The sequence below is a fragment of the Microbispora sp. CL1-1 genome (genome assembly GCF_012034195.1).
Classification (GTDB): domain Bacteria; phylum Actinomycetota; class Actinomycetes; order Streptosporangiales; family Streptosporangiaceae; genus Microbispora.
The window spans coordinates 1-57,440 of the sequence record NZ_JAATEK010000022.1; the positions used below are offsets into that span (position 1 = coordinate 1).

Here is a 57,440-nt window from a genome sequence, read left to right on the forward strand (position 1 = left end):
TTAGAACAGCTAAAAAGCAGTCATTGACTGCTATTTGACAAAAAGTTACATTACGTCGGCAGATCGGGGGCCGGGCGCTCGAAAGGAGACCCTCCTGATGGTGCGGCGATTCCTGATCACCGCGGCGACGGCCGTGCTTGTCCTGGTCGGAGGCGTTCCGCCGGCCGCTCACGCGGCGGACGGGATCAGGACGCCGGGATCGCCCTCCTACACGGTCACCTTGACGAGCAACGCCTCCGGCAGCACGTGGACGGGACACGAGAGCGTCACCTTCACCAACCTGTCGGCCGATCCCCTGCCCGAGGTCTACCTGCGCCTGTGGGACAACTATCACGGGGCGTGCCCGTCCACGCCGATCACCGTCACCAACGTGACCGGGGGCACGCCGTCCCCGCTGTCGGTCTCCTGCACGGCGATGAAGATCACGCTGCCCGCTCCGCTCGCCCACGGCCAGAGCGCCACGATCGGGTTCGACCTCGCCATCGTCGTGCCGAGCGGCGCCGACCGCTTCGGGCGCGACGGCTCCTACAACTTCATCGGCAACGCGCTGCCGGTCCTGGCGGTCCGTGACGCGAACGGCTGGCACCTCGATCCCTACAGCAACAACGGCGAGTCCTTCTACGCGCTGACCAGCGACTATTCTGTGACGCTCGACCACCCGTCGTCGCTGCTGGTGCCGGCGACCGGCACCTCGGTCGACACGCCGGGGACCTCCGGCCGTACGATCACGAAGGCGACGGCGAAGAACGTCCGCGAGTTCGCCTGGGCGGCCGGGCCGTTCGTGAAGACCACGAGCACCACCACGACGGGCGTCGTCGTGAACGTCTATCGGGTGAGCTCGATCAGCTCCGGCAGCGCGAGCTCGATGATGACCGCCGCGAAGAACGCGCTCGTCGCCCACGCGGGCCGGTTCGGCGCCTACCCGTACGGCGAGGTGGACGTCGTGCTCGACAACAACTTCTGGTTCGGCGGCATGGAATATCCGGGCTTCGTGCTCGACGTGATCAGCTCCACCGCGCTGGCCCACGAACTGGCCCACCAGTGGTGGTACGGCATCGTCGGCGACGACGAATACACCAGCCCGTGGCTGGACGAGTCGTTCGCCGACTACGCCACCGATCTCTACAACGGCGTCTCGGGCACCAACTGCTGGAACATGGTCTCCTGGCAGTCGTCCGCCGAGAAGATCAGCAACTCGATGGCCTACTGGGACGCCCATCCGAGCAGATACGGCACCGTCGTCTACACCTACGGCAAGTGCGCGCTGCACGACCTGCGGCGCACGATCGGCACGACGGCGATGCAGAATCTGCTGAAGAACTACGCCGCCGCCCACTGGCACGGGGTCTCGACCACCGCGGACTTCAAGGCCGCCGCGCAGGCGGCCGCCTCCGTCGACCTGTCGTCGTTCTGGACGACCCACCGCATCGACGGCTGACCCCATCGGGGCCCTGCTCCCAGCCCGGCCGGGAGCGGGGGTGGGAGACCCACACCTCCCCTCCCCCGGCGGCTGAGCGATGCATATGCCGAAAGCCGATGCCGCCGCCTATCCTGGGCGAATGAAGATCGGCAGGCTGTCCGGCGGAGTCCTCTTGGCGGTCGTCCTCGCGGGGTGCTCGTCCGGGAGCGTCCCGCCCTCGGGCGCGCTGAAGGTGAGCAGCCCGGCCTTCGCCGACGGCGCCGCGATCCCCGGGAAATACGCGTGCGCCGGGCAGGGAGGCGAGGACGTCTCGCCCCCGCTGGCCTGGAGCGGCGTCCCCGAGGCCGCTCGCGAGCTGGCGATCGTGGCGGACGACCCGGACGCGCCCGGCGGGACGTACGTCCACTGGATCGTGACCGGCATCCCCGTCACCCAGACGAGCGTGCCCGAGGGCCGGGCCCCGGGGAGGGTCCTGCCGGGCAGCGGCGGCACCGCCGGCTATGCCGGGCCCTGCCCGCCGAGCGGGGTGCATCACTATCACTTCGTCGTTTACGCGCTGCCCGGCCCGATCACGCCCAGCGGCGACGCTGTGGCGATCCACAAGCAGATCAAGGAGGCCGCGATCGGCTCGGGCGAGACCGTCGGCACCTGGAGCAACTGACCGGTGCCCCGGCCTCGCCGGGGTGGCGGGCAATCCGGCACCGGTCGCGGGAAGCGGCGGTGACCTCCGGTCAGAGTTCGAGGACGAGGCGCTCGGAGCGGGCCCGCGACACGCAGATGAACATGATGTCCCCGGCCTCGCGCTCCTCCTCGGTGAGCAGGTCGTCGCGGTGGTCGGGGACGCCGGCGAGCACCGCCGTCTCACAGGTGCCGCAGGTGCCCTCGCGGCAGGACGACAGCACCGCGACCCCCGCCTCCTCGACCACCTCCAGGATCGAGCGGCCCGGCGGCACGGTCAGCGTCGTGCCGGTCAGGGCCAGCTCCACCTCGAAGGCGCCCTCCGCAGCACCCTCCGCCGTAGCGGCGTCGTTCCGGGCGGCGTCGTTCCGGGCGGAGGGTACGAAGCGTTCGAACCGCAGCGCTCCCTTGGGCCAGGAGGCGCACCGTTCCTGCGCAGCCGCCAGCAGCGGCTCGGGTCCGCAGCAGTAGACGAGGGTGTCCGTACGCGGATCGCCGAGCAGCGCGTCGAGGTCGAGCAGGCCGGTCTCGTCCTGCGGGCACAGCTCCACCCGGCCCGGGTGGTCCCGCGTGAGCCGGTCGGCGAACGCCATCGACGCCCGGGTGCGCCCGCCGTACACAAGCCGCCAGTCGCTCCCGCGCCGCGCCGCCTCCTCGATCATCGGGAGGAGCGGGGTGATGCCGATGCCTCCGGCGACGAACAGGTAGCGTGGCGACTCGTCGAGACCGAAACGGTTGCGGGGACCACGCATCCGGACCGTGTCGCCCTCCGCCAGCCGATCGTGCACGTACGCGGAGCCGCCCCGCCCGTCCCGCTCCCGGAGCACCGCCACTTGGAAGACCGAGGAGTCGCCGGGGTCGCCGCACAGCGAATACTGCCTGACCAGTCCCGGGGCGAGCAGCAGGTCGAGGTGGGCGCCCGGCGTCCAGGCGGGCAGCGGGCCGCCGTCGGGACGAACGAGGCTCAGGAGGACGACGCCGTCGGCGACGGGCTCCTTGCCCGCCACCTTCACGTCGAGCTCCGCTTCGGTGACGGGCATGGTCGCCGAGGCTTCCTTTCTGGGGGATGCCGCGTCTCAGACGAGCGCGGCCGCCGGTGCCGGGGAGTCGTGCGCTTCCGGGGTGCGGGGCAGGTGGCCCTCCGGGTGGCCGAGCAGCCAGTCCCACAGGACCACCGGGTCCTCGAACTCGCGCTCCGCCCCGCAGAAGCAGGAGGCGTGCAGCCGGTCCGTCCCCGGCAGCCAGCGGATGCGGTAGACGGTGCGACCGGCCGGCGCGCCGGAGTCCCGCGCGCTCATCGAGCGGCGGCCTGCGAGGGCACGGAGTCGCCCTGGGCGGCCATCCGGGCGAGGAGGCGGCGGGCGGCCAGGCCACCGGTGTCGATGTTCACCGACAGCTCCTGGTAGCGGTCCGGCTCCGCGGCGATGACCTCCTCCAGCGTGTTGAGCGCGGCCACGTCCTGCAGCACGACGGTGCGGTTGCTGTCCCGCAGGAAGTCGGAGACCTTCTCGTCGTCGAGCGCGAAGTCACGCGCCACGGCCCAGAAGTCGTACGTGCTGTTCTCCGTCGACGGGGTGATCGCGTACACGACCTCGACGTGGAACGCGTGCTCGTCCGTGCCGTCGGCGGCGGGCGGGGGCGACCCGACCGGGGCGACGCGGCTGTGCAGCAGATAGAGGCACGGCGGGTGATACTCGATGTCCTGCCAGCGGGTGATCCGGCCCTTGATGCCGGTCGACTCGGCGTAGAACGGCGGGCAGGCCGCGTCGTCCATGTGGCGGCTGACGTAGACGATGCCCGCGTCCTCGTCGACCTCGGTCGTGATCGGGGTCTCGGCCACCTCGGGGGTGCCGATGTATCCGCCGTGCAGGTACGTCTCGTGGGACAGGTCGAGGAGGTTGTCCACGAGCAGGCCGTAGCGCGCGTTCAGCGGCTCCATGCCGCACACCGTGGCGTAGTCGGGCGAGGTCAGCCAGGGCGCGCGCGGGGGCAGCGTGTCGCCCGGCTCGCGGTCGCCGATCCACACCCAGACGAACGAGTCCTGCTCGACCACGGGATAGGTGCGCAGCCGCGCGGTGCGCGGGATGCGCTGCTGGGCGGGAACGGCCACGCAGACGCCGTCCGGCCCGTAGGTGAAGCCGTGGTAGCCGCACACGACACGGTCGCCGACCAGGTGGCTGGGCGATTCGGACAGGGGGAAGCGGCGGTGCACGCAGCGGTCGGCCATGGCCACCGCGCGCCCGTCCTCGGTGCGGTAGAGCAGGATCGGCTCGTTGAGAATGGTGCGGCCGAGCTGCTTTCGGCCCACCTCGTGGCCGTAGGCGGCCACGTACCACTGGTTGCGCGCGAATTCGGTGACGATCACGAGTCACTCCTCGGAGTCGGCGGGGAGGGGCCGCCGGCGCAGGTCAGGTTTGCGAATCTTGCCGGAACCGGTCTTTGGCAACGTGTCGACGATATCGACGTAGATCGGGATCTTATACTTCGCGAGCCGAGGGCGGAGAAAGTCGCGAATTTCGTCGGGAGTGACATTCGTGCCGGGGCGCGGCACGACGAAGGCGCGGCCCACTTCGCCCCACTTGTCGTCGGGCACTCCGACGACGGCGGCCTCCGCCACGGCCGGATGTTCGAAGAGCACTCCCTCCACCTCCGCGGGGTAGACGTTCTCCCCGCCGGAGATGTACATGTCCTTCACCCGGTCGACGATGTAGAGGTGGCCCTCGTCGTCCAGGGTGGCGACGTCGCCCGAGTGGAACCAGCCGCCCTCGGTCAGCGCGGCGGCGGTCGCCTCCGGATCCCGCCAGTAGCCCGGCGTCACGTTCGGTCCCTGCACGAGCACCTCGCCCGGCTCCCCGGGCGCGACCGGGGTGAGGTCGGGCCGGACCACGCGCACGTTGGCGAAGAACACCGGCACCCCGGCCGAGCCCACCTTGCGCACGCTCTCGCCCGCCTCCAGGAAGGTCGCGCCCGGCGAGGTCTCGGTCATCCCGTAGCCCTGACAGAAGACCAGGCCGCGTTCCTGGTAGGCGCGGATCAGCGCGACCGGGATGGACGCGCCCCCGGACATCAGCGTGCGCAGCGAGGACAGGTCGGCACCTGCCCACCGCGGCGACTGCACGAGCGCGGCGAACATCGCGGTGACCCCGAACATCCAGGTGACCCGGTGCCGCTCGATGAGGTCGTAACACCGGTCGACGTCCCATGACGGCATGATGACCGACATGCCACCTTTGAGGAAGGTCGGCAGCAACGTCTGGTTCAGCGCCGCCACATGGAACAGCGGCGCGCTGATCAATGTGACCTCGGTGCTCGTCACGTCCACGCCGATCAGGATGTGGTAGGTGTTCCACACCAGGTTGGCGTGGCTCAGCATGGCGCCCTTGGGCCGTCCGGTGGTGCCGGAGGTGTAGAGGATGAGCGCGATGTCGTCGAGCGCCACCGGGGTGTCGATCGGCGTGGGGTCGCCCTGCGACAGCCACGTCTCGTAGTGCAGCTCCCTTTCCGCCGGTGACTCGAGCGCCACCACCGTGCGCAGGTTCGGCAAGCCGGGCAGATCGCGGACCACCGCCGCCACCTGTGCCGCGCACTCGGGCCCGTAGACGAGGACCGACGAGCCCGAGTGCTCCAGCATGTACGCGATCTCGGGCGCGGCCAGCCGGAAGTTCAGCGGGACGAAGATCCCGCCGAGCATGTGGGTGGCGAACATCGTCTCGGCGAAGGCGATGTGGTTCGGACCGAGGTAGGCGACCCGGTCACCCGCCCGCACCCCCGCGTCGCGTAACCGCGACGCGAGTCTCGTCGTCCGTTCGTGGACCTCCGTGTAGCTGTACGGCCGGTCCGCGTAGACGAACGCGGTGCGGTCCGGGCTCATCTGGGCCCGGCGGGCCGGCCAGCCACCCAGTCCGGCATTGCGCATATGTGGCACCCCTTGGTCAGGCGGAGGATGGTTTCGCCGTGTCGGCGGCGAGACCGGACGCGGGCCCGGCGGCGACCGCGGCCAGGTCGTGTCGGCTGGTCTCGCGCAGCGCCAGGACGCAGACCACGGTGAGCAGGCAGCAGGCCGCGATGATCACCGAGATCGTCGTCGTGCCGCCTCCGGTCGAGGCGTCGAGCTGGGCGAACAGCAGCGGTGCGAGGCCCGCCCCGAGCCCGGCGATCTGGTAGCCGAGCGAGGCTCCCGTGTAACGGCTCCCGGTGGCGAACAGCTCGGTGTACAACGCCGCGAGCGGGCCGTACATCAACGGGTGGACGACCGACTGGCCGAGCACGAGCGCGATGGCGAGCACAGCCTGGTTGCCGGAGTCGACCATCGGGAAGAGCGCGAAGCCGAACACCGCCATGAGCACCGCGCCCGCGAGCACGACCGGCCGGCGCCCGACCCGGTCGGACAGCGCCGACCAGCCGACGATGCCCAGGACGGCCAGCGCGGACGAGAGCGTGAGCGCGTTCAGCACCACCTGCCGGGCGAAGCCGGCGCGCACGCCGTACGCGATGAGATAAGTGGTGAGGGTGCCCTGGGCCACGAAGGCGGACAGCCCGACGCCGATCCCGAGCAGCAGGGTCTTCGGGTGGTCGCGGAACACGTCCAGCAGCGGCAGCCGGGACGCCCGCTCCTTGACGGCCTCGAACAGCGGGGTCTCCTCGACCCGCAGCCGGACGAACAGGCCCACCGCCAGCAGCGCGATGCTGAGCAGGAACGGCACCCGCCAGCCCCAGCTCAGGAACGCCTGCTCGTCCATGACGGCGCCCGTGCCGGTGAGCACCGCCGTGGACAGCACCATGCCGAAGGGGGCTCCGGCGTTGGTGAAGCTCGCCCACAGGCCGCGCCTGCCGGTGGCGTGCTCGGCGGACATCAGCACCGCGCCGCCCCACTCGCCGCCGACGGCGACGCCCTGCAGGACCCGGAGCACGATGAGCGCGATCGGCGCGAGGCTGCCGATCTGCGCGTAGGTGGGCAGCAGGCCGATGAGGAAGCTCGCGACGCCCATCAGGGTCATGGTCAGCACGAGCATGCGCTTGCGTCCCAGCCGGTCGCCGTAGTGACCGAAGATCACGCCGCCGAGCGGCCTGGCCAGGTAGCCGGTCGCGAAGGTGCCGAAACTGGCGACCGTCGCGGTGAGGGAGTCGAGGGAGGAGAAGAAGACCTTGTTGAAGACCACCGCCGAGGCCGTGGCGTAGAGCAGGAAGTCGTAATACTCGATGACGCTGCCCAGGAAGCTGGAGGCCACCGCGCGGCGAAGCTGAACGGGGTTGGGGGATGAGACTGACAGGTTCGGCATGACCGAGCTCCTCGTCCGGGAGCGAGCTGGACTCTCGCCTTCTCGTCCGGAGGTTAGGCATATTTCTAACGGACGTCAATAGTTTGCCCAATATGTAACGGCGGCCCGTTCCGGGCACCTGCACCCCGCCCGGAGCCGCCCGTTCTCCGGCCTACCCCGTCCGGCGGCCGCACCCACGGACGGAGTGGCCGCCGGGTCGCACACCTTCAGATGTCGGGCAGTGATGTGACGGTCGTCACAGATGTGCATGACGTTCGGGTTCGGTCTACCCTGTGCTCGTGACCCTCGGCGGCGAAGACGACCAGGCGGCGCCATCCCTGCGCCCGCAGTCCCTGATGTTCAGCTTCCTCGGCATCTACGTGCTGCATCGCGACATCGCCGTCTACTCGGGGAGCGTCATCGACGTCTTCGCGCGCCTCGGCGTCTCCGAGGAGGCCGTACGGTCGACGCTCGCGCGCATGGTGAAGCGCAACCTGCTGACCCGGCACCGGCAAGGACGGAAGGTGTATTTCGGCCTGACCCCGCATGCCGTGGAGGTCCTGGAGGACGGGCGCAGACGGGTGTGGGAGACCGGCGCGGTGAACCGCGACTGGGACGGCACGTGGACGGTCGTCGGCTTCTCGATCCCCGACAGCCGCCGCAGCACGCGGCACGACCTGCGGTCGCGGCTCATCTGGGACGGCTTCGGCCTGCTGCAGAGCGGGCTGTGGATCGCGCCGGGCGTCAAGGACGTCACCGACGTGCTCGCCTCCCTCGACCTGGGCGACCACGTGACCGTGCTGACCGCCAAGGCGTTCAAGCCGACCGAGGCGGCCGATCTCGTCGGGAAGGCGTTCGACATCGAGCAGATCGCCGCGCGCTACCGGGCGTTCCTCGCCCAGTGGGACGTCCCCCGGCCGTTCCCCGGCGCGCCCGACGACCTGGCGCGGCAGTTGCTGCTGCACACCGACTGGCTGCATCTCGTCCGCCAGGATCCGCACCTGCCCGCCGAGCACCTGCCCCGCGACTGGCCGGCGATCCAGGCCGAGCGGACCTTCCAGACGCTCGCGCAGCGGTACGAGCCGCCCGCCGCCGGAATCGCCGCCACCGTCCTGGACACGCTGCCCGTCTGACACCGGGCCGTCTGACGTGTCCGGCCTATGGCCGTCTGACGGATCTGACCTATGACCGTCTGACGGGTCTGACCTATGACCGTCTGAGGCCCGGCCGCGCCGCCCCCTGATGGCTCGTCGCGGCGCGGCCGGGGCCGGTCAGGCGATGGTGCAGGCCGCGCCGTTGAGGGCGAAGGCGGCCGGTGCGGTGTTGGTGCCGCTGTAGGTGCCCTGGAAGCCGAAGTTCGTGCTGCCTCCGGCGGGGATGGCGGGGTTGTAGGAGACGTTGCGCGCGGTGACCTGGGCGCCGGACTGGGTCACGGTGGTGTTCCACGCGTTGGTGATCCGCTGGTTGCCCGGCCACGTCCAGGTGACGGTCCAGCCGTTGACGGGAGCGGTGCCGGTGTTCGTGATCGTGACGTCCGCCGTGAAGCCGTCGTTCCAGGAGTTGGGCCGGTACGTGATCCGGCAGGAGGCGCCCTGCGGAATCGACGGGCTCGGGGACGGACTGGCGGACGGGCTCGCAGACGGACTGGCGCTCGGGCTCGCGGACGGACTGGCGGACGGACTCGCGGACGGGCTGGGGCTCGGGCTCGGGCTGGGGCTCGGGCTCGGGCTACCGGTGAGACCGAAGAACTGGATGGCGATGGCCGCCATGCCGCCCATGGGGAGGCTGTGGCCCGCGCCCTGGATGGTGTACGCCTCGACCTGCACGGTCCCCGAGGAGTCGGCGTAGCGGCGGCGGCTCCACCCGGACTGCGGCGTGTCCGTGGTCGTCGGCGTCTGGCTCAGGCCGTGGACGTTCGTCCACTGCTTGATCTCCTCGTCCAGCTCGGCGTAGGCCACGACGTTGTCGCTGGTGCCGTGCCACAGCTGCATGCGCGGCCACGGCCCCCGATAGCTCGGGTTCGCGTTGCGGACCACGTCGCCCCACTGCTGCGCGGTCTTGCCCACGCACGGAGCGGAGTTGCCGCCCGGGCTGTAGGCCGCCTCGTTGGGGAAGCAGGTGAACGGCACGCCCATGAACGCCGCGCCCGCCTTGAACACCTCGGGATACAGGGCGAGCATCGCGTTGGTCATCATCGCGCCCGAGGAGGCGCCGGTCGCGAACACCCGGTTCGGGTCGCCGTGATACTGCTGCTCGACATAGGTGATCATCGACATGAGGGACACGGGGTCGGTCTGGCCGCCGCGCACCTTGGACGCCTCGGACCAGTTGTCGAAGCAGTTCATCTTCTTCGAGGCCGACGGGTAGATGACGATGAAGCCATAGCGGTCGGCCAGCGAGGCGAACTCGGTGGACGAGTAGAAGCCCGGCCCTGAGCCCCCGCATGTGTGCATGGCCAGCACGATCGGCGGGTTCTGCTGGACGTTGTTCGGGACGTACAGGTGCATGCGCAGGTTGCCGGGGTTGGCGCCGAAGCCGGTCACCTCGGTCAGCGTGGCCGCGGCGGCAGGGTGCGCGGACACCACCACCGACACCAGGGCCCCGGCGGCGCACAGCACCGCGGCGACGGCGCCGGCGACCGCCGCGATTAATCGTTTCATCCGCTCCTCCTTCTCGGATCAGCGGCGGTTCCCTCTTTTCCCATGCGCTATTCCGCGCACGTTCCGGAATCGCCGTTCGCTCGGAAGTCGTGACGTCAGCCGGTATAGAAGCAATGTCGGTCCGAGGTCAAGGGACGTCCGCGAGCGCCTCGCGGTCGAATAGGCGTTTCCACTGCATATCAAGGCACTTGCTATCAAGTAACTTGATACCCAGCCGCGAAACTTACATCTAGAAGATCGCGCGGTATGGTCGTCCGGTGACCGCCCGCCGCACCCGCCCCGCCGCTCGGCCCGCCGCCCCCGCGGCCCGCCTGAGCTACCTGGTGTTCCGCCTGGAGCGCCGCATCCGCGCCCGCCTGGACGACACGCTCGCCAGGCACGGCGTCACCACGACCGAATACATGGCGCTCAGTGAGCTGCGCACACGCGATGGGGCGTCGTCGGCGGAGCTGGCCCGCATCGCCTTCGTCACGCCGCAGGCGATGAACCTCGTCATCCGCGACCTGGAACGGCGCGGCCTGATCCGCCGCGATCCGCACCCGAACGGCGGCCGCACCCTGTGCGCCCGCCTCACTCCCGAGGGGACGGCCGTGCTGCGGAGCTGCGACAGCTCACTCGACGCCATCGAAACGGTGATGCTCGAAAAGGTCGACGACACCACGCGGGAGATCCTGCGAGACGGCCTCACCGTGTGCGCCCGGGCCCTGCGCCCCGACGCGTACTGACGACGTCGTCACAGCAGCCTGGTCATGAACACGCTGAGCGGGTCGGGCCGATAGTCGGCGAAGGGTTCGCAGTAGCGGAACCCGAACTTCTCGTACAGCCGTCGTGCGGGCAGGAAGAAGTCGGCCGAGCCGGTCTCCAGGCTCAGCCGGGTGAAGCCCATCCGCCGGGCCTCGCCGATGATGTGCTCCAGCAGCAGGGACGCGATCCCGCTGCGCTTGCGCGCCGCCGACGTGCGCATCGACTTCAGCTCGGCGTGCGCCGGGTCGAGCCTCTTGATGGCGCCGCAGCCCACGACGACGTCGCCGTCCATCACCGACCAGAACGTGACCTCGGGCGTGCGCAGGCCGTCGAGATCGAGAGCGTGCTTGCTCTCCGGCGGCGTGATGGACCGCATCTCCCGCACGTGTTCCCACAGGAACTCGGCGATCTGCGGGCCTGACAGGTCGTCCTCGATGATCCTCATCGCGCTCGTTCGTCCCGGGACGGTCGGTGACGCCGGTGGTCGGGAAACCACGGCCGGACGCCACTCTAGTGACTTCACGGGGCACCAGCACGGCGGGTCCGCCCGATCGGACCGACCCGGTAGCTCCCATTAGGCGAACCCGAAGCCGGGTGGCGGCGGCTCCCACCGGAACAGGCCGGCGGGCACGGAGTCGGCGAGGGCCTGGTATCCAGCCGGGTTCAGGTGCAGGTGGTCGCCCACGTCGTACGCCGCGAGCAGGCGGCGGGGATCGGCCGGGTCGCGGACGGCGTGGTCGAAGTCGATCACCGCGTCGAACCGGCGGCCGGTGCGGATCCACTCGTTGACCACCCGCCGGGCCCGCTCACGCCGGCCCTGCGCGTCGTCGTAGCCGTCGTGGCCGCCGAACGGCGTCAGCGTCGCGCCGTACACGCGGATGCCCCGTGCGTGCGCCCGCGTGACGATCTGGTCGTAGGCGAAGACGAGGTCGTCGGCCACCTGCTTCTGCGCGGCCGGGCTCGCCTCGGCGGTGCCGATGTCGTTGACCCCCTCGAACAGGACCAGCCACGCCACGCCGCTCTGGGCGAGCACGTCACGGTCCAGCCGGGCCAGCGCGTTGGGGCCGAGGCCGTCGTTGAGCACCCGGTTGCCGCCGGCCGCCTGGTTGAGCACCGCGACGCCGTCCATGCCGTGCCGGGTCAGCAGGCGGTCGAGCAGCCGGTCGGGCCAGCGGTCGTTGCCGTTGGTGGTCGAGCCCCGGCCGTCGGACAGGGAGTCGCCCACCACCGCCACCGCGGCGACCGAGGGCTCGGCCCACACCTCCACGCCGCCGAGGAAGTACCAGTGGTCCACCGGGGTCGCGCCGGGCAGGTCGGCGGCGTCGGCGTGGTCGCCGACCAGCAGGTGGGAGGTGGTCCGCGAGCCCGGATGCGACGTGATGTGCGCCGAGCGCTGGCCCTCGGCCAGATAGACGGTCACGGCGAGGTTCGACCGGGGTGCCACCTCGATCTCCAGCGGGTCGGAGACCGCCTGCGCCCCTGCGGGGATCGTCACCGGCGCGCGCCCGCGGAAGGTCACCGGCCGCACCGTCCCCGGCTCGACCGCGCTCACCCCGGCCCGTCCCCCGGCCGGCAGCGCCACGGTGACCTTCGTGAGAGGCAGCGCCGAGCCGCCGAAGGCGTTCGACACCCGCAGGCGGATCCACCGCCCGCCCACCGAGACCCGTACGGTCTGCCGGAGCGTGGCATCGGCGAGGACACAGTCGTTGCGGGTGAACGGCGGAGGCGGCATGTTGTCGGGCTCGGTCAGCTGCGGCATCGCCGTCCAGGTGGGCACCCAGTGTCCGTCCGGAACAGCACAGTGTCCGTCCGGAACAGCCCGATGTCCGCCCGGAACAGAGTGCCCGTCCGCGGCAGGCGCCGTCATGGGATGCGCCGCCCGCGCGCGTCGGGGACGCCCGACTTGCGGAAGAAGTAGGCGTTGATCTGGTCGCGCCACTCCTCCGCGCAGCGGACCTGCTCGTCCAGGAGGTCCTTCACCCGGGCGTGCAGGGCCGGGTCGAACAACCCCACGGCCTCCTCCCATCGCCGTCCGGCCTCGGCCGCCTGCTCGGCGCCCGCGAAATGGGTGTCGTAGATGTGCTGGATGACCGTCGACCCGCTGCGCAGCACGTGCCCGTACGGGACGTGGTGGAAGAACAGCAGCAGCTCGTCGGGACAGTCGGCGAGCGACTCGTAGACCTCCGACCAGGGCGGCGGATACTGGCCGGTGAAGCCGGTGCCGGTGGCGCGGGTGCGGTCGACGCCGACGCCGTCGCGGTCGGCGAAGTGGTAGGTGCCCCACGGCGTGTACTCGTATCCGTCCACGTCGGGCCCGTAGTGGTGGCCGGGACGGACCATGAACCCGACGCCCAGCGGGGCGGTGTAGCGCTCGTAGGTGCGCCAGGAGTCGTCCATGATCTCGTGCAGCGTGCGCCGCAGCCGCTCGGTGTCCCCCGTCGCCGCCGGGACGAAGGTGAGGTCGATCCACTCGTCGAGGATCGCCACCGGGTCCAGGCGCGGCTCCCAGGCCAGGCGTCCGAAGGCGTACAGGTTGGCCTGGGCGAGCGGGTGGCCGGTCCAGTAGGGGTCGTCGCCGACGTTGGAGACCGCCACCAGGTCGCCGCCGCCGACGAGATCGGCCACGTCGGAGCCGTCGGCGCCCCAGGGGCGGAAGCCGAGCACCTCGCGCCACATCGGCGCGAGATAGCAGACGTGCCGCTGCTGACCGGTGTACTCCTGCGTCACCTGGAGCTCCACCGCCACGCGGGTGGCGGGCATGGCCGCGATGACCGGCGACACCGGTTCGCGCGGCTGGAAGTCGATCGGGCCGTGCTTCACCTGGAGGATCACGTTGTCGCGGAACCGCCCGTCGAGCGGGGCGAAGTGGTCGTACGCGGCGCGGGCGCGGTCGGTGGAGCGGTCGCGCCAGTCCTGCCGGTGGTTGTACACGAAGGCCCGCCAGTGCACGACCCCGCCGTACGGCGCCAGCGCCTCGGCCAGCAGGTTCGCGCCGTCGGCGTGGTCGCGCCCGTACGCGAACGGGCCGGGCTGCCCCTCCGAATCTGCTTTCACGACATATCCGCCGAAGTCGGGGATCGTGTCGTAGACCCGGCCGGTGACGTCCGCCCACCACTTGCGCACGTCCTCGTCCAGCGGGTCGGAGGTCGGCAACCCTCCGACGACGACCGGCGAGGCGAAGCTCACCGACAGGTGCACCCTGATCCCGTACGGCCGGAACACGTCCGCGAGCGCGGCGACGTCGCCGAGCCGGTCCGTCAGCAGGTGGGCCTCGGTGGCGTGCACGTTCACGTTGTTCACGGAGATCGCGTTGATGCCGCACGCGGCCAGCAGCCGGGCGTAGGCGCGCACCCGCGCCAGGTCGCCGCGCGGGGCGCCGTCGCGCCAGAAGACGGACCCGCCCGCGTAGCCGCGTTCGACCTGGCCCATCACGGGATGCACGTCGACGTTGTCCCAGTGGTCGAGCATGCGCCGCCGCACCGCCGGCCGGTGATGCTCGGCCGGCCGCTCCCCCGCGAACGCCCGCTCCCCGAGCCGTACGACGTGGAACAGGCCGTAGAGCAGCCCGGCGGGCTCGTCGGCGAGCACCACGGTGACGCCGTCCCTGCGGGCGAGCACATAGCCCTCGTCGCCGATCGCGGAATCGGGGCGGACCTCGCCCGCGACGCCCGGCAGGGCCTCGGCGGTCGTGAGCGCGAGCACGAGGTCGTACGGCCCGTCACCGGCCCGGCGGACGCTTCCGCCGTACCGGGCGGACGCCTGGGCCACCTCGTCGTGCACGGTCTCGGCGAGGAGCCCGTCGCCGAGCACGAGCGTGCGGCGCGAGCCGATCGCCCGGAACGCCTCCGGCGGCAGCCAGGCGGGATGGACGCGATCAGGAGTCGTCACGTGGCCCCTCCGGGGAATCGCCCTGAGCGGTCGCGCCTTGAACGGTGAACTTCTCCGTGACCTCGGCGATCAGCGGCCTGCTGTTCAGCAGCAGCGCCGCCGCGAACACCGAGCCGAGCAGCGTCAGCGCGGCCTCGGTGGCGACCAGCGTGACCCCGGCCGCGACGACGGCGAGGCAGGCGTTGCCGAGCGCGACGCGGGGCGTGGAGAACAGGAAGTAGACGGCCAGGCGGGCGACGTCCCTCGCGCGGAACGCGAACAGCGACGTGATCACGAGCGCGTTCGCGCCCCACAGGGCCGTCGCGAGCGCCACGACGGCGAGCAGGACCGCCCACCAGCCCGGCACGCCCGCCGCGCCGAAGTTGGCGAACGTCGTCCCGAGGACGGTCAGCCCCGCCAGCCACGGAACGTACAGCTTCAGCACGCCGCCGATGTTCATCCGGTAGCCGCGCCAGAACGCGGACGCCGGGTGGAGGTCGGCCAGGTCCAGCCTCCGCCGGTGCAGCGCGTACAGCGCGGCGGACAGCGCCGGACCGGCCGGAAGCGCGCACGCCGCGGCCAGCGGGACGTTGGCGGCGTCGCGGTCGAGCAGGACGAGCCCGGCCAGGCCGGGCAGGGTGGTGGCCACGATCAGGAACTCGACCGTGAGCAGCGTGTAGACCAGCGCGGAGGCACGGGAGAGCGGTCCCTGGCCGAACCGCCGGATCGTCGTCTCGGTCATCGGGGGTCTCCCTGGTCGTCCAGGCCCAGCAGGCGGCGGTGGTCCTGCCCTGCCGCCCAGGGCGGGGTCTCGTCGATCACCGGGGTGATCTCCAGCAGGGTGACCTCGTGGCGGTCGAGGATGACGTCCAGGTGGACGTGCCCGTCCTCGATGGGCAGCCCGCGGTAAGTGCGGACCGGCTCGGCCGCCTCCCTGAGCGCGTCGAGCTGCCGGGGCCGGGGCGAGGCCGGGCGGCCCATCTCGCACCACGCCCGCCAGGCGTTGCCCTTCTCCTCGCTCACCGACGAGCGCAGCAGGAAGGCCGAGCCCGCCGGGGAGCCCGCCGGGGAGCCCGCCGGGGAGCCGGACGGGGAGCCGGACGGGGAGCCGATCGGAACCGACAGCCGCAGGCGGTGGCCGTCGACGGGCGGGCCTCCGGTGACGTCCACCGGCGCCCAGGCCAGCACGGTGACCCGGCCGGTGTCGTCGCGGGTGACCAGGTGGTCCTCGCCACGGGCCAGGATCTCCTCGCCCATGCGGGCCATGAAGGCGTACAGGTGATAGGTCGGCTTCTTGATCTGGCGGTGGGTCAGCAGGCCGAAGCCGCCGTGGAACAGCGACGCCGGCACGCCCACCTCCTCGAACACGTCGCTGAAGGTCCAGTAGGAGAAGGAGTCGGCCAGGTCTCCCCCGGTGGCCAGCACCGGCGCGAGGTACGCGGCGTTGAAGGCCGTGTCGTGGATCGGGTTGTCGGGCCGGTAGGAGGAGTTGAACTCGGTGATGTGCACGGGCAGGTCCGCCAGCGGGCCGCCCTTGAGCTGCTGCCGGGGCAGGGCGAACTGCTCCAGCAGCCGCGACGGCGGGCCCAGCGTCTGGTGCACGCCGAACGGCACATGCCGCGCCGGGCCGGAAGTGTAGGCGTGCCTGCTGACGAAGTCGATCGGCAGCGACCGTTCCACGACGAAGTCGGCGAAGCGCACCAGCCAGTCGTCGGAGCCGGGCGAGATGGCCGGCCCGCCCACCTGGAGCGAGGCGTCGACGTCCTTGATCGTGTTGACGGTCACCTCGTAGAGCCGCTGGTAGGCCGCCTCGTCGGCGTCGAGCCAGAACTCCTTGAGGTTGGGCTCGTTCCACACCTCGATCGGCCAGGTGCGCACCTGGTCGAGCCCGTACCGGTCGATGAGGTGCGTCACCGTGGCCCGCACCAGCGCGGCCCACTCGTGCCAGTCGCGGGGCGGGGTGATGTTGCCATGCCACCAGAACACGGTCTGCTCTCCGGACGCGAGCCCGGAGGGCATGAAGCCCAGTTCGAGGAAGGGCGCGATCCCGAGGCCGAGGTAGGCGTCGATCACCTGGTCGACGTAGGTGAACACGTGCCGCACGTGCCGCCGGCCGCCGTGCTCGTACGGCCGATGGACGCCCACCCCGTCGCTCAGCAACCCGTGCCCCCGGATGTGCCGGAAGCCGATCTCCCGCTGCACCAGCGCCAGAGATTCCTGGTAGTCCCGGCGCAGGGCCAGGTCGAAGCGTCCGGTGCCGACGCAGAACCGCCAGGCGTCCGGCAGCCTGCTCGGGATCTCGTGGACATCAGGGACATCGGGGGCAGGGTCGCGCATCATCGTCCTTCGCTCGCCGTTCCGGAAAACACGTGCCGGCCGTGGGTCAGGCACGGCCGGCACGGGCCGGTCAGCCGTGCTCCTTCTTGTAGCGCTCGTACGCGCTGTTGACGAGGTTGACGTAGGACGTCATGTTCTTCGCCTCGAGTTCCTTGACGTAGGCGTCCCACTCGTCGAAGCTCCGCTTGCCGAGGATGAACTCGAGCGTGTTCTGGGTGGCGTGGTCCTTCAGCGGGGTCTGCCACAGCGCGGCCTGCTCGCGCTCCTCGTCGTTGAGCGGGCTCGGCGGCTTCGGCGGCAGCGCCTGCCTGGCGTTCATCGTCTTCTGCCATTCGATCTCCTCCTCGGAGAAGGTCGACTGGAGCAGTTCGGTGCTGCCGCCGTAGGCGAACACGCCGTTGGAGAAGCCGAAGTCCTTCTGCAGGTGCTTGGGCGCGCCGGGGTTGAGGCCGACGAAGTCGACGTCCTTCGCCAGCTGGTACTTGCCGGAGGCGTCCTTGGTGTAGGTGGTCCCCTCGATGCCCCACTTGGCGAACACCTGGCCCTCGTCGGAGTACCAGAGCCAGTCGATGAACTGCATCATCGCGACGAAGTTCTTGCTGTCGCGGGCCTTCTTGGAGATCATGATGCCGTTCTCCAGCCGGCTGTCGTTGGCGTCGGCCTTGACCGGCCCCTGCGGCCCGATGGGCACCGGGATCTTGATGAGCTTCGCCTTCGGGTTGGCCTTCTTCAGGGGCGGGCGATACTCGTTCACCAGCGTCTGGGCGTTGCCGCTGATCACGAAGGACTTGCCGGACGCCAGCTTCTGGATCGCCTGGTCGTCCTGCTGCGTGAAGCTCTCCGGGTCGAGCAGCTTCTCCTCCACCAGCGTGTGGAGGAACTGCAGCATCTGCTTGTACTGCTCCATGGCGCCGGTGAAGGCGAACTTCTGCGCGTTGGGGTCCCACGTGATGCCGGTCGTGAAGCCCCAGCCGCCGCGTGCGCCGCTGCCCAGACCGAAGACCTGGTTCAGCATGGCGCCGCCCGGCGTGGGGATGCCCCAACGGTCCGAGTAGGGATAGGAGTCGGGATACTCCGCCTTCATCGCCTTCAGCATGTTGTGCACGTCGTCCCAGGTCTGCGGGATCTCCAGCCCGAGCTTGTCGAGGATGTCGCTGCGCACCACGAGCGTGTAGTCCGTCCAGTAGTCCTCGTGGAGACCGGGGAGCAGGTAGAAACGGCCGTCCGCCTGCCGGAGCGTGTCAAGGTCGGCCTGCAGGTTCCACTTGGCGACCTTCTCCTTGAAGTTCGGCATCAGGTCGAGATAGTCGCTGACCGGCAGGACGCTGCCCGAGGCGACGAAGGGGGTCTCCTGGCCCGGGTAGGTCTTCGGGATGATCAGGGGAGCGTCGCCCGCGCCGATCATCAGGCTGCGCTTGTTCTCGTAGTCGCTCAGCGGCACCACGTTCGGCTCCAGCGTCACGTTGGTGCGCTTGGTCAGCTCCGACCAGAACAGCCAGTCGTTCTTGATCGGATAGAACGGGTGATTGTTGTAGAGGATGCTGAACGTGAGCGGGGCAGCGGCCTTGAACGTCTTGCCGACGCCGTAGTCGGCCATCGCGCCGTCCCGGTTCGCCGCGAAGTCGTCACCGCTCTGCTTGGCGCCGCCGGAGTCGCCGCCGTCGCCGTCGGTGCTGCAGGCGGCGAGAGCGAGGAAGGCTCCCACGGCGACCATCGCCTGACGCCGGTTGATCTCGTACATGAAAGGGGGGTCCTCTCCCTGGTGAAATGAGCTGGGGAAACGGGCTGAGTGAATGCGGAATGAGAGGTCCGGCGTGTTATCCCTTCACCGCGCCGAGCATGACGCCCTTGACGAAGTAGCGCTGGACGAACGGGTAGACCACCAGGATCGGGATGACCGTGAGCACCATCGTCACGGACTTGATGTTGGTGGCCACGGTCATGTCGGTGGCGTCGGCGCCGACGGACGTGCCCGTGGTGGCGCCGGCGATGAGGTTGCGCAGGTAGACGGTCACCGGGAACAGGTCGTTCTGGCTCATGTAGAGGAAGGCCGCGAACCACGAGTTCCAGAACGACACGGCGTAGAACAGCACCATCGTCGCGAGGACCGCCTTCGACAGCGGCAGCACGATCCGGAACAGGATGCCGTAGGTGCTCATGCCGTCGATCGCGGCGGCCTCCTCCAGCTCGACCGGCAGGCCCTCGAAGAACGCCTTCATCACCAGGAGGTTGAAGACGCTGATCGCGTTCGGCAGGACGATGGCCCAGATGCTGTCCTTCAGCCCGAGGCTGGAGATGAGGATGTAGTTGGGGATGAGCCCGCCGGTGAAGAACATCGTGAAGACCGCGATCCCGATGAGGACCGTGCGGCCCTTCAGGTGCTTCTTCGACAGCACGTACGCGTAGCACGTGGTCATCACCATCGCGATGGCCGTGGCGACGACCGTGTAGACCACCGTGTTGCGGTAGTTGGTCCAGAACGTGGGGTCGGAGGCCACGAACTCGTACGTACGGAAGGTGAACCCGACGGGAACGAGGTTGACCTTGCCGGCCCGGATGGCGAACTCGTCGCTGAACGACCGGGCGACGATGTTGACGAACGGATACAGGGTGACGAGCACGACCACGGTCAGGATGATCGTGTTCACGACCCGGAACACCCGGTAGCCCCGGGTCCTGTCGACGGTTACCACAGGCTCGTCCCCACCGTGCGCCGGGAGATCAGGTTCGCCGACATGACCAGGGCCAGCCCGATCACGGCCTCGAACAGGCCGATCGCCGCGGCGTAGCTGAAGCTGTTGGAGACGATGCCCATCCGGTAGAGGTACGTGGAGATCACATCGGCGGTGGGATACGTCAGCGGGTTGTAGAGCAGCAGGATCTTCTCGAAGCCCACGGCCATGAACGTGCCGATGTTGAGGATCAGCAGGGTCATCGCGGTCGGCCGGATGCCGGGGAGGGTCACGTGCCAGACCTGCCGCCAGCGGCTCGCGCCGTCGATCCTGGCGGCCTCGTACAACTGCTCGTCGATGGTCGTGAGCGCGGCGAGGTAGATGATCGTCCCCCAGCCGACCGTCTGCCACATCTCGGAGGAGACGTAGATCGTCCGGAACCACCCCGCCTCCTGCAGGAAAGCGATGGGCTCGCTGCCGGCCGCGCGCAGGAGCTGGTTGACCGGGCCGTCCACCGACAGCATCTCCATGACCAGCCCGGCCACGATCACCATCGACAGGAAGTGCGGCAGGTAGGACACCGACTGGACGAAGCGCTTGATCTTGCGGCCGCGCAGCTCGTTGATCAGCAGGGCGAGCACGATCGGCGTGGGGAAGCAGAACAGCAGGGTCAGCGCGCCGATGACCACGGTGTTGGTGAACACCTGCCAGAACGACGGGTCGTTCAGGAACATCTTCACGTAGCGAAGGCCGACCCATTCCTCGCCGAGCACGCTGCCGCCGGGCTGGAACTTCCGGAAGGCGATGACGTTCCCGATCATCGGCAGATACCGGAAGATCACGAAGAACAGCAGCGGAAGGATCGCCAGCGAGTAGAGCTGCCAATCACGGCGTAACGCCTGGCGCCAGGTGCGGCGCGGCGGGCGCCGCGCACGGGCGGGATCGGGCCTCGCCCGCCGGCGATCCCCGGTGTCCGGCGACGCGTCGATCGCCCTGGTGGTACTCATCCCGTGCCTCCGATGCCATCGGAACGGATCCACGGCGGCGCGTGCGGCCGCCGATTGGGGCGGCTTCGCGCACCCCGCCCCGAAAAGCGGCATGGCAGCGCGAACCGAAAGTTTCGAAAGTTGCCATTAATATTGCGGAAATATAGGACCCGGGCATGGGTGCGTCAAGAGGGCAGTCAATCCTCGGGATTCTGCCCATACCACCCCCAATGCCGCCTGGATCTCGGTGTATCCCAGCGCCTTCCGGTGGTAGAGTTTCGCGAAACTTTCGGATAAACGACGAGCGGACAGATGACCAGCGCCTCCCCCGCCCGCGATCCACGCCCTGCCACGATCGCGTCCATCGCCGAAGAGCTCGGCGTCTCGGTGACCACGGTCTCCAAGGTCCTCAACGGCCGGCCCGACGTCGCGCCCGACACCCGGGAACGCGTCGAGGCCGGCCTCGCGCGGCACCAGTACCGCCGCCGTTCGAAGCGGCGCACGCTCAAGGGGCAGATCGACCTCGTCTTCCACGAGTTGAACTCCATGTGGTCGATGGAGATCATCCAAGGCGTCGACGCCGTCGCCGCCGCCACGCGGATCGAGGTCGTCCTGTCCCAGCTCAACGGGGCGCACCTGCCACCGGATGAGTGGCTGGACGGCGTGCTCGACCATCGGCCTCTCGGCGTGCTGTTCGTCATGTCCCGGCCGTCCCAGTCGCAGCAGCGGAAGCTGCGGCGGGCGCAGGTCCCGTTCGTCGTCGTCGACACCGACGGTGAGATCGCCGAGTCCGTGCCCGTGGTCGGCTCGAACAACTGGGACGGCGGCCTGCTCGCCACCCGTCATCTGCTGGAGCTGGGCCACCGCCGCATCGCGGTCATCTCCGGCCCGAAGGACGTGATGTGCAGCAGGGCCCGGGTCGCCGGCTTCCGGGTCGCCCACGACGAGGCGGGGCTCACCATCGACCCCGACCTCGTCAGGTATGGCAACTTCTACGTCGACGCCGGATATGAGCACGCGATGGACCTGCTGTCGCGCCCCGACCGGCCGACCGCGATCTTCGCCGGGTCGGACCTGCAGGCGCTCGGCGTCCTGCGCGCGGCCCGGCGGCTCGGCCTCGACGTCCCCGGGGACCTGTCGGTGGTCGGCTACGACAACGTGCCCGTCGCCGGCTGGGTCGAGCCCGCCCTGACCACCGTGGGCCAGCCGCTGCGCGACATGGCGACGGTCGCCACCCAGATGCTGCTCGACCTGGCCCGCGGCGTGGAGCCGGCCACGAGCCGGATCGACCTCGCGAACGAGCTCGTGGTCCGCGAGAGCACCGCGCCGCCGGGGAGCCGGGCCGGGGTCAGGGCCGCCGCGCCCGGCGCATGACCACCGCTCCGAGGGGAGGCACGGTGACCTCCCCCGACGCCGGGAGGCCGGTGAGCAGGTCGGTGCCGTCGCCGTCCACCGGGACGGCGACGGACGCCTGCGCGTCATGGTTGAGCAGGAAGAGGTATTCGTGCCGGTCGTCCTCGCGGACCGCGCACTCCAGGTGGGCGGGCAGGCCGTCGAAGCGGTTCTCCACGCCCGCCGCCCTCAGCTCGCCGAGCAGCACCCGGTCGAAGGCGTCCTGCTCCAGGAGGGTGGCGAAGTAGACGACCCGGCCGGCGCCGAAGTCGTTGGCGACGACCGCGGCGCGTCCCCTGAGCAGCCCGTCGGCGTACGTCGCCAGCGCCGTGCCGCCCTCCAGGTGGATGTCCTCGCGCCACCAGTCGGCCGTCGCCGTACGTCCGTCGGCGAAGTCGACGGTGAACCGTTCGCCGGGGCACGCGGGCCAGTATTCGTCGATCTTCGCGCCGATGAGGCGGCGGAACGCGCCCGGGTAGCCGTCCGGGCGGACGCGGTTGCACGCGTCCACCACGCCCGAGAAGAACGACATGACGACGGTGCCGCCGCTCCGGGCGAACTCGGTGACGGCCGCGACGCCCTCGTCGTCCATCAGGTACGCGTTGGGCACGACCAGCACCTTGTATGACGACAGGTCGCTCCGGGTGGACACGACGTCGACCGCGTAGTGGTGCTCCCACAGCGGCCGGTAGTGCCGCATGACGGTGTCCACGTAGCTGAAGTCGTTGCGGGGCAGGCCCCACACCTCCTCCAGCCCCCACCAGCCGTTCCAGTCGAACAGCACGGCGACCTCGGCCCGCGTGGTCGTCCCCGCCACGGGCGCGAGCCGCCCGACCTCCCGGCCGAGCGCGGTGACCTCGCGGAACGTGCGCGAGTCCGGCCCGGAGTGCGGCAGCATCGCGGAGTGGAAGCGCTCGTGCCCGCCGCGACTGGCGCGCCACTGGAAGAACATGACCGAGTCGGCCCCGCGCGAGACCGCCTGGAGCGAGCCGAGCCGCATCCGGCCGGGCTCCTTGACCACGTTGAGCCTCCACTGGCTGACCGCGCTCGCCGCCTGCTCCATCAGCAGCCACGGCCGCCCGCCCTTGAGCGACCGGAACAGGTCGAACTGGAAGGCCGCCGACACGTGCGCATCCGGGTCGGCGGGGTCGGGGTAGATGTCCAGGGCCGCCGCGTCCTCCTCCGGGGCCCAGCGCCAGTAGTCGGCGTGCCGGTAGAAGCGCATGAAGTTGGTGACGACCGGGATGTCGTCGCGGAAGGAGCGGACGATGTCGCGCTCGGCGACGAAGCATTCGAGCAGGGCGTCGGAGGTGAAGCGCTTGAAGTCCAGGATGCGGCTGGGGTTCATCCAGGTGCGCGGGACGCCCGGCGCATCGACCTGCTCCCAGTCGGTGTAGACCTGCCCCCAGAAGCGGGTGGTCCACGCCTCGTTGAGGGTCGCCAGGTCGCCGTACCTGCGCTGGAGCCAGCGGCGGAACCCGGCCGAGGCGGCCTCGTTGTACGCCGTGGGGCCGTACTCGTTGCTGATGTGCCACATCGCCAAGGCCGGGTGGAAGGAGTAGCGCTCGGCCAGACGAGTGGTGATGTTCGCCGCGTACTCCCGGTAGACCGGCGACGAGGGGTCGTAGTGCAGACGGTTGCCGAAGCCGAACCGCTCGCCGTCGGCCATGACCGGGAGCACCTCGGGATGCCGCTGCGACAGCCAGGCCGGCGGCGCGGCGGTGGGGGTGGCCAGGTTGACCGCGATGCCGTTGTCGTGCAGCAGGTCCATGACCTCGTCGAGCCAGCCGAATTCGTACTTGCCCGGCTCGGGTTCGAGCGAGGCCCACGCGAAGACGCCGAGCGAGACGATGTTGACCCCCGCCTCGCGCATGAGCCGGACGTCCTCCCGCCACACACTCGGGTCCCACTGCTCGGGGTTGTAGTCCCCGCCGTACGCCAGTCCGCCGACACGGTCACGGAAGGCGCGCATGCGAGGGTCTGTCATCGAGGAGCTCCCGGGGGTGTGGCGGGAGGGTGTGGCGGAGGGTGTGGCGGAGTGCGCGGGTCTCGCCGGCGGGATCAGGAGGCTGGATCAGGGGTTGGATCAGCTTACGCCGCCGGGTGTGGCCGCGCCGTCCCCGTTGGCGACGCACCCGGACGTCGTCGTGCCGCCGGCCGCGACGGTGCCGTTGCAGGGGGCGTTGCCGTCGCAGGGGGCGTTGCCGTCGCAGGGGGCGTTGCCGTCGCAGGGGGCGTTGCCGTCGCAGGGGGCGTTGCCGTCGCAGGGGGCGTTGCGGACGCTGACGGCGCCGCCGGTGCCGGTCAGTGCGCCACCGGGGCGGGGGCGCTCTCGTCGCGCGGGCGGACACCCGAGCGCAGCGGATAGAGGAGGAAGCAGCCGAAGGCCAGCGCCAGCACCACCAGGGGCACCGCGCCCATCATCAGCCGGACGCCGGTCTCGACGGAGGGCGGCTGCACCGCGGCCCCGTTGTGGTAGTTCGACCGTGCCAGCACGACGGTGATGACCACGGCCTGGAGGGACACCGCCCAGCGGACGATGAACCCGTTCATGCCGAAGTACATCCCCTCGCGACGGGTGCCCGTCCTGCGCTCGTCGTCGTCGATCACCTCGGCGAGCAGGATCTCAAGGAGCACCAGCATGCCCGCGATCCCGACGCCGATCGCGGCCCCGGTCACCGCCGTCAGGGCGAGGTTCCCGACGAGCAGGAACGGCACCTGTGCCGCGCCGTACACGACGATCGCGACGAGGACGGCGCGGCGCGGCCCGATCCGCGTGGTGACGCGGCTCCACACGTAGACCATCGGGATCGCGACGACGAACACCGCGCCCAGGATGACGCTGTTGGCGGAGTCGGCCTCGCCGAGGGCGTACTTGGTGAAGAACGGGATCCCCGCCTGCAGCAGGGCGAAGGTGAGCTGCAGCAGGAAGCTGCCCGTGACGTACGTGACGAACGCGCGGTTGGCGAGCGTGTAGCGGAGCGCGGCGAGGAACCCGAAGCGCTCGCGCTCCGCGTGCACCCGCTCGGCCGATCCGCGCAGCGACACCGCGAAGAAGGCCAGCGCCACGACGCCGAAGGACACGCCCATGGCCGCCCACCCGATCGCGCCGTACAGCAGGGGCGCGGCGGCGACGCCGACGATCATGCCGACGATGGCGAACATCTGCCGCCACGACGCGGCGGCGGCACGCTCGGCGATGGTCGTGAACATCTCGGGGAACAGCGACACGTAGTTCAGCACCACGACGACGAACAGCACGTCGTAGACGAGGACGACGACCAGGAAGTACCAGAACCGCGCGGTCCCGCCGTCCACGAGCGGGATCCAGATCATGGTGAAGGCCGCGGCCAGCGGCACCATGCCGATCGCGATGTACGGCACCCGCCTGCCCCAGCGCGTGCGGGTCCGGTCGGACAGGTGCCCCACGAGCGGGTTGAGCACCGCGTTGACGATGCCGTGGATCACCATGGCGACGCCGATGAGCGACGGGTCGACGCCCAGGTGGTCGACGTAGTAGAAGGTGGCGAAGGTCGCGAACGCCTGGCTGAGCAGGTTGACGGACAGGTTTCCCGAACCATAGGCCAGCATCTGCCCGCGCCGCACCGGGCTCACCGAGCCGGGCTCCCCCGGACCGTGCGTCACCGCGCTTGCCGGGCCGGGCTCCACCGGGCCCGCGGAGCCGGGGCCCTCCTGACGGCGCTTCATCCGGCCCTCCGGGCGGCGCTTCATCGGGCCCTCTGGGCCGTGCGCAGGTCCGACCAGCCGATGAGGCGGACGCCCTCTTCCGCGATGGCGCGGCGGACCTCCGGATCGGTGAACAGCCGCAGCTCCATGCCGCGTTTGGCGTGCTGCGGCATGATCTGCCGGAGCTCGCCGTCATCAACGAACGGATGGATGTAGATCTCGGTCACGCCGGGCCGCAGCGCCCGGATCAGCCCGATCATGTCGCTTCTGACGCTCTCGTACGTCTCCCCTTCGGCCAGCTCGAAGGGCAGCGTCCACAGCCGGTCGAGGATCACCACGCCCGCCGCGTCCGCGGCCTCCGCCCTCGCCTGCGCGAACGGCTCCAGCTCCGCCGGCAGGCCCATGCCGTCGAGCGTCCTGGGCAGCCGGAACGGCAGGCCGTGCTCCGCGCACGCCTTGAAGACGACGTCGAGGAAGTCACGGCCGGTCTCCAGGCCGTACAGGCTGCCCATGTGGTTGTCGGCGTGCGACGGGTCGAGACCGAGGGCGACGGCCCTGCGGATCTGCGCGTCGATCTCCGCGCCGACCTCCTCGGGGTCGGCCCGCTCCTCCACCGTGCGCGAGTCGGCGGGGAAATAACCGGCCTCGTCCACGAGCGAGGACACCGCGCGGTCGCGGGTCACCGGCCCCCAGCGGTATCCCTCCCACTCGCTGGTGAACGTCAGATGGACGCCCACGTCGTAGCCGCCCGCGACGGCCGTACGGACCGCGTCGGGGGCCCACGGGCACGGCGTCATGACGGTCGCCGAGCTGATCGCGCCCGCCGCGAGCAGTGAGGTGATTCCGGTGTTGGCCGCCCGGCACATGCCGTAGTCGTCGGCGTTCACGATCAGCAGCCGGTCGTCCGGCCCGGCGCCGAGCCGTCTCGCGAGGTTCACGTGATGTTCCCTTTCCCTGACCCGGCGGGGTCCGTGCCGTACGGCCCTCCGGTGGTCATGTCGTGCGGCCGCCCACGACGGCGGCGAAGGCGCGTTCGCGCGCGCGATGGCGGGCGAGCCAGGACGCGCCGCGCAGCACCGCGTCCCCTTGGACGCCGCTCGCGATGATCCTGATCGGGAGCGGCGCGGCGTCCCTCGCCAGATGGCGGCGGATGCGGCCGAGCAGCAGGTCGGCGCTGGCGCCGAACGCGCCGCCGAGCACGAACAGCTCCGGCTCGATCACGAGGGCGACGGACGCCGCGACGTGGGCGATCCTGCGGGCGGTCGCATCGACCACGGCGAGCGCCCTCTCGTCGCCGCCCCTGGCGCTCTCGAAGATCTCGCGCGGGGACGGGCTGCCCTCGATGCCGGCCTGCCTGGCCTGTTCGGCGATGCGGCGCGCGCCGAGCACCTCGGTGCCGGGCTCGGTCGCGGGGTGGGGCAGGAACGCGACCTCGCCCGCTCCCCCGGCGAAGCCCCGGTGCAGCCGGCCGCCCAGCACGATCCCCGCGCCGATGCCGACACCGACGCCGAGCAGGACGAAGTCGGCGACGTCGGCGCACGCGCCGAACCGCTGCTCGGCGACGGCGGCGAGGTTGACGTCGTTCTCCAGCAGCAGGGGCACGGGCAGGTGGCTCTCGATCGCCTCGGCCAGGCCGCGGCCCCCCTGCGGCAGCCCGTACGCCCGCCTGACGGTGTGGCCGTCGCCCGCCACGATCGCGGGGACGCCGACGACGGCCTGGCCGATGGCGCCCGGCTCGGTCCCGGCATGTCCGGCGCACTCGGCGGCGAGCGCGGCCACCGCCGCCGCCGTGTCGGCCACCCTGCGGCGTGGCGCCCGGGTCTCCGCCTGGGCGAGCGTCTCCCCCATCGCGTCCACGAGGACGGCGCGGATGCGCAGGTGACCGATGTCGACGCCGAGCGCGAGCGCGCAGCGGGGCGCGATCCGATAGAGGGTCGCGGCGGGCCCGCGACGCGTGGTGTCGGCGCCCGCCTCCTCCACGGCCCCGCGGGCCATGAGCTCACGCAGAGCCTGGGCGACGGTGGTCTTGGACAGGCCGGTGGCCCTGGTGATCTCCGGCCGGCCCAGCGGCCCCTCACGGTCGATGACGTCGAGCACCGCGCGGGCGTTGATCGACCAGAGCAGGCCCTGCGGCCCGGCCAGATAGTCGCCGCTCACGCTTCACCTCGCGTCCCGGCCCGAGTAGGTCGGAAACTTTCCTACTCGAGGTGAGCCGTTTCTATCCGATCGGCGGGCCCCGCCACAAGACCGCTACGGTTCATTGGAAGCAGGAAAGGGGATCATCGTGAGCAATGCCGAAACGGGTGACGTCCCGTTCGGGGCACGGGTGCGCGGCTGCCTGCTCGGCGGGGCCGTCGGCGACGCCCTCGGCGCGCCCGTGGAGTTCGACTCGATCGCCGCCATCCGCCGCGACCACGGCGAGGCGGGGCTGACCGACCTCGCGCCCGACTGGAGCGGCAGGACCGGCCTGGTCACCGACGACACGCAGATGACGCTGTTCACGGTCGAAGGGCTGATCCGCGCCGACGTACGCGTCAGGGAGAAGGGCATCGGCGGCGGTGAGGTGCACGTGGTGCGCCACGCCTACCTGCGCTGGCTCGACACCCAGGAGCACCGCCAGCCGCCGCCCGCCGACGGCCTCGTCCGCACCGGCCGGCTCCGCGAGCAGACCTGGCTCTACTCCCGCCGCGCCCCCGGCAACGCCTGCGTGTCCGGGCTGCGCGCCGGCCTCGGTTCACTCGCCGCCCCCGGCATGCCCGGTCCGGTCAACCCCGGCTCGAAGGGCTGCGGCACCGTCATGCGCTCCGCCCCCTTCGGGCTGGCCGTACGCGATCCCCGGGCCGCCTTCACGCTCGCGGCCGGCTGCGCCCAGATCACGCACGGGCACCCCACCGGTTATCTCGCGGCCGGCGCCTTCGCCGCGCTGATCCGCCTCCTGGCCCAGGGCGCGCCGCTGCCTGCGGCCGTACGGGACACGCTCGGCCTGCTCGCCGAGCAGCCCGCGCACGAGGAGACCACCGCCGCGATCGAGGCGGCGGTCGCCCTGGCCGATGCGGCGGAGCCGGCGCCCGAGGCGGTGGAGACGCTCGGCGGCGGGTGGGTGGCCGAGGAGGCCCTCGCCATCGCGGTCTACTGCGCGCTGGTGAGCGGCGACGACATCGAGCGGGCCCTGCTGCTGGCGGTCAACCACTCCGGCGACAGCGACTCCACCGGCTCCCTCTGCGGCAACATCCTCGGCACCGTGTACGGCGACACCGCCCTTCCCGAGCGCTGGGTGTCGCGGCTGGAGGGCAGGGACACCATCGTCGAGCTCGCCGACGACTTCACCACCCAGTTCACCGGCGGCCGCCTCGACCACGCCGAATACCCCGGCTGCTGAGCCCTGCTTGCCACCCGATCCGCCCCGAACGGCATCAGACGCACGCATCACCTGATCTTGTCGCATGGAACGGTGTAATCTTCCGCGCGTACTGGTGATGCGGCCCGACGGGCTTCCGTTCTCTCACCCGGGAACGGACATGCCCCCATACCGCACGAGTCTTTCGTGCTGCCTGGGGGTAAGTCCGTGGCCGTCGTCCGGCATTCCGCGGAAGGTCTGCTTCAGCTCGCGTCGGTGCCGGAAAGGCTGCTCAGCGAGGTGATCGCCGAACAGCTTCGCATCACCCAGGGCCTCAATCCCGGCCGGGGCGAGCGGAGGTCGTGGGACCGCAGCCTGCCCGTCCTCGCCCGCGACCTCGTCGACGCCGGGCTCGGCGGCGTCGAGATGCTGCTGGAGTACCAGTTACCGCTCACCAGCAAGCGGGCCGACGTGATCCTCGCCGGCGTCGACCGGCACACCGGCGACGACGCGTACGTCGTCGTGGAGCTCAAGCAGTGGAGCCGCGCCGAGCTGTACGAGGACGACGCCGACCTCGTACTCGTCCCCGGCATGGGCGACCGCCCCAAGCTTCACCCGGTCGTGCAGGTGCACGGCTACTGCGACTACCTCGCCGACTTCGTCGGCGCCCTGGAGCACCGCCGTCACGCCGTGCGCGGCGTCGCCTATCTGCACAACGCGAACGACCTGGACATCCACGACCTCTACGACCGCGTGGAGGACGAGCGGACCCGCCTGTTCAGCCAGAGCCGTCGTGGCCGGTTCCTCGACTACCTGCGGGCGCAGTTCGCACCCGCGCCCGGTGCGCGCGCCGCAGACCGGCTGCTGGCGTCGGCGATCCGGCCGTCCAAGCAACTGCTGAAGGTGGCCGCGGCCGAGATCAAGCACCGGGACCAGTTCGTCCTGCTCGACCAGCAGCGCCTGGCGTACGAGATCGTGCTGCACGCGGTGGAGAAGGCCAGGGCGTCCGACTCCAAGGAAGTCGTCATCGTCACCGGCGGGCCCGGGTCGGGCAAGAGCGTCATCGCCCTGTCCCTGCTCGGCGAGCTCGCCGAACGCGGCTATGCCGCACACCACGCCACCGGATCGCGGTCCTTCACCGAGACCATGCGCCGCCACGTCGCCCGGGGATCCACGCGCACGAAGGCGATGTTCAAATACTTCAACAACTTCATGACCGCCACGCCCAACGACCTCGACGTGCTGATCTGCGACGAGGCGCACCGGATCCGCGAGACGTCGGCCAACCGCTTCACCAGGGCCGACCAGCGGACCGGCCGGTCCCAGCTCGACGAGCTGATAAGCGCCGCCCGCGTCCCCGTCTTCCTCCTCGACGAACACCAGGTGGTGCGGCCGGGCGAGACCGGGACCGTCGCCGACATCAGGGCGCACGCGCAGGCCCGCGGCCTGTCCGTGCAGCAGGTGGATCTCGACGCCCAGTTCCGCTGCGGCGGCAGCCGCGCGTACGAGGAGTGGGTGCTGCGGCTGCTCGGCCTCAACGGCGAGGATCCCGAGCCGTGGACCGGCGACCCGAACTTCGAGGTCACCCTCGCCGACTCGCCGTACGATCTGGAGGGGCTGCTGCGGGGAAAGCTGAACGACGGTTACTCGGCCCGGATGACGGCGGGTTACTGCTGGCGGTGGAGCGACCCCGACGGCGACCGCCTGGTGCCCGACGTGCGGGTCGACGGCTGGTCCAAGCCGTGGAACGTCAAGGGCGACCGCGCCGTCGGCGACGCTCCTCCGAGCGCGCTGTGGGCCACCCTGCCGGGTGGCTTCGAGCAGGTCGGCTGCGTCTACACCGCCCAGGGCTTCGAGTACGACTGGAACGGCGTCATCTTCGGCCCCGACCTCGTCTACCGGGACGGCCGCCTGGTCACCGTACGCACGGCCAGCGAGGACCCGGCGCTGAAGAAGAAGACCGTGACGGACGAGCAGGCCGACCGGCTGATCCGCAACACCTACAAGGTGCTGCTCACCCGCGGCATGATCGGCACGGTCGTCTGCTCCGTCGACGCCCGGACGCAGGACTTCCTCACCACCCTGCTCGACCGATAGGGTGTCGCGGCGCGCATCCCCCTGCGCGGTTCGACGGTCCGGAAGCCGCCTGCCGAGAACGAGCTCATGACCCTCTGCACCCGCATCGACGTCGCCAAGCCTGACGTACCTGCCCTGCCCCGGCAGGCGTCGGACGCATGAGCGAGGAGCGGCGTCTTCCCGGCGGGAACACGAATGGCGCGGTCCGGGTCGGTGACACGGTACGCCGTGTCCCCGGTCCGTGGACGCCTGCCGTACACGCGCTGCTCCGGCATCTGGAGGAGGCCGGCTTCGACAGGGCCCCGCGTGCCCTGGGGTTCGACGAGCAGGGCCGGGAGGTCCTCTCGTACCTGCCGGGAGAGGTGGTCGGGACCGCGCGGCCGTGGCCCGCGTGGGTGCACGGTGACGACGCGCTCCGTCAGGTGGCCGGCTGGCTGCGTGACTTCCACGCCGCGGTGGCGGACTTCGTCCCCCCGCCGGACGCGGTCTGGCGCGAGGGAGGGACCTGGCGGCCCGGCCTGGTCGTCGGCCACAACGACGCGGCGCCGTACAACGCCGCGTGGGCCGGCGGGCGCCTCACCGGCTTCTTCGACTGGGACTTCGCCGGTCCGGTCACCCGGGAGTGGGACCTCGCCTTCACCGCCTTCTCCTGGGTGCCGCTCCACGCCCGCCACGTCGTGGCCGCGGATGGGTTCACCGCGTTCGCCGACCGGCCCCGGCGGCTGCGGCTGTTCCTCAGCGCGTACGGCTGGGACGGCCCGGCCGGCCGGTTCGTCGAAACCGTCCGCCGGCGCGTCGGCGCCTCCGCGGACGGCATCCGGCGTCTCGCGGCGGCCGGCGACCCGGCGTACCGGAAGTTGGTCGACCAGGGGGTCGACAGGTCATTGGACACGGCGGTCGAGGAACTCGCCGGCTTCGACGCCGAGTGAGGCAGGCGCCTGCGATTCCACTGCATGGGTAATCGCCGATGGGGACGGGGCCAAGCCGTCGACACGGCGTTCCACCTGGAGACGGCTCGTCTCCGACGTACAGGTCCCCCGCTCGTCCAGGCCGTCGAACATGCTGCCAAGACAACGAGGTGGTGCCGCCTCGCCTAGCGGTCTCTGGACGACGCGTCATGTCCTCCCGGGGTGCGCACGTCGCGTTAGCGCCCTGCACCGCACCTTCACGGGGTCATTCGAGAATCCGGTCGGCTGTCGTCCAGCCGGGGGCTCGATCACAGCGCACCACGATGTGCTCCTTGAGCTCGATGCGTTCCCCGTTCTGTCGGATGACCCGGTTGTCCGCCAGCTCATGCAGCAGACCGCGGACCCGGATCGGCGGCAACGGTTCCAGTCCAGAACGCCGTCTTTCCTTGTTCACCACTTTGATCACCGTCGCGGCATCTGTCGTGCTGCCCGCGGCCAAGGCGACGAGTAGCCCCCAGAGCACGGTGGCCTGGTCCTCTCCGAGTTCGCGCCGCACCGATCCGTACAGCAGATGCACGACCGACCACACGGCGAAGGCGACTGTGAGCGGATTGGGGCCGGTGACTGCGGTCATGACCGCGCCCATCACCACGTTGACAAGCCTGTCGGGCACGATCCGGAAGTTGGCCAGTTTCCTGCTTGTCCCGCCGCCCAGGCCGCCAGGCCGCAGTGTGACGGTCCTCTCGTCGCTGCCGCCGTCCAACGGGTCGAGCACGAAGGCGTCACCAAGGACCTGCGCCAGCCAGTCGTGCCGCCGCTGAGAAGAGTCCGGCCGGTCCTCCTCCGACTGCCGGATCGCCTCCAGTACGGCATCGACCAGGAGATGCGAGGGGCCCGGGTCGGCCATGCGCTCACGCTGAAGTAGCAACTCGGCGCGCAGCAGTCCCCGCAATCGGGGATGTCCTTCGATGATGTCGAGTATTCGCCAGGCTGCCGCCGCGCGTTCCTCAGGGTTCTTCGCAGCGCGTGCGGCGATCAACTCGCTCTGCAATTCGGCCGACTCGGTCTGGTCCAGTTCCTCGCTCAGCTGACCGAACAGGAGCTGGACGGCCTGCATGACGGCCTCAGGGCGGGTTAGTTGTTCATTCACAGGCGTGCTCCCGAGTTCCGTGGATTCCGGTGAAGGTGAAAGCGGCCCAGTGCCGCAGACCGTTGTACGGCCGGTTGTCGCTCCAGTTCCAACGGACCTCTCGCGCGGCCTCTCGAAACGCAGCAGCCTCGGCCGTCGGCAGGCGGGCGCCGATTTCGTCGAGAAGCGTGGCGAGGTCGTCGCAGGACGCGTCGCGTAGCCATATCTGCGCGCGGCGAAGTGCTTGCGCCATGGGCAGTTCCGCCACGGTGAACAGTTCGTACAGCTTCGCCATGAGAAGCAGCGCCGCCGAGTCCGAGACGGCCCACTGCGAGGACACGACACCCGACACGCCGATGTGGAGCAGGCCTACCGCGAGGCTGACCGCCTCGTCCGGGAGTCTCTCCCCCGGCACCCCCGTCTCGCAGGCCGACAGGACCGCGAGTTCGCAGCGTGTGGAGCCATCGGCCTCCAGGATCTCCTTGAGGGACAGCGGGCCTGTGGCAAGGAGAAGGTGGCTGTCGACAGGGCGGTACGGATCGCTCCGCCCGTGGACGGCGAGATGGACGACGCGATCCGACCGCAGCCGCGTGAGCACCTCTGTCCTGCCGGGGTCGGCCGCCACCGTGCAGTGCTCCGGCAGTCGCTGTGCGACATGATGCGCTTCGGCCAGGGAGAACGTGAGTCCGTCGCAGGTGTTGTACGCCGCGAGGGCCGTCGCCGAGGGCGGCTCCGACCACTCCGCGCGGCGTAGGGACCTGGCGTTGGGGGCATAGCTGAAGCCGCTGACGTGGTCTAGCACGTGGCCGGTGTGCCCGCCTCCCACGCCCTGCGCGGGGCCTTCCCGGTCTTCCACGAGCGCCGCGTGAAGCGGCAGCGAACTCAGGAGGCCCTGCGGCACGAGCATCACCTCGGGTGCCCGTTCCCAGTGACCCGCCATGGTCGTCAGCGCCTTCACCACTGGTCCCATGACCATCGCTCCCAATCGGCTCGCGACGGTTTCCAACGTGTCGTCCCAGCCTGCCCTGTCGACCAGCCGCCTGCCGTTGGCCCGGGAGAAGTCGCGGTAGACGCCCTCCACCTGTTCTTCCGTGAGGGAGTCCAGCCAGATCACGAACGGCTCGCCGTCGGCGGCGATGATCACCGCTAGACCTCCCACGTGAGTGGCACCCAGGTAGACGAGCACCCTGCCGGGATCGGCGCGGGCGATCGGGGCGATGGTGCCCTCGAAGGTGGGCGGCTGGAGGAAGTCCTGGAAGCCGTCCACGTCGGCGATCTGGGCGGCCACGTCCATGAGTTCGTCACGCAGTTCGCGCAGGTGTCCGGCGTCGGAGTCGGCGGCGCCGAACAGGCGGTTGCGAGCGATCAGGAAGCGGTGTCGGAGTTCGCCGTGTCCCAGCGTTTCGAGCCGGTCCAGCTCCACGTCGACCAGGGCCATCTTCTCCGAGAGGGCGAAGGCGCGTCCGTGCTCCAACCGCGCGGCGGCTTTCCGGAGGTCACCGGCACGGGCGGCGGCGTACGCGGAGCGGGCGTGCAGACCGACGGCCCTGGCCAGCCAGGATTCCCGGTAGGACGGGCTGATTTGCGCGCGCCACAGTGCGTCGACCGCCTTTACCGCATAGTCGTACGCGACGTCGGCCTCGGCCCAGCGCTCCTTCGCCAAAGCGGCGTCACCCCAGCCCCGGCCCGCCTGCAGAGCCATCGCGGGGTCGGCGATCAAACCGGTCCGGCAGGAGTTCCCGAACGCGCGTACCGCTTCCAGCCAGTCGCCCTCGTCTGCGGTGACGAGGTGGCGCTCGTAATGGATCCGGCCGAGATCGGCGCACCTCCCCGAGTACTTCGGATGCTCCTCCCCGGTCCCCGCCACGACCTCTTTCATGAGGGAGAGGGCGTCCTGGAGCTGCCCGGCATCGCCGGTGAGGTGATACGTGGCCATGAGACAGGTAGCCAGGTTGCGCTCGACGCCCAGCCGTTTCCCGGGATTGCCGGCGAACCACTCGATCACCTCGCGATAGTGGGCGAGCGCCCTCTCCAGCAGGGCACGGTCGCCGGTCACCGATGCGAGCGTCTCCAGCCGCCCTGCGAAGACGTTCAAGGTGTCGACGTACTCGGGATCATTTCGCTCCGTGTCCCGCAGCGCCTGCTCGATCAGGTCGTACGACCGCTCCAGATCCAACGGATCCTCACTGTGCCGGAAGCGGTCCATCAGACACATCGACAGGTTGTGCCGTATCTTGGCGCTGCCCTCGCGTTTCCTCTCCTGACGCAGCGCGCTCTCCAGCAGCTTCACGGACTCCTCGATATCCGCAAGATCGCCCGTGAGCCGATATCGGGTCTGGTACCGAAGAGCAAGAGTGGATGCATGGCGTGGCATATCCGGAGAACCGGGCGAGGTGATCTCCACAGCACGCTCGGCATGGCGGACGGACTCCTCGAAGAACCTCCGTTCCCCGGTGACTCCGAAAAGAGTGTCGAGCGCCAGACCGAGATTGTTGTGGAAGTTCGCCTGATAGTCCGTCCTCCGCATTTTCATGGAGATGTCGAGAGCCTCGCGCCACAAAGTGATGGCCTTGTCGAGGTCATCCGCTCTGCCGTGCACGACGAAGAGAATCCGCCGAGACTCCGCGATCACGTTCAGGCCGCCGATGAGCTGCCGCACCGGCATCGCCTTGAACCCCGGATCACGGATCAACTCCTCCAGTCCTGCGGCACTACTCTCAAACTCCTTCCAGTCGTTTCGCCCCAGGGCGGCGACACGCTGAACCTCGAGATTCTGCAGGCGTTTCTGCATGCGGAACAGGTGCCGGAAGCCGACCATGTTCACCCGGCTCCCGGAGTTCTCCGTGGCACGGCTTCACCTCATCCCTTGGGGCGATCCAAATGCTGTTGCATCCGCTTCTCGATCTTCTGGATGTAGGACCGAACAGATTTCCCGTTGAAGCGGGGGTACGGAACGTGTTTGCCCGGGCCCACCAGGACAGAGCGGCTGCCGTAAACGAGGACCAGTTCCTCGATCTGATACCTGGAGGCACCGGGCAGCCGCGATTCCGAGCCGATGACCGTCAGGTCGAGCCGGCCGGTTCGTTCGGGAGCATCCTCAGCCCACAGGCAGGCGTGCAGCCTTGACGATCCCCCATCCGGGAAGAGGTGCCATTCGGCCCTCAGCCGGATGGTGTCGCGGTCGGCGAACTCCACCGTGACGTCCGCGTCGAGTGCGCTCAGTCGTCGGCCGGCGCGCCCGTTCTTATCAGCCGATAGATCACCCATGCCAGCAGACCTGCGGCAATCACGACAGCGGCCACCCTGACCACCTGCTGCCTGATCGTCCCCGACAGATCTTTTGGGTCGTCCGTTCGCCGCTCCCCTCCCGGGTCGCGGAACGTGAGGGACCGGATGGGGGCGGTCGCGTCGCCTATGCCGGAGCCCTCTATGAGGACGGCGAGCCGCGGGGACTGCAACCCGACGACGTCCTCCCCCTCCGCGACCATGTTGAGCACGTGCGCCTCGCCCGGCTCGCCGTCGAGGATGCGGCGGATTCGGTCGAGGTAGCCTTCCGCCGCCCCAGGACACCGCACGCCGCCGATCCAGCGAGCGGGAAGACCCTCAGGGAGCCGCGCGATCACTGACGCTTCCGGTAATTTTCCGCTGACCTCAAGTACCCGGCCTGCGACCTCCCGCTCCACGTCCTGGGCCGCCTCCCCCTTCTCCGTCAGCCATTTCTCCACGTCCTCGCGGGGGAACGCCTCATCCAGGGCCGCCGTGAGCGCTTCGGCTCCGGGCCTGCCGGCGATGGCGGAAACCCAGGTGGCGACCAACCGAAGGACCGAGTCCCGATCCTCCGATACGGAACGGGCATCGCCTTCGACCACCAAACTGTAAACGATCATGGTGCCCACGCTGTCGACGCGGCCGGAGGGGATCCCGCCCAGGTAGAGCCGCCAGTCGGCGCCATCGCCGACGGCGAGCACGCAGGGGCGCTCAAAGGCGTTGACGTCGCCGAACTCACGCCACCAGGCACGAGACGGCGCCGCTCCCAGGAAGTGGTAGTCGAGATGACGCAGTTCGCCGCGGGTCCGCAGATAGATCCTCATCATTGTCCTCACGAGTCAGGTCAGGTAGGTCAGGCGAGGCCCCTCCGGACGCGCAGAAAGGGCGGACAGCACCTCGAACAGGCTCGCGCTCTGCGCCACGCTCATGCGGTACTCCTCCTCACTCGCATCGGCTCGCCGGACGCGCTCGGCACGCTGACCGCTCCAGCTGAGCCAGAGGTCTCGGAAGAAGCCCTCTCGGAGCTCGGCGTACTGCCGGAGGTGCTCTGACCTGACGCGGTTCATCTGGGCTGTCAACTCGCTGTGCGACTGAGCGGCGGTGACGAGCTGCCTGCACAGCAGCATCATCAGGTCGTCCAGTCCCATCCGGCTGATGATCCCGTCGCCGCGGACGCGATACCGGGGCAGGCACTTGTAGCCACCGAGGGCACCGGCGTCCTCTGCCCACTTGACGGACTTGAGTTCCACGCAACCGAACGTGTCGATGGGCAGGTAACGCAGGACGGCGTGCTGCGCCTCCTCCCGGACGACCTGGGCGACGCCCGCGTACTCGCGGCTGACGCGCCGTCGCAACTCGGCGCCCAGGTCCTGGGTGCCGCCGTTGTCGCACAGGTAGCTCTCGCACTTGACCGGACAGAACACCACGAGCGCCGGCTCGTGGGAGTTGTGACGACGATCCTTGGCCCAGATGCGCACGAGCTGTTCCATCTGGGGGATGGCGAGCTGGCTCGGCAGGACCCGTTCATACCGGTCCTCCGCCTCCATAAGAAGCACCGAGTCAATGGGAATCAGGAGCACGGTGCTGTCGGACAGGAACGTCTGGCAGGCTTCCCAAGCGGCGGCGTTGCGCTCGCCGCCGCTGTCCTCGAGCCACCCGCCGGGGTAGTCGAGGATCTCGAAGAGAATCGGCGTCTCCGTGGTGCGCGGCTTGAGCCTGAGCCTGAAGTAGCTGGGGTCGCTGGTGCTCGGCACGCGCTCCGGTTCGAAGTCCTTGCTGCGGAGCGCGCCGCGGATCACGCCCTCGGTGAGGGTGATCCGCTTGGCGGTCGGAGAGTCGGCCGCGCTCATGCTCACCTGCGAGTTGACCAGCAGCCGCTGCCCCTCGTGCAGCAGGCTCGCGATCAGCGTCGTCTTCCCCACCCGGCTCGGCGCCAGTAATCCGATCTTGTAAGTGAATTCCGACTCGCTCACGCTGCTCCCTGGAGTTCCTTGTCGATCGCGGCGATCGCCCGGGTAACCCGGGCATACCGGGCGTTGGCCTCATCGATTCCGCGGAACTCGTCGGGCCACAACTCGTTCCGGTACGACCGCACGAAGCGCCGGAATTCCTGGACCGACGCCCCGGATCTGATCAGCGCATCCTCGAACTGCTCCACCACCGCCTGGATGACGACGGACGGGGTGACGCGCTCCCCGAGCAGCGACTTCCGCGTCCGGTAGGCCGCCTGCTCGGCCAGTCCGCTGATGATGCGATACAGGTCCTCCGCGCCCTCCTCCGTCAACTCGACGGCGATCTGCTGGATCTGCTCCCCCGCCTGCGGATGCCGCACCTGCAGGTTCAGCCCGCCGAGGTCGGCTCGCACCCTTGGGTAGAGCAGGGTCCGATACTCCAGCCGCACGTCGAGAAGTGCGTCGACGCTCCGTGCGAGCGTCGGGCAAGGCTGGGCCGACTCCGAGAAGGCCTTCGTCAGATGTGCCAGCGACTCCTTGCCGTCACCGTCGCCGAGAAGTGCCCCGCAATGCTCCCGGAAAATCGCCGCCACCCTGTCCCACATGTCGCTGAGCTTTGCGCTGAAGAAGTCGTCCAGCGCGCCGAACCGCTTGCTTATCTCCAGCCGGATGCGGTTGAGCTCCGGGCCGGCGAACGCGGCGGCGTTCCGCTCGGTGATCAACACGTCGAGGGCGCGGTGCCGCCACTCGTCCGTGCCGAGGCCGAAACCGTCGGCGGCCCACTTGAGCACGTCCTCGTAGGCGGTCTCGACCGCCGTGATGAAACTCTCGTCCGGCGCGTCGTCGTAGAGCCCGGCCGTCAGTTCCCCGACCAGCCTGCTCAGCCTGCGGGCCAGCGCGCTGCGCAGGTGATCGGCCTTGGCCTCAAGCACCTCCTCGGGAACGCCGTTGGGATCACGCACGGTCTTGAGCAGTCCGCTGAGGTCACGCAGCGCCGCGCTGATCCCGCTGCTGACGGCGCGTGCCTGCTCGCCGGCCCATGCCAGTCCCTCGGCGTCCATCTTCGGCAGGCCGGTCGCCAGGCGCCGCAGCAACGGGCCGAGGACCTCCGCCCGCACCCGCACTCGGTCACGGACATCGGTTTCGAAGACGGTGACGTGACGGCCGTCCCGCCCTCCGTTGACGTTGCGCAGTATGTCGCCGCGCAGGTCCTCATCCAGCTTCGGGCGCAGGTCGTTGCGGTTGACCACGATGAAGGCGAACTCGCCTTCGCTCCGGATGAAGCCGCGCACTGTGTCGAGCAGCTTCATCGCCTTGACGTCCGCTTTCCCCCAGAACGAGGAGGTCTCCGCAGCGCGTTTCACCAGCAGCACGGCATCGACCTCGTTCCGCAGGCCGTCGACGTGCCGGCCTTCCGCGTCCGGAGACAGGTCGCCGAGGCCGGGCAGGTCGATCACCGCGAGGTTGGCGACATCCTCGTGGGGGAACGGGCAATCGATGCGCGCCTCGCGGACCGCGAGATAGGGGCGGGCGACACGCCCACCGTGTCGCTCCTGCTCCTCCGACGTCGGGTAGGCGACGTACTGCCGCAGCTCGCTGAACTCGACGTCGCGGGTGCCGCCGGTCAGCAGATCCTCATAGGACGGCAGGGAAGTCTGGCATTCGCGCAGCCGGACGAGCACCGACCGGATCTCGCTGTCGCTCTCCTCGTCGGCGGGCGGGTAGCGCCACGCACGGAACTCCTCGATGGTCCGGGGCACCTGCGGGATCGCGGCCTCTGCGTGATGGGGCGCGATCACCTCGGACAGGAACGAGTCAGGCGTGTGCATCCGCAGTTCCGCTCGCCGCACCGTGGAGTGGAAAATCCTGCTCCGCACCGCGGTTACGGGAATCCCGTCTCCGGCGGGAATCTGGTCGTCGCCGAGACCGGAGATCGCCTGCAGCAGCGTGCTCTTGCCCATGCGTGCTGCACCGCTCACGCCGATGTTGATCGTGCCACGCGCGAAGCGGGCGCCGAGCACCCGGTATGTCTCGATGATCTGCGCGATTCGGAGGCGGAGCTCGGCCAGCCGGGGTACGGCCAGCTCGTGTGCCGCCTCGCTCTCCAGGTAGGCATACGCCTTGAGCTCGGTTACAGCGTTCTGCAGCTCGTCCAAATGGTCGTCGATCGCCTGCCAGCGAGCAACTTCCCGTTGCACGAGGGGCAGGTTCCTGCCACGGATCTCGATAAGCCGCTCGAGAGCAGCCGCCGTCTCAGACATGAGACCTCCCGGACCGGTCCAACGGACGCATTCAGGGAGTATAGGAAGGCCAACGATAATGCACCATCATTTGGCCGGAAACTGCATCAGAAACATCGGCAATCGCGACAGAAGGCCGCAAGCTTGACACGGAAATATGACAACAGTCGGCACGGCACCCTATTCCGTGACGCGAGAGTGGCGATTTCGTTACTTCCACAGAGAGAACGTTTTCGATGACCGCGAAGGCGATGTCACTCCCACTCCCCCACCTGGCCGAACAGGCCGATAAGGCCTCTTATCGGCCGATGGGCAGAATTCGGACCAGGCGTAATCAGGTTTACTGCCGAAGCACCCATTCCGCCATATCAAGGCAGCAGAGGGAGGCTCGGTGGACAATATGATCACCTGGACCCATTGACCGAAGCCCGCGCCACTTCGAGGCGCACATCAGCCAATTGAGTCCAGGCAGGTCACGACCTTGGGCATCGACGCAAGGAATCTGCGGACCCCGCCGCCACCCCGCACGAGAGAGGGGACACCAGGCCGACGGCAAGGTCGGCCCGCCGCTCAGGGACGGGGCCAGGGCCGTCCGGCGAGGTGCTCGATGTCGGTGTTGAAGCGTCTCAGGTAGGCGGCGAAAGTCACGACTTCCTCGGCGGTCCAGTCGGCCAGCACCTTCTCCAGGCCGCGGACGTTCTTCTCGCGCTCCTCACCGAGCCACCGCTCGCCCGCCTCGGTCAGGCGGAACTTGCGGGCGATGCCGCCCTCGGGGTCGGGGATGCGTTCCACCAGCCCGGCGCGCAGCAGGGCCGAGGTGTGCCGGTTGAGGGTGGACACGTCCAGCCCGAAGGCGTCGCTGAGCTGGCCGATGGACATGGGGCCGGTGACGTGGATGCGGCTGAGCAGCAGGTAGGCGCTGCGGTCGACATGCCGGTGCCGCCCGAGGAGCATGGTCTCGAACTCGATGAGATGCGTGGGCTTGTCCATGCCGGTTTCCTTCGCGTACAGATATGTGCACACTACACGAATTGTGTATGTAACACATGATGTGTATGGTGCACATCGTTTTGACCGTTTAATTTGAGGGAGAACCCACGTGGGAGGCTCCGCGCCCGCCGCTCGCCCCGGCGGCATCGTCAGCGTGATGGCGGTGGCCGGCATCGTCGCCTCGCTGATGCAGACCCTGGTGGTGCCGCTGATCGGCGAGCTGCCGAACCTGCTGCACACCAGCGCGTCGAACGCCTCATGGGTGATCACCGTCACGTTGCTCGCGGGAGCGGTGACGACCCCGGTCACCGGGCGGCTCGGCGACCTGTACGGCAAGCGCCGCATGATGCTGGTCTGCTCGGTGCCGTTGATCGCGGGGTGTGCCGTCTGCGCGATGGCCGGCTCCCTGACCCCGATGATCGTCGGAAGAGGCCTGCAGGGCATGGGCATGGGCATGATCCCGCTGGGCATCAGCGCCCTGCGCGACCTGCTGCCGCCCGAGCGGCTCGGACCCTCCATCGCGCTGCTGAGCTCGTCGATGGGGATCGGCGGCGCGCTCGGCCTGCCGGTCGCGGCGGCGGTCGCCGAGTATGCGAGCTGGCGGATGCTGTTCTGGGGCTCGGCGGTGCTGAGCGTGCTGGTCGCGGTGCTGATCTGGCTCCTGGTGCCGGCCGCGGCCACGCGGACGTCCGGCAGGATCGACGTCGCCGGCGTGCTCGGTCTGGGCACCGGGCTGACGTGCCTGCTGCTGGGCGTCTCCAAGGGCGCCGACTGGGGCTGGGCGAGCGGCACCACGCTCGGCCTGCTCGCCGCCGCGCTGGTCGTGTTGCTGCTGTGGGGCTGGTGGGAGCTGCGCGTCAGCGCCCCGCTGGTCGATCTGCGCGTCACCGCGCGGCGGCAGGTGCTGCTGACCAACCTGGCCTCGATCGTGGTCGGGTTCTCGATGTACGCCCAGGCGCTGATCGTCATGCAGATCCTGCAGCTCCCCGCGGCCACCGGCTACGGCCTGGGCCAGTCGATGCTGGCGGCCGGCCTGTGGAGCGCCCCGTCCGGACTGGTGATGATGGCCGTCTCGCCGCTGGGCGCGCGCCTGTCGGCCGCCCGCGGCCCCAAGATCACCCTGATCGCCGGCAGCCTGGTCATGGCGCTCGGGTACGGCTCGTCGACGGTCCTGCTGGGCTCCACCTGGGGCCTGCTGGTCGTCACCTGCGTGTGCAGCATGGGCGTCGGCCTGGCCTACGGGGCGATGCCCGCCCTCATCATGGCCGCGGTCCCCCGTTCCGAGACCGCCGCCGCCAACAGCTTCAACACGCTGATGCGCTCCATCGGCACCACGGTCTGCTCCGCGGTGGTCGGCGTGGTCCTGTCGCAGATGACCATCCGGCTGGGCGGGCACGTCCTGCCGTCGGAGAGCGGTTTCCGCGCCGGAATGCTGATCGGCTGCGCCGCCGCCCTCGTCGCCGCCGCCGTGACCATGGCGCTCCCCGCACGAGCGGCGGGCCGTACGGCCGGGCAGGACGCCCCCGCCGAGCCCGTCACCGTCACGAAGCCCTGACCCGTCACCGACCGGCCGCGCCGGGCGTGTCGCCGAAACGGCGCGTGGCCACGAGCGCGGCCAGGTCCGGCGCGAGGCGGAGCTCGGCCGCGTCCAGCCCCGGGTGGCCGAGCCAGTGCATCCGCGCCTGGTCGACGGCGCCGCCGAACCGCGGCGGCCAGTGCCGGGCCGGGGTCAGGTCGTCGATGACCAGCGTGCCTCCCGGCGTCAGCAGCCGGTGCGGGTCGGCCGGCCGCTCGCCGCTCTTGCCCTGGCCGCCGCCGTCGAGCACGAGCAGGTCGTACGGCCCGTCGCGACAGATCTCCCGCCAGTCACCGTGGATCACCGAGACCTGCGGGTGATCGGCGAAGACCTGGGCGGCCAGGGACGCCAGGCGTTCGTCCCGTTCGACGCTGACCAGCCGGGCCCCGGGCCCGGCGCCCGAGGCCAGCCATGCCAGGCCCACTCCGCATCCGGTGCCGGTCTCCCCGATCGTCTCGGCGCCGCCCGCCAGGGCGTACAGCAGCCGCCCCTGCTCCGGGCGGCAGGAAGGCGCGAAGCCCGCCTGCCGGGCCACCCGGACCGCGCGCTCCACCAGCGGAGGCAACCCCGTGAGGCCGGCGTACGCCGCCGTACCGTCGATCGACATCTCCCAAGCCTAGTGACGCGCCTGCCAGGTCTCGACGGCATCGACTATGCTCATCGTGTTCGCAAAATGAACCGATGTTCGCATAGCGAACAAGAAGGGAACGTCATGGGTTCGGCCTTCCTCTATGCCGCGGCGCGCACGCCGTTCGGCAGGTTCAACGGCGCGCTCGCGGACGTCCGCCCGGACGACCTGGCGGCCACCGCGTTGCGCGGCGTCCTGGCGAAGCTCCCCCGGCTGGATCCGGCGGAGATCGGTGACGTGGTGTGGGGCAACGCCAACGGCGCGGGTGAGGACAACCGCAACGTGGGCCGGATGGCCGTGTTGCTGGCCGGGCTGCCGGTGACCGTCCCGGCCACCACGGTGAACCGGCTGTGCGGATCGAGCCTGGACGCCGCCATGATCGGCTCGCGGACCGTCGAGAGCGGCGACGCCGACGTCGTCGTCATCGGCGGCGTGGAGTCGATGACCCGGGCGCCGTGGGTGCTCCCCAAGCCCTCCCGGGCCTTCCCCGCCGGGGACGTGACCGCGGTCTCCACCACGCTCGGCTGGCGGCTGGTGAACCCGCGCATGCCCAAGGAGTGGACGGTCTCCCTCGGCGAGGCCAATGAGCAGCTCGGCGAGAGGTTCGGCGTCTCCCGCGAGCGGCAGGACGCCTTCGCCGCGCGATCCCACGCACTGGCCGACGCGGCCTGGAACGACGGCTTCTACGACGACCTGGTCATCCCGGTCGAGGGCGCGGACCTCACCCGCGACGAGGGCATCCGGCCCGGCACGACGCCGGAGATCCTCGCCGGGCTGAAGCCGGCCTTCCGCCCCGGCGGCGCCATCACGGCCGGCAACGCCTCGCCGCTGAACGACGGCGCGTCCGCGGTCGTGCTCGGCTCGCAGGCCGCCGCCGACCGGATCGGCGCCGACCCGATCGCCCGCGTCGCCGGTCGCGGAGCCTGCGCGCTCGAACCCCAGATGTTCGGGTACGCGCCGGTCGAGGCGGCCAACCAGGCGCTGCGCCGGGCCGGCATCGGCTGGGACGACGTCGGCGCCGTCGAACTGAACGAGGCCTTCGCCGTGCAGTCGCTCGTCTGCCTCGACGCGTGGAAGGTCGATCCCGCCATCGTCAACACCAGGGGCGGCGCCATCGCCATCGGCCACCCGCTGGGCGCCTCGGGCGGGCGCGTCCTCGGCACGCTCGCCCACGTGCTGCGCGAACGGCGGCAGCGGTGGGGTGTGGCCGCGATCTGCATCGGCGTCGGCCAGGGCCTGGCCGTCGTGCTCGAGAACGTGAGCGCGGCATGACCGCCGTCTTCACCGACCCCGAAGAGGCGGTCGCCGGCATCGCGGACGGCTCCACCGTCCTGATCGGCGGCTTCGGGATGGCCGGCATGCCCGTACAGCTCATCGACGCGCTGATCCGGCAGGGCGCGACCGATCTGACCGTGGTCAGCAACAACGCGGGCAACGGCGACACCGGCCTGGCGGCGCTGCTCGCCGCCGGGCGGGTACGCAAGATGATCTGCTCGTTCCCGCGCCAGAGCGACTCGTGGGTCTTCGACGGCCTCTACCGTGCGGGGAAGATCGAGCTGGAGGTCGTCCCGCAGGGCACCCTCGCCGAGCGCATGCGCGCGGCCGGGGCCGGCATCGGCGCGTTCTACTGCCCCACCGGGGTCGGCACGCCGCTGGCCGAGGGCAAGGAGACGCGCACCATCGACGGCCGCGACCACGTGCTGGAATACCCGATCAAGGGTGATGTCGCCCTCATCGGCGCACACGTCGGCGACCGGATGGGCAACCTCGTCTACCGCAAGACCGCGCGCAACTTCGGGCCCGTCATGGCGACCGCCGCGAAGCTGACGATCGCGCAGGTGCACCATGTCGTCGAGACCGGCGAGCTGGACCCCGAGACCGTGGTCACCCCCTGCATCTACGTCGACCGCATCCTGGACCTGAGTGCGGCGGAGGGAAGCCTGTGACCAGCACCGTGGAGCATCTCGACCGGGGCCCGCTCGGCCGCGACGAACTCGCCGCCCTCGTCGCCCGGGACATACCGCCCGGGTCCTTCGTCAACCTCGGCATCGGCCAGCCGACGACGGTCGCCGACCATCTCCCGGCCGGCTCCGGGGTCGTCCTGCACACCGAGAACGGCATGCTCGGCATGGGGCCCGCCGCGCACGGCGACGAGATCGACCCCGACCTGATCAACGCCGGCAAGATCCCCGTCACCGAGCTGCCGGGCGCCTCCTACTTCCACCACGCCGACTCCTTCGCGATGATGCGCGGCGGTCACCTCGACGTGTGCGTGCTCGGCGCCTTCCAGGTCTCCGAACGCGGCGACCTGGCCAACTGGCACACCGGCGCCCCCGACGCCATCCCCGCCGTCGGCGGCGCGATGGACCTGGCCACCGGCGCCAAGCAGGTGTTCGTCATGATGACGCTGTTCACCAAGGACGGCACGCCCAAGCTCGTCCCCGAATGCACCTACCCCCTCACCGGGCTGGCCTGTGTGAGCCGCGTCTACACCGACCTCGCCGTCTTCCACATCGGCCCCGGAGGCGTCACCGTGGCCGAGACGTACGGCACCAGCGTGGCCGACCTCGCCTCCCGCCTGGAGGTCGCCGTACGCCCCCTGGGCCAGGAGCCATGACGGGACGTACGCTCCTGGGCCGGGAGCCATGATGGGACGAAAGGGACGATAGTCTCACCCCGTGAGTAAGCGAGCAGTCCTTGTCACCGGCGCCTCGCGCGGGATCGGACGGGCGATCGCGATGGCCTTCGCCGCCGCCGGCGACCGCGTCGCGATCCACCACCGCGGCTCTCCCGACCTGGCAGAACGGCTCCGGGCCGAGCTGCCGGGAGAGGGTCACGCCGTCGTCCAGGCCGACGTCTCCGATCCCGCCGAGGCGCGGCGCATGGTCGAGGAGGCCGCCGACTCCCTCGGGACCATCGACGTGCTGGTCAACAACGCGGGGGTCTTCCTGCACCACCCGGTCACGGAGACCTCCTACGAGGAGTGGCAGGCGGCATGGCGCGAGACGCTGGCCGTCAACCTCGTCGGACCGGCCAACGTCATCTGGAACGCCGTACGGCACATGGGTCAGGGCGGCAGGATCGTCAACGTCTCGTCGCGCGGCGCCTTCCGCGGGGAGCCGAACAGCCCCGCCTACGGCGCCAGCAAGGCGGGCCTGAACGCCCTGGGCCAGTCGCTCGCCATCGCCCTCGCGCCGCTCGGCATCGCCGTGGCGACGGTGGCGCCCGGCTTCGTCGAGACCGACATGACCAACGAGCATCTCAAGCCGCCGCGAGGCGACGAGATCCGCGCCCAGAGCCCGTTCGGGAGAGTGGCGCGGACCGAGGAGATCGCGGCCGCCGTCCTCTATCTGGCGTCGCCGGACGCCGAGTGGGCCAGCGGCGCGATCGTCGACCTGAACGGCGCCTCCTACCTGCGCAGCTGAGCCGCGATGCTCAGTTGGGCGTCCCGTGCTTGACCAGGACCTTCTCCAGCCTGCTCACGACCGGTCGCCAGGTCTGAGGCAGGCTGTAGCGGGTCGCCCGGTGACCCTTGTAGGCCAGCCGGTAGGCGATGAAGTCGGCCCCCGGCGGCCGGGCCTGCGAGCGCCCGAGCCGCAGGTGCTTCAGCGAGCCGCGCAGGCCGCGCCATTCCGCCGCGGTCAGGCACTTGCGGACCGTGGGGCCGGTGCGGCGGCTCAGCACCGCGCAACCATCCGTGTAGACGGCGACCCGGTTGCGCAGCCCGGCGAATCCGCCCTCCTCCCGCAACTCCACGAGCAGCTTCCTGTGCGCCGTGTCTGTGTGCGCCGTGTCTCTGTGCGCCGTGGCCGCCTCGGCGGGAGCGGTGACGGCCAGCACGGACAGGGCCGCCAGCGGCAGCAGCACGGTACGCGACATCCTCATGCCCTCTATGACGGATCACGGCGCCCTCCGGCTCACCGAACACGCCGGCGTGCAGCGCGGCCGATGCCGGGCGGACGGAATGGTGGACAGCGCACTACACGCGCTGGAGGCGGCGGACTCCCTGGCCGGGGCGCCAGAGGTCCATGACCATGACGGACCCCTCTATCCGCGTCAGCACGACCTCCCGGATGTCGGCGATGAAGAAATGCGACTCGCTGAAGGCGTCGGGACCGAGGCCGCGCGCGGCCAGCATGGGCGCGATCCGGTCTCGATCGGCGACCTCGACCGCATAGCCGGACAGCTTCGTGTCCCCACCCGGCGAACCGGCGGAACCGGCGGAACCGGTGGCATCGGCGGCATCGGCGGCATCGGTGGCATCGGCGCCGTCGAGGAGCACCGGAGGGCCGTGCAGTGCGAAGCGCGGATCACGCCGCAGGTCGCGCGCCTTCAGCGCACCGGGCATCGACCCGAACCACAGCTCGTCGCCGACGACGTACGCCTCGATGCCGCTGACCCGTGGCAAGCCGTCCTTGCGCAGTGTCGCGATGGTCTTGTGCTTGTGCGACTCGAACGACTCCCGGACCCGGGCGGCGAACTCCGGCGCGGATTCGGCGACTTCACGCCATCTGGCCATGTGGTGCGGCGCCTCCATGCGATCGCGGATCAGCGATCAGCCTGCCAGGCGGCACCGACAAAACCGCCAGGGGAGTTTGCGTACAAACGGGCTTCGGCGCGACCGGCCTTCACACTTGCCGGGGCATACGTGATGAACGCCGTCCTTCCGTTCCGGAGAGTGCACGACGGCGACCATCGCTAAGAGGAGATGCCGGATGAGTGTGAACGAGCAGGTCCTGAGCTACCCGATCCCCAGCGACGCGGCGCTGGATCCGCCCGCGGAGTGGGCCGAGCTGCGCGGCAAGTGCCCGGTGGCCCATGTCACGCTGCCCAGCGGCGACCGGGCGACGCTGCTGACCCGCTACGAGGACGTCAAGCGGGTGCTGGCCGACCCGCGCTTCACCCGTCAGCTCAACGCGCCCGACGCGGCCCGGCTGTCGGCGGACGGCGGCGGGGTGTTCAGCAGCGAGATGGCGGCGATCATCCCCGACAGCGGCGAGGAGCACCAGCGCTGGCGGCGCCTGGTCGGCAGGTGGTTCACCGCCAAGCGCATGAACGCCATGCGGCCCGCCATGGTCCAGATCGCCGAGGATCTCATCGACGACATGGTCAAGCGCGGCTCGCCGGGCGACCTCAGGGCGGGCCTCGGCTTCCCGCTGCCGGTCTACGTGATCTGCGACATGCTCGGCGTGCCGGCCGCCGACCGCGACCGGTTCTCCTACTGGTCCGACACGCTGCTCAACCTGACCCGGTATGGCAAGGCCGAGACCGATGCCGCCCAGGGCGAGTTCTTCCAGTACATGTCCGGCCTCGTCGCCGCCAAGCGCGCCGCCCTCGGCGACGACATGCTGAGCGAGCTCATCACGGCCGGCGGCCCCGAGGACGGCGGGCTGTCCGACATCCAGATCCTGGTCACCGGAATGGCGCTGCTGGTCGCAGGACACGAGACCACCGCCAACATGATCGGCAAGATGATCGCCATGCTGCTGACCGACCGCTCCCGGTGGGAGCGGCTGCTGGCCGATCCGTCGCTGATCCGCACCGCGGTGGAGGAGTCGCTGCGCTTCGACGCCAACGCCGGGGTCGGCCTGCCCCGCTATCTCAACGCGGAGACCGAGGTCGGCGGCACGATCCTGCCGCGCGGCACGACCGTGGTGTGCAGCATGGCCGCCGCCAACCGCGACGAGACCGCGTTCGAGAACGCCGGCGAGATGGACCTGACCCGCAGCCCGAACCCCCACCTGGCCTTCGGCTCCGGCGCGCACTCCTGCCTGGGGCAGGCGCTGGCCCGCACCGAGCTGCAGGTCGCCCTGGAGGTGCTGCTGCGCAGGCTGCCGACGCTGGAGCCGGCCGTACGGGTGGAGGAGCTGGAACGCGTGGAGGGGCTGGCCGTCGGCGGCCTGCGCGAGGTCCCGGTCCGCTGGTGACCCCGGTCACGGCACTCGATCGCCATGGAGGAATGGACATGAAGGTCATCGTCGACGAGGCGAAGTGCTGCGGCGCCGGGCAGTGCGCGCTGATCGCCCCGGAGGTGTTCGACCAGCGCGACGAGGACGGCATCGTCGTCCTGCTGGAGCCCGAGCCCGCCGAGGACCGGCACACCGCGGTCCGCGAGGCCGCCGCCGTCTGCCCCGCCGGGGCCGTTCACGTGGACGAGGACGCCTGAGCCGTACGTCACGGGGCGTGCCCGCCGGGAGACTGGCACGCTCCCCTGTGGTGGCCGGCCGGGAAGTCCGCACGCCGTCGGCGCAAGAACCGCATATATCCGAACATTTCGATATTCAGACTTGTTACTTCGTAGTAGGCACGTACGGCGTCCGCCATGAGGCCAAAATGCATGCATCACGGATGCGGAGGACATGGTGGCGGGCAGGATCACCCCGGCGGCGGGCCGGTATGGCGGAAGGTCGGCGGCCGAACGGCAGGCCGAACGCCGCGGGCGTTTCTTGAAAGCGGGCCTGGACCTGTTCGGCGCCGGCCCCGGCTACCGCGCCACGAGGATCGCCGACGTGTGCCGCGCCGCGGGCCTGTCCAGCCGCCAGTTCTACGAGGAGTTCCGCAGCCTGGAGGACCTGCTGGCCGAGCTGCACCTGTACATCAACGACGTCGCGCAGCGGGCCGTCCTCGACGCCCTCCCCCAGGTGCGCCACCTGGAGCCCATCGACCGCTGCACCCGGCTGTTCCGCGCGTACGCCACGGGGGCCACCGCCGACCCCCGCCACACCCGCATCGCCTTCGTGGAGGTCATCGGGGTCAGCCCCCGGCTCGACCGCCAGCGCCTGGACCGCCGCGCCCGCTGGATCGACTTCATGTGCGAGCAGCTCGACGACGCCGCCGCCCGCGGCGAGATTCCCCCGCGCGACTTCCGCGTCACTGCCGCCGCGTTCGTCGGGGCGGTCAACGGGCTCATGCACGACTGGGCCGTCGGCTGGGTCGACGCCACCCGCGACCAGATCGTGGACGAGCTCCTGCTCATGCTCCTGGGCCGCCTCCAAGCCCCCGACGAGCACATCTGAAAAGGGCCGGCCTCGGGATAAACGGTGGCGGCCACTCCCCCGTGGCGTGAGATCCTGCATCACCCACCGCACCCCCCGGACGACCACGCGGACGACCACGCGGCGGGAGGCTGAGGAGAGACCGGCATGAGCGACAGGACCGCGCTCGGCGACCGCATGAAGGCGTACGAGCGGGCCACCAGGAGTGTGCTGCCGCGCCGGGCGTACACGATCCTGCGGGTGGACGGGCGGGCGTTCCACACCTTCCTCCGGGACGCCCGGCGGCCGTTCGACCCCGCGGTCATGGACGCCATGAACGAGGTGGGCAGGGCGCTGTGCGAGGAGATCACCGGCAGTGTGTTCGCCTACGTGCAGTCCGACGAGTGCAGCGTCCTCGCGACCCCGGACGGGAAAGGCGGAGACCGTCCTCGCCGAGCGGTCGTGGTGGGAGGCGCGGGCGGCGCCCCACTTCACCGCGGACCCCGCCGGATGGCTCGCCGCCGTCATCCCCGTCATGCCGTCGCCGACCGCGGGAAGGACCTCATGACCGCGGGGAGGCGCTCATGAGCGCCGGAAGGACCTCATGACGCGGCGTCTCGTCCGCCGGCGCGCGGCGGCGCCGTGCTCTCGCGGACGACCAGCCGGGTGGGGACCAGCTCGGTGCCGGGCCGGGACGTGCCGCCCTCGCGGATCTGCCGCAGGACCCCCTGGACGCACCGCCGCCCCACCTCGGCGAAGTCCTGGTGGACGGTCGTCAGCGGAGGCACGAAGCAGGAGGCGTCGGGGATGTCGTCGAAGCCGACCACGCTGACGTCGGCGGGCACCGCCAGCCCCCGCTCGTGGAAGGCGCGCAGCAGGCCGAGGGCCATCTGGTCGTTGGAGGCGAACACCGCCGTGCAGCTCGGCTCGGCGGCCAGCTCCAGCCCGGCCTCGTAGCCCGACTCCGCCGACCAGTCGCCGTGCAGCGGCGGGGGCACGGGCCGCCCGGCCTCCCGCAGGGCCACGCGCCAGGCCTGCTCGCGGCGCTGGCTGGCGAAGGACGTCTGGGGGCCGGTGACGTGCCAGACCGTCTCATGCCCCAGGTCGAGGAGGTGGCGTACGGCGAGCCGGGCGCCTTCCGCCTGGTCGGTGTCGACGACGCTGTAGCGGTCTCCGGCGTCGGAGTCCACGACGACGACGTGGACTCCGGGAGGAAGCGTCACCGTGCCGGCGTCGAGCAGGTGGATCTCGATGATGACGATGACGGCGTCGACCGCCAGCTCGCCCATCCTGGTGAACGCGCCCAGCACGTTGTCCTGGGTGGGGATGCCGATGGGGATCAGCGTGATCGCGTAGCCCTCGGCCGCGGCGTGGGTGGCGATGGCCTCCACGGTGCGGCTGTTGCCGGTCGAGGCCAGCCCGAAAAGGATCACGCCGATCGTGTTGAACTGGCCGTAGCGCAGCGCCCGGGCGGCGCTGTTGGGGCGGTATCCCAGCTCCCGCATCGCCGCGAGCACCTGTTCGCGGGTCGCGCCGACGACGCCGGGGTGGCCGTTGGCGACCCGCGAGACCGTCTGGGACGAGACGCCCGCGAGCTTGGCCACGTCGGCCATGGAGACCCGCTGCTTGCGGCGCCCGCCCGGGATGCCCGAGCCGCCCCGCTGTGCGCCGCCGACCGCCGCCGGCGCCTGCCGGGCCGGGCCGTCCGGATTCATTCCTGTGTCGCTCCCGCCTGCTCGCCCTCGTCGCCGGAGATCGTACGCCGTGATCCACCGGGGTGTGACCTGGGGAGCCTCTTGACCTCTCGTGGGACGAGTGCCACCATACCGCAGCAGAAGTTTACGTAAACATAACCTCGGCGACTCAGGAAATCACCCTCTGTCACAACTGGGCGGGACTCGTTCGACCATGATGTTTACGTAAACATGCTCGCGATGTTCACGTAAACAGGAGAGTCACGGCCGGTAACCACGCCGCGGAGAGGAGCGAGCCGGTGGTCTCGGAAGGGTATTCGAACGTCCGGGGAGGGTTGGCCGGCAGAGGCCGATCATGGATCGGCTGGCAGTTCGTCGGGCCGTTCATGGCGGTCTTCGCGCTGGTGTTCCTGGCTCCGATCGCCTACTCGATCTACCTGAGCCTGTTCCGCACCCGGCTGATCGGCGGGACGTCCTTCGTCGGGGCCGACAACTACCTCGACGTCCTGCAGGACCCGCAGTTCTGGTCGGCGTTCGGGCGCGTCGCGCTCTTCCTGGTCGTCCAGGTGCCGATCATGCTGTTCCTCGCGCTGCTGGTCGCGCTCGCGATCGACAGCGGCAGGCTGTACGGCACGGCGTTCTTCCGGATCTCGGTGTTCCTGCCGTACGCGGTGCCCGCGGTCGTCGCCACGCTGATGTGGGGCTTCATGTACGGCGCCAGGTTCGGCCTGATCGGCAACATCAACGAGGCGTTCGGGCTCTCACTGCCCGACCCGCTGTCGCCCGACCTGGTCCTGGCGTCCATCGGCAACATCGTGACCTGGGAGTTCGTGGGTTACAACATGCTGATCCTCTATTCGGCGCTCAAGGTGGTGAACCCCTCGCTGTACGAGGCCGCCGCGCTCGACGGGGCGGGCCAGCTCCGGATCATCTGGGCGATCAAGCTGCCCGCGCTGCGCGGCGCGCTGGTGATCGCCACGATCTTCTCGATCATCGGCAGCTTCCAGCTGTTCAACGAGCCGAGCATCCTCAAGACGATCGCGCCGAACTCGGTCACCACCTACTTCACGCCGAACTTCTACGCCTACTCGCTGTCCTTCGCGGGCCAGCAGTTCAACTACTCGGCGACGGTCGCCATCGTCATGGGGATCATCACGATGATCGTCGCCTACATCGTCCAGCTGCGCGGCATGCGGAAGGCGGTCTGAGCCATGGCGACCTCCACTCCCAGGGCAGGCCGGGCGTCCCGGCCGGCGGCGGCCACGGGCCGCGGCCCTCTGGTCATCCGGCGGCGCCGATCCTCGCAGGGCCGCCGCAGCGCGACGCTGACCGTGCTGACCGCGCTCATGCTCGTCTACACGCTGCTCCCCCTGGCGTGGCTGGTGATCAACGCCACCAAGACCCAGGAAAAGCTGCTGGGCTCCTTCGGCCTGTGGTTCAGCGGCGACTTCGCCCTGTTCGACAACATCCGCACGACCTTCACGTACAACGACGGGATCTTCGTCCGCTGGCTGCTCAACACCCTGCTGTACGTGGTCGCCGGGGCGGGCGGCGCGACCCTGCTGGCGACGCTTGCGGGCTACGGGCTGGCGAAGTTCGACTTCCCCGGCAAGAAGGCGGTGTTCGCCGTGGTCATCGGGGCGGTGGCGGTGCCCGGCACCGCGCTCGCCGTGCCCACGTTCCTGATGTTCGCGAAGATGGGCCTGACCGACACCCCGTGGTCGATCATCATCCCGTCGCTGGTCTCGCCGTTCGGCCTCTATCTGATGTGGACCTTCGCCAACGACGCCGTACCCAAGGAGATCCTGGAGTCGGCGCGGGTGGACGGCTCGGGCGAGTTCCGCACCTTCTTCCGCATCAGCCTGCCGCTGCTGGCGCCCGGCCTGGTCACGGTCCTGCTGTTCAACGTGGTCGCGACCTGGAACAACTACTTCCTGCCACTGATCATGCTGAAGAACCCCGACTGGTATCCGCTCACGGTCGGCCTGAAGGAATGGAACCAGCAGGCCCTCACGGCGGGCGGCGAGGCCGTCTTCAACCTCGTGATCACCGGTTCGCTGATCACCATCATCCCGCTGATCGCGGCGTTCCTGCTGCTGCAGCGCTACTGGCAGTCGGGCCTGGCCGCCGGAAGCGTCAAGGAATGACGGGCGGCGCACGGCACCGCCCCTTCGACGTCTGTCTCCTCGGATAACCCAGAAAGGCACATCCCATGGCGATGAACCGCCGTCACGCCCTGCTGCTGGGCGCGGCCCTGACCGTGTCGCTCACCGCCGCCGCCTGCGGCTCCGGCGACGACGGCTCCTCCTCGGGCGCCGGCGCGGCCGCCCCCGCGGCGTCCGCGGCCGTCTCCGACGCCGACATCCAGAAGGCCCTCGACACCGGCGGCTCCATCACCGTCTGGGCGTGGGAGCCGACGCTCAAGCAGGTCGTCGCGGACTTCCAGGCCAAGTATCCGAAGGTCAAGGTCAACCTCGTCAACGCGGGCACCGGCAACGACCAGTACACCGCCCTCCAGAACGCGATCAAGGCCGGCTCGGGAGTCCCGGACGTCGCCCAGGTGGAGTACTACGCCCTGCCGCAGTTCGCCCTCGCCAAGTCGGTCACCGACCTCGCCACCCTGGGCGCGGGCAAGCTCGACGGCACCTTCACCCCCGGCCCGTGGAGCTCCGTCCACGTCGGCAACGGCATCTACGGCCTGCCCATGGACTCCGGCCCGATGGCGCTGTTCTACAACAAGGACGTCTTCGACAAGTACGACCTCAAGGTGCCCACCACCTGGGACGAGTACCTGGCGGACGCCGAGAAGCTGCACCAGGCCAACCCGAAGGCGTACATCACCAACGACACCGGTGACGCGGGCTTCACCACCAGCATGATCTGGCAGGCGGGCGGCAAGCCGTACACGGTCGACGGCACCACGGTCGGGATCGACTTCGCCGAGCCGGGCACGCAGAAGTTCACCGGCCTCTGGCAGAAGCTGATCGACGGCAAGCTGGTCGCGCCGACCAGCAGCTGGAGCGACGCCTGGTATCAGGGCCTGGGCGACGGCACCATCGCCACCCTGGTCATCGGCGCCTGGATGCCCGCCAACCTCGAGTCCGGCGTCAAGGCCGGGGCAGGCAAGTGGCGGGTCGCGCCCATGCCGCAGTGGGAGGCCGGTGGCAGGGCCACCTCCGAGAACGGCGGCAGCTCGCTCGCGATCCCCGAGGCCAGCGCCAACAAGAACCTCGCCTACGCCTTCCTCAAGTACGCGAACGTCGACGAAGGGGTGCAGACCCGGGTGGACGGCGGCGCCTTCCCCGCCACCACCGCCCAGCTCCAGGACCAGAAGTTCCAGGACAAGGAGTTCCCCTACTTCGGCGGCCAGAAGGTCAACCAGGTGCTCGCCGAGTCGGCCTCCCAGGTCGTGAGCGGCTGGTCCTACCTGCCGTTCCAGGTCTACGCCAACAGCATCTTCAACGACACGGTCGGCAAGGCGTACACCTCCTCCACCCCGCTGCAGGACGGCCTGAAGGCCTGGCAGGACGCCTCGCTGAAGTACGGCGAGGAGCAGGGCTTCACCATCAAGTAGCGGTCGCCGAGGTCACCGGCCCGTCGCCGCCGCCGTTCCGCGGGGGAGCACAGCGACAGCGACGGGCCGGGGCGAGCTTCAAGGCGGTGCCCTCACGGCGGTGCCCCCAACGTCATGGCCCCGGAGGCATGGCCCCGCAGCCATGGGCCCGGAGTCATGAGCCCGGAGTCATGGGCCCGGAGTCATGGCCCGAGGCCGCTCCCGGCCGACGCGTCCCTCGCACCGCCCACCGCCCACGCCCACCGCCCGCGCCCACCCTCGCAACCTCACAACGCGCCATCGCGACCGAAGCGTCGCGACCGCAAGGCCGCAACCGCAAGGGCGCAACCTCAAGGGCCAGTCGCACGCCACCACCACACGACCGCATCACCGCATATGTACTTCCGCGGCGCCGCCGACCGGCGGCGCCGTCCCGGCGACCGGCAGCCGATCCCCGGGCCACCGGTCCTCCCCCCGCGAAAGGAAGCACCATGCACGCCCACCCCCGCAACAACCTCGGAACGCGCTCCCATCGCCGTCCGCTCCCCTGCGCGCTCACAGCACTGGCCGTCGTCTCCGCGGGCGTACTCGCCGATGCGACGCCGGCCCGGTCCGGCATGCGCCTGGACACCGGCCAGGCCCGCACCTCCGACGGCACCCCGGCCGTCCTGTGGGCCCGCGACGGCGGCGCCGACCGGCAATGGAAGACCACGTAACCATCATTCGAAGGAGTCGCTGTGAACGCTGACCGACACCGTTGGGTGCGGTGGCCGTCCGACCCCGGACGGGCCCGCCTGGGGTTCGGGGCCGACTACAACCCCGAGCAGTGGCCCCGGGAGGTCTGGGACGAGGACATGCGCGCGATGCGGGCGGCCGGGGTGAACATCGTCTCCTTGGCGATCTTCTCGTGGGCGCGGATCCAGCCGGGCGAGGACGTCTGGGACTTCGCCTGGCTCGACGACGCGATGGACCTGCTGCACGCCCACGGCATCGCCGTCGACCTGGCCACCGCGACGGCCTCGCCGCCGCCGTGGCTGACGGCCAAGCATCCGGAGATCCTCCCCGTGGACCGGCACGGCCGCACGCTGTGGCCGGGTGCGCGGCAGCACTGGCGGCCGACCTCCCCCGTCTTCCGGGAGCACGCGCTGCGGCTGACCCGGGCCCTTGCGGAGCGCTACGCCGGTCACCCCACCCTCGCCGCCTGGCACGTCTCCAACGAGCTCGGCTGCCACAACGTCTACGACTTCTCCGACGACGCCGCGGCCGCCTTCCGCGCGTGGCTGCGGGCCCGGTACGGCACGCTCGACGAGCTGAACCGCGCCTGGGCGACCTCGTTCTGGTCCCAGCGCTACAGCGACTGGTCGCAGATCCTGCCGCCGCGCCTGGCCGCCTCCTACCCCAACCCCACCCAGCAG

The 57,440-nt window shown here is 70.2% G+C and carries 51 protein-coding genes (1 of these 51 running past the window's edge); 22 read left to right on the forward strand and 29 right to left on the reverse strand.

Features of this window, described 5'->3' with window-relative positions; genetic code table 11:
* The first annotated feature begins 97 nt into the window (after positions 1–97).
* Both HCK04_RS23935 and HCK04_RS23940 read left to right on the forward strand, forming a co-directional pair.
* Positions 98–1,438 carry a M1 family metallopeptidase gene (locus tag HCK04_RS23935; RefSeq protein WP_142649639.1) on the forward strand — a complete coding sequence of 447 codons (1,341 nt, stop codon included), beginning with the start codon at positions 98–100 and terminating at the stop codon, positions 1,436–1,438.
* Between the two features lie 121 nt (positions 1,439–1,559).
* Positions 1,560–2,081, forward strand: coding sequence for a YbhB/YbcL family Raf kinase inhibitor-like protein (locus HCK04_RS23940; protein WP_168066219.1), 522 nt, complete (start codon positions 1,560–1,562; stop codon positions 2,079–2,081).
* A 70-nt stretch (positions 2,082–2,151) separates the two neighbouring features.
* Here the strand turns inward: HCK04_RS23940 and HCK04_RS23945 are convergent, their stop codons facing one another.
* From HCK04_RS23945 to HCK04_RS23965, 5 genes are read right to left on the reverse strand one after another with little or no spacing between them, the layout of a single operon-like run.
* Complete coding sequence (locus HCK04_RS23945; RefSeq protein WP_142649641.1) at positions 2,152–3,138, reverse strand: PDR/VanB family oxidoreductase; 987 nt, start codon at positions 3,136–3,138, stop codon at positions 2,152–2,154.
* A 36-nt stretch (positions 3,139–3,174) separates the two neighbouring features.
* Positions 3,175–3,396 carry a hypothetical protein gene (locus HCK04_RS23950; RefSeq protein WP_142649642.1) on the reverse strand — a complete coding sequence of 74 codons (222 nt, stop codon included), beginning with the start codon at positions 3,394–3,396 and terminating at the stop codon, positions 3,175–3,177.
* Entirely contained in the window at positions 3,393–4,463 is a 1,071-nt protein-coding gene (locus HCK04_RS44320) for an aromatic ring-hydroxylating dioxygenase subunit alpha (RefSeq protein ID WP_205830643.1), read from the reverse strand. Before HCK04_RS44320 ends, HCK04_RS23950 begins: the two co-directional genes overlap by 4 nt.
* Positions 4,464–4,466: 3 nt before the next feature.
* Positions 4,467–6,014 (reverse strand): long-chain fatty acid--CoA ligase, encoded by a 1,548-nt coding sequence (locus HCK04_RS23960; protein WP_142649643.1) that lies wholly within the window; start codon positions 6,012–6,014, stop codon positions 4,467–4,469.
* Between the two features lie 16 nt (positions 6,015–6,030).
* Complete coding sequence (locus HCK04_RS23965; protein ID WP_142649644.1) at positions 6,031–7,377, reverse strand: MFS transporter; 1,347 nt, start codon at positions 7,375–7,377, stop codon at positions 6,031–6,033.
* Positions 7,378–7,655: 278 nt separating this feature from the next.
* Here HCK04_RS23965 and HCK04_RS23970 point away from each other — a divergent pair, with 278 nt between their 5' ends.
* Positions 7,656–8,489 carry a PaaX family transcriptional regulator C-terminal domain-containing protein gene (locus HCK04_RS23970; RefSeq protein ID WP_205830644.1) on the forward strand — a complete coding sequence of 278 codons (834 nt, stop codon included), beginning with the start codon at positions 7,656–7,658 and terminating at the stop codon, positions 8,487–8,489.
* Positions 8,490–8,627: 138 nt separating this feature from the next.
* Here the strand turns inward: HCK04_RS23970 and HCK04_RS23975 are convergent, their stop codons facing one another.
* On the reverse strand, positions 8,628–10,016 hold the full coding sequence (locus HCK04_RS23975; RefSeq protein ID WP_142649645.1) for a PHB depolymerase family esterase: 1,389 nt from the start codon (positions 10,014–10,016) through the stop codon (positions 8,628–8,630).
* A gap of 257 nt (positions 10,017–10,273) precedes the next feature.
* Here HCK04_RS23975 and HCK04_RS23980 point away from each other — a divergent pair, with 257 nt between their 5' ends.
* Positions 10,274–10,741: a MarR family transcriptional regulator gene (locus tag HCK04_RS23980; RefSeq protein ID WP_260617385.1), complete on the forward strand. Its 468-nt coding sequence runs from the start codon at positions 10,274–10,276 to the stop codon at positions 10,739–10,741.
* An 8-nt stretch (positions 10,742–10,749) separates the two neighbouring features.
* On the opposite strand, the gene HCK04_RS23985 is transcribed toward HCK04_RS23980, so the two are convergent.
* The 8 genes from HCK04_RS23985 to HCK04_RS24020 form a co-directional block, all read right to left on the reverse strand.
* Positions 10,750–11,205, reverse strand: coding sequence for a GNAT family N-acetyltransferase (locus tag HCK04_RS23985; protein ID WP_142649646.1), 456 nt, complete (start codon positions 11,203–11,205; stop codon positions 10,750–10,752).
* 129 nt (positions 11,206–11,334) lie between these two features.
* Positions 11,335–12,537, reverse strand: a complete 1,203-nt coding sequence (locus tag HCK04_RS23990) for an SGNH/GDSL hydrolase family protein (protein WP_205830645.1) — start codon at positions 12,535–12,537, stop codon at positions 11,335–11,337.
* 86 nt (positions 12,538–12,623) lie between these two features.
* Positions 12,624–14,648 (reverse strand): alpha-glucuronidase family glycosyl hydrolase, encoded by a 2,025-nt coding sequence (locus HCK04_RS23995; RefSeq protein WP_260617386.1) that lies wholly within the window; start codon positions 14,646–14,648, stop codon positions 12,624–12,626.
* A complete protein-coding gene (locus HCK04_RS24000) occupies positions 14,635–15,369 on the reverse strand; it encodes a hypothetical protein (protein ID WP_142649649.1) in 735 nt (244 codons plus the stop codon). The genes HCK04_RS23995 and HCK04_RS24000 overlap by 14 nt, the downstream gene beginning before the upstream one ends.
* The gene (locus HCK04_RS24005) at positions 15,366–16,967 is read right to left on the reverse strand and encodes a hypothetical protein (protein WP_205830646.1); all 1,602 of its coding nucleotides are present in this window, start codon (positions 16,965–16,967) and stop codon (positions 15,366–15,368) included. The genes HCK04_RS24000 and HCK04_RS24005 overlap by 4 nt, the downstream gene beginning before the upstream one ends.
* Before the next feature lie 67 nt (positions 16,968–17,034).
* Positions 17,035–18,705: an extracellular solute-binding protein gene (locus tag HCK04_RS24010; protein WP_142649650.1), complete on the reverse strand. Its 1,671-nt coding sequence runs from the start codon at positions 18,703–18,705 to the stop codon at positions 17,035–17,037.
* Between the two features lie 76 nt (positions 18,706–18,781).
* Positions 18,782–19,657: a carbohydrate ABC transporter permease gene (locus HCK04_RS24015; protein WP_142649651.1), complete on the reverse strand. Its 876-nt coding sequence runs from the start codon at positions 19,655–19,657 to the stop codon at positions 18,782–18,784.
* Positions 19,651–20,643, reverse strand: a complete 993-nt coding sequence (locus HCK04_RS24020) for an ABC transporter permease subunit (protein WP_142649652.1) — start codon at positions 20,641–20,643, stop codon at positions 19,651–19,653. Before HCK04_RS24020 ends, HCK04_RS24015 begins: the two co-directional genes overlap by 7 nt.
* Before the next feature lie 291 nt (positions 20,644–20,934).
* On the opposite strand from HCK04_RS24020, the gene HCK04_RS24025 reads away from it, so the two are divergent.
* Entirely contained in the window at positions 20,935–21,996 is a 1,062-nt protein-coding gene (locus HCK04_RS24025) for a LacI family DNA-binding transcriptional regulator (protein ID WP_142649653.1), read from the forward strand.
* Here the strand turns inward: HCK04_RS24025 and HCK04_RS24030 are convergent.
* The 4 genes from HCK04_RS24030 to HCK04_RS24045 all read right to left on the reverse strand — a co-directional run bounded on the left by HCK04_RS24030 (position 21,971) and on the right by HCK04_RS24045 (position 27,858).
* Positions 21,971–24,001, reverse strand: coding sequence for a beta-galactosidase (locus HCK04_RS24030; protein WP_240971758.1), 2,031 nt, complete (start codon positions 23,999–24,001; stop codon positions 21,971–21,973). The two genes, HCK04_RS24025 and HCK04_RS24030, sit on opposite strands and share 26 nt — an antisense overlap.
* A 317-nt stretch (positions 24,002–24,318) precedes the next feature.
* On the reverse strand, positions 24,319–25,722 hold the full coding sequence (locus tag HCK04_RS24035) for an MFS transporter (protein ID WP_142649654.1): 1,404 nt from the start codon (positions 25,720–25,722) through the stop codon (positions 24,319–24,321).
* 20 nt (positions 25,723–25,742) lie between these two features.
* Positions 25,743–26,639: a polysaccharide deacetylase family protein gene (locus HCK04_RS24040; protein ID WP_142649655.1), complete on the reverse strand. Its 897-nt coding sequence runs from the start codon at positions 26,637–26,639 to the stop codon at positions 25,743–25,745.
* A gap of 55 nt (positions 26,640–26,694) precedes the next feature.
* A complete protein-coding gene (locus HCK04_RS24045) occupies positions 26,695–27,858 on the reverse strand; it encodes an ROK family protein (protein ID WP_142649656.1) in 1,164 nt (387 codons plus the stop codon).
* Positions 27,859–27,985: 127 nt separating this feature from the next.
* Between HCK04_RS24045 and HCK04_RS24050 the strand changes: the two genes are divergently transcribed.
* The 3 genes from HCK04_RS24050 to HCK04_RS24060 all read left to right on the forward strand — a co-directional run bounded on the left by HCK04_RS24050 (position 27,986) and on the right by HCK04_RS24060 (position 32,043).
* Positions 27,986–29,080 (forward strand): ADP-ribosylglycohydrolase family protein, encoded by a 1,095-nt coding sequence (locus tag HCK04_RS24050; RefSeq protein ID WP_221889963.1) that lies wholly within the window; start codon positions 27,986–27,988, stop codon positions 29,078–29,080.
* Between the two features lie 234 nt (positions 29,081–29,314).
* Positions 29,315–31,135, forward strand: coding sequence for a DUF2075 domain-containing protein (locus HCK04_RS24055; protein WP_260617387.1), 1,821 nt, complete (start codon positions 29,315–29,317; stop codon positions 31,133–31,135).
* Positions 31,136–31,272: 137 nt separating this feature from the next.
* A complete protein-coding gene (locus HCK04_RS24060) occupies positions 31,273–32,043 on the forward strand; it encodes a phosphotransferase (RefSeq protein ID WP_142649658.1) in 771 nt (256 codons plus the stop codon).
* Positions 32,044–32,287: 244 nt separating this feature from the next.
* Here the strand turns inward: HCK04_RS24060 and HCK04_RS24065 are convergent, their stop codons facing one another.
* From HCK04_RS24065 to HCK04_RS24095, 7 genes are all read right to left on the reverse strand, one after another.
* Positions 32,288–33,139 (reverse strand): hypothetical protein, encoded by an 852-nt coding sequence (locus tag HCK04_RS24065; RefSeq protein ID WP_142649659.1) that lies wholly within the window; start codon positions 33,137–33,139, stop codon positions 32,288–32,290.
* 25 nt (positions 33,140–33,164) lie between these two features.
* Entirely contained in the window at positions 33,165–35,969 is a 2,805-nt protein-coding gene (locus HCK04_RS24070) for a CHAT domain-containing protein (RefSeq protein ID WP_240971770.1), read from the reverse strand.
* 41 nt (positions 35,970–36,010) lie between these two features.
* Complete coding sequence (locus HCK04_RS24075; protein ID WP_168066221.1) at positions 36,011–36,346, reverse strand: hypothetical protein; 336 nt, start codon at positions 36,344–36,346, stop codon at positions 36,011–36,013.
* A 23-nt stretch (positions 36,347–36,369) separates the two neighbouring features.
* Complete coding sequence (locus HCK04_RS24080; protein WP_142649662.1) at positions 36,370–37,242, reverse strand: hypothetical protein; 873 nt, start codon at positions 37,240–37,242, stop codon at positions 36,370–36,372.
* Positions 37,243–37,257: 15 nt separating this feature from the next.
* Positions 37,258–38,391, reverse strand: coding sequence for a hypothetical protein (locus HCK04_RS24085; protein ID WP_142649663.1), 1,134 nt, complete (start codon positions 38,389–38,391; stop codon positions 37,258–37,260).
* The gene (locus tag HCK04_RS24090) at positions 38,388–40,631 is read right to left on the reverse strand and encodes a hypothetical protein (RefSeq protein WP_142649664.1); all 2,244 of its coding nucleotides are present in this window, start codon (positions 40,629–40,631) and stop codon (positions 38,388–38,390) included. Before HCK04_RS24090 ends, HCK04_RS24085 begins: the two co-directional genes overlap by 4 nt.
* A gap of 549 nt (positions 40,632–41,180) precedes the next feature.
* Positions 41,181–41,600, reverse strand: coding sequence for a MarR family transcriptional regulator (locus HCK04_RS24095; RefSeq protein WP_142649665.1), 420 nt, complete (start codon positions 41,598–41,600; stop codon positions 41,181–41,183).
* A gap of 109 nt (positions 41,601–41,709) precedes the next feature.
* On the opposite strand from HCK04_RS24095, the gene HCK04_RS24100 reads away from it, so the two are divergent.
* The gene (locus HCK04_RS24100; RefSeq protein WP_260617388.1) at positions 41,710–43,155 is read left to right on the forward strand and encodes an MFS transporter; all 1,446 of its coding nucleotides are present in this window, start codon (positions 41,710–41,712) and stop codon (positions 43,153–43,155) included.
* A gap of 4 nt (positions 43,156–43,159) precedes the next feature.
* Here HCK04_RS24100 and HCK04_RS24105 read toward each other — a convergent pair whose 3' ends face one another.
* Positions 43,160–43,783 carry a class I SAM-dependent methyltransferase gene (locus HCK04_RS24105; protein WP_142649666.1) on the reverse strand — a complete coding sequence of 208 codons (624 nt, stop codon included), beginning with the start codon at positions 43,781–43,783 and terminating at the stop codon, positions 43,160–43,162.
* A gap of 105 nt (positions 43,784–43,888) precedes the next feature.
* Between HCK04_RS24105 and HCK04_RS24110 the strand changes: the two genes are divergently transcribed.
* From HCK04_RS24110 to HCK04_RS24125, 4 genes are all read left to right on the forward strand, one after another.
* Positions 43,889–45,076 (forward strand): thiolase family protein, encoded by a 1,188-nt coding sequence (locus HCK04_RS24110; RefSeq protein WP_142649667.1) that lies wholly within the window; start codon positions 43,889–43,891, stop codon positions 45,074–45,076.
* Complete coding sequence (locus tag HCK04_RS24115; protein WP_142649668.1) at positions 45,073–45,750, forward strand: 3-oxoacid CoA-transferase subunit A; 678 nt, start codon at positions 45,073–45,075, stop codon at positions 45,748–45,750. The genes HCK04_RS24110 and HCK04_RS24115 overlap by 4 nt, the downstream gene beginning before the upstream one ends.
* Entirely contained in the window at positions 45,747–46,421 is a 675-nt protein-coding gene (locus HCK04_RS24120) for a 3-oxoacid CoA-transferase subunit B (RefSeq protein ID WP_142649669.1), read from the forward strand. Before HCK04_RS24115 ends, HCK04_RS24120 begins: the two co-directional genes overlap by 4 nt.
* Before the next feature lie 61 nt (positions 46,422–46,482).
* Entirely contained in the window at positions 46,483–47,229 is a 747-nt protein-coding gene (locus HCK04_RS24125; protein ID WP_142649670.1) for an SDR family oxidoreductase, read from the forward strand.
* 10 nt (positions 47,230–47,239) lie between these two features.
* On the opposite strand, the gene HCK04_RS24130 is transcribed toward HCK04_RS24125, so the two are convergent.
* Entirely contained in the window at positions 47,240–47,689 is a 450-nt protein-coding gene (locus tag HCK04_RS24130) for a hypothetical protein (protein ID WP_142649671.1), read from the reverse strand.
* 94 nt (positions 47,690–47,783) lie between these two features.
* Positions 47,784–48,323: a pyridoxamine 5'-phosphate oxidase family protein gene (locus HCK04_RS24135; protein WP_142649672.1), complete on the reverse strand. Its 540-nt coding sequence runs from the start codon at positions 48,321–48,323 to the stop codon at positions 47,784–47,786.
* A gap of 196 nt (positions 48,324–48,519) precedes the next feature.
* Here HCK04_RS24135 and HCK04_RS24140 point away from each other — a divergent pair, with 196 nt between their 5' ends.
* The 4 genes from HCK04_RS24140 (at position 48,520) to HCK04_RS24155 (ending at position 51,366) form a co-directional block, all read left to right on the forward strand.
* Positions 48,520–49,731, forward strand: coding sequence for a cytochrome P450 (locus tag HCK04_RS24140; protein ID WP_142649673.1), 1,212 nt, complete (start codon positions 48,520–48,522; stop codon positions 49,729–49,731).
* A gap of 38 nt (positions 49,732–49,769) precedes the next feature.
* Positions 49,770–49,970 carry a ferredoxin gene (locus HCK04_RS24145; protein ID WP_142649674.1) on the forward strand — a complete coding sequence of 67 codons (201 nt, stop codon included), beginning with the start codon at positions 49,770–49,772 and terminating at the stop codon, positions 49,968–49,970.
* Between the two features lie 193 nt (positions 49,971–50,163).
* Complete coding sequence (locus HCK04_RS24150; RefSeq protein ID WP_142649675.1) at positions 50,164–50,820, forward strand: TetR/AcrR family transcriptional regulator; 657 nt, start codon at positions 50,164–50,166, stop codon at positions 50,818–50,820.
* 126 nt (positions 50,821–50,946) lie between these two features.
* Positions 50,947–51,366 (forward strand): tRNA(His) guanylyltransferase Thg1 family protein, encoded by a 420-nt coding sequence (locus tag HCK04_RS24155; RefSeq protein ID WP_142649676.1) that lies wholly within the window; start codon positions 50,947–50,949, stop codon positions 51,364–51,366.
* Between the two features lie 14 nt (positions 51,367–51,380).
* On the opposite strand, the gene HCK04_RS24160 is transcribed toward HCK04_RS24155, so the two are convergent.
* Positions 51,381–52,493 carry a LacI family DNA-binding transcriptional regulator gene (locus HCK04_RS24160; protein ID WP_205830648.1) on the reverse strand — a complete coding sequence of 371 codons (1,113 nt, stop codon included), beginning with the start codon at positions 52,491–52,493 and terminating at the stop codon, positions 51,381–51,383.
* Positions 52,494–52,771: 278 nt separating this feature from the next.
* Between HCK04_RS24160 and HCK04_RS24165 the strand changes: the two genes are divergently transcribed.
* From HCK04_RS24165 to HCK04_RS24185, 5 genes are all read left to right on the forward strand, one after another.
* Positions 52,772–53,680, forward strand: coding sequence for a sugar ABC transporter permease (locus HCK04_RS24165; protein ID WP_260617389.1), 909 nt, complete (start codon positions 52,772–52,774; stop codon positions 53,678–53,680).
* Positions 53,681–53,683: 3 nt separating this feature from the next.
* The gene (locus HCK04_RS24170) at positions 53,684–54,619 is read left to right on the forward strand and encodes a carbohydrate ABC transporter permease (protein ID WP_142649677.1); all 936 of its coding nucleotides are present in this window, start codon (positions 53,684–53,686) and stop codon (positions 54,617–54,619) included.
* A 71-nt stretch (positions 54,620–54,690) separates the two neighbouring features.
* Positions 54,691–56,046 carry a sugar ABC transporter substrate-binding protein gene (locus tag HCK04_RS24175; RefSeq protein WP_240971759.1) on the forward strand — a complete coding sequence of 452 codons (1,356 nt, stop codon included), beginning with the start codon at positions 54,691–54,693 and terminating at the stop codon, positions 56,044–56,046.
* 470 nt (positions 56,047–56,516) lie between these two features.
* Positions 56,517–56,741 carry an RICIN domain-containing protein gene (locus HCK04_RS24180; RefSeq protein WP_142649679.1) on the forward strand — a complete coding sequence of 75 codons (225 nt, stop codon included), beginning with the start codon at positions 56,517–56,519 and terminating at the stop codon, positions 56,739–56,741.
* A gap of 21 nt (positions 56,742–56,762) precedes the next feature.
* On the forward strand, positions 56,763–57,440 hold the 5' portion of the coding sequence (locus HCK04_RS24185; RefSeq protein WP_142649680.1) for a beta-galactosidase. Its footprint extends 1,362 nt past the window's final position; the window shows 678 of its 2,040 coding nt (coding positions 1–678); the start codon lies at positions 56,763–56,765; its stop codon lies off the right edge, out of view.

Excerpts from the sequence above, each read along its gene's own strand:
- HCK04_RS23935 (WP_142649639.1), top strand. The coding sequence starts at position 98 with ATGGTGCGGCGATTCCTGATCACCGCGGCGACGGCCGTGCTTGTCCTG.
- HCK04_RS23940 (WP_168066219.1), top strand. The coding sequence starts at position 1,560 with ATGAAGATCGGCAGGCTGTCCGGCGGAGTCCTCTTGGCGGTCGTCCTC.
- HCK04_RS23945 (WP_142649641.1), bottom strand. The coding sequence starts at position 3,138 with ATGCCCGTCACCGAAGCGGAGCTCGACGTGAAGGTGGCGGGCAAGGAG.
- HCK04_RS23950 (WP_142649642.1), bottom strand. The coding sequence starts at position 3,396 with ATGAGCGCGCGGGACTCCGGCGCGCCGGCCGGTCGCACCGTCTACCGC.
- HCK04_RS23960 (WP_142649643.1), bottom strand. The coding sequence starts at position 6,014 with ATGCGCAATGCCGGACTGGGTGGCTGGCCGGCCCGCCGGGCCCAGATG.
- HCK04_RS23965 (WP_142649644.1), bottom strand. The coding sequence starts at position 7,377 with ATGCCGAACCTGTCAGTCTCATCCCCCAACCCCGTTCAGCTTCGCCGC.
- HCK04_RS23975 (WP_142649645.1), bottom strand. The coding sequence starts at position 10,016 with ATGAAACGATTAATCGCGGCGGTCGCCGGCGCCGTCGCCGCGGTGCTG.
- HCK04_RS23985 (WP_142649646.1), bottom strand. The coding sequence starts at position 11,205 with ATGAGGATCATCGAGGACGACCTGTCAGGCCCGCAGATCGCCGAGTTC.
- HCK04_RS24000 (WP_142649649.1), bottom strand. The coding sequence starts at position 15,369 with ATGACCGAGACGACGATCCGGCGGTTCGGCCAGGGACCGCTCTCCCGT.
- HCK04_RS24005 (WP_205830646.1), bottom strand. The coding sequence starts at position 16,967 with ATGATGCGCGACCCTGCCCCCGATGTCCCTGATGTCCACGAGATCCCG.
- HCK04_RS24010 (WP_142649650.1), bottom strand. The coding sequence starts at position 18,705 with ATGTACGAGATCAACCGGCGTCAGGCGATGGTCGCCGTGGGAGCCTTC.
- HCK04_RS24020 (WP_142649652.1), bottom strand. The coding sequence starts at position 20,643 with ATGAGTACCACCAGGGCGATCGACGCGTCGCCGGACACCGGGGATCGC.
- HCK04_RS24025 (WP_142649653.1), top strand. The coding sequence starts at position 20,935 with ATGACCAGCGCCTCCCCCGCCCGCGATCCACGCCCTGCCACGATCGCG.
- HCK04_RS24030 (WP_240971758.1), bottom strand. The coding sequence starts at position 24,001 with ATGACAGACCCTCGCATGCGCGCCTTCCGTGACCGTGTCGGCGGACTG.
- HCK04_RS24035 (WP_142649654.1), bottom strand. The coding sequence starts at position 25,722 with ATGAAGCGCCGTCAGGAGGGCCCCGGCTCCGCGGGCCCGGTGGAGCCC.
- HCK04_RS24060 (WP_142649658.1), top strand. The coding sequence starts at position 31,273 with ATGAGCGAGGAGCGGCGTCTTCCCGGCGGGAACACGAATGGCGCGGTC.
- HCK04_RS24065 (WP_142649659.1), bottom strand. The coding sequence starts at position 33,139 with ATGCAGGCCGTCCAGCTCCTGTTCGGTCAGCTGAGCGAGGAACTGGAC.
- HCK04_RS24070 (WP_240971770.1), bottom strand. The coding sequence starts at position 35,969 with ATGGTCGGCTTCCGGCACCTGTTCCGCATGCAGAAACGCCTGCAGAAT.
- HCK04_RS24080 (WP_142649662.1), bottom strand. The coding sequence starts at position 37,242 with ATGAGGATCTATCTGCGGACCCGCGGCGAACTGCGTCATCTCGACTAC.
- HCK04_RS24090 (WP_142649664.1), bottom strand. The coding sequence starts at position 40,631 with ATGTCTGAGACGGCGGCTGCTCTCGAGCGGCTTATCGAGATCCGTGGC.
- HCK04_RS24095 (WP_142649665.1), bottom strand. The coding sequence starts at position 41,600 with ATGGACAAGCCCACGCATCTCATCGAGTTCGAGACCATGCTCCTCGGG.
- HCK04_RS24105 (WP_142649666.1), bottom strand. The coding sequence starts at position 43,783 with ATGTCGATCGACGGTACGGCGGCGTACGCCGGCCTCACGGGGTTGCCT.
- HCK04_RS24110 (WP_142649667.1), top strand. The coding sequence starts at position 43,889 with ATGGGTTCGGCCTTCCTCTATGCCGCGGCGCGCACGCCGTTCGGCAGG.
- HCK04_RS24115 (WP_142649668.1), top strand. The coding sequence starts at position 45,073 with ATGACCGCCGTCTTCACCGACCCCGAAGAGGCGGTCGCCGGCATCGCG.
- HCK04_RS24130 (WP_142649671.1), bottom strand. The coding sequence starts at position 47,689 with ATGAGGATGTCGCGTACCGTGCTGCTGCCGCTGGCGGCCCTGTCCGTG.
- HCK04_RS24135 (WP_142649672.1), bottom strand. The coding sequence starts at position 48,323 with ATGGCCAGATGGCGTGAAGTCGCCGAATCCGCGCCGGAGTTCGCCGCC.
- HCK04_RS24140 (WP_142649673.1), top strand. The coding sequence starts at position 48,520 with ATGAGTGTGAACGAGCAGGTCCTGAGCTACCCGATCCCCAGCGACGCG.
- HCK04_RS24145 (WP_142649674.1), top strand. The coding sequence starts at position 49,770 with ATGAAGGTCATCGTCGACGAGGCGAAGTGCTGCGGCGCCGGGCAGTGC.
- HCK04_RS24150 (WP_142649675.1), top strand. The coding sequence starts at position 50,164 with ATGGTGGCGGGCAGGATCACCCCGGCGGCGGGCCGGTATGGCGGAAGG.
- HCK04_RS24155 (WP_142649676.1), top strand. The coding sequence starts at position 50,947 with ATGAGCGACAGGACCGCGCTCGGCGACCGCATGAAGGCGTACGAGCGG.
- HCK04_RS24160 (WP_205830648.1), bottom strand. The coding sequence starts at position 52,493 with ATGAATCCGGACGGCCCGGCCCGGCAGGCGCCGGCGGCGGTCGGCGGC.
- HCK04_RS24170 (WP_142649677.1), top strand. The coding sequence starts at position 53,684 with ATGGCGACCTCCACTCCCAGGGCAGGCCGGGCGTCCCGGCCGGCGGCG.
- HCK04_RS24175 (WP_240971759.1), top strand. The coding sequence starts at position 54,691 with ATGAACCGCCGTCACGCCCTGCTGCTGGGCGCGGCCCTGACCGTGTCG.
- HCK04_RS24180 (WP_142649679.1), top strand. The coding sequence starts at position 56,517 with ATGCACGCCCACCCCCGCAACAACCTCGGAACGCGCTCCCATCGCCGT.